Here is a 57,671-nt window from a genome sequence, read left to right as displayed (position 1 = left end):
CCATCCTCGAAGACCAAACGGAACTGATTGCTAGAGGCTTACCAGATGGCACTTTTACCTTTGTTAATGAAGCTTACTGTCGATTTTTTGGACTGGAGCGAGACAAAATTATCGGTCAGCACTACAAACCTGTTGTGTTTGAGGAAGACCAAGAACGTGTGTTTAGTCTGGTAAATTCCATCAGCTTGGAAAATCCTGTTATCACCATTGAAAATCGTGTCGTAGCTTGCCAAGGGGTGCGGTGGACGCAGTGGATTGTTCGAGGGATATTTGATGAGCAAGGGATGCTTGTAGAACTTCAATCTGTTGGACGAGATATTACCGATCGTAAACGGGTAGAACAAGCTTTAAGTGAAAATGAGCAAAAATTCCGGGCGATCTTCAATCAAACTATTCAGTTTATTGGATTACTTCAGCCGAATGGAATTGTATTAGAAATCAACCAAACAACACTGGACTTTGCTGGGATTAATCGAGAAGAAGTAGTTGGCAAGCCTTTTTGGGAAGCAAAGTGGTGGACAATTTCTCTAAATACTCAAGAGCAATTAAAAACTGCGATCGCAGCTGCTGCCAATGGTGAATTTATTCGCTATGAAGTTGAGATTTTAGGTCGAGATGGTCAAGCGATCGCGATTGATTTTTCAGTTCGTCCTATACTCGATCAAACCGGGCATATTACCCTACTCATCTCCGAGGGACGAGATATTACTGCATATAAAGTTGCGCTTCAGGAACGCCGCAAAGCTGAAGAAGCATTGCGCTCCAGTCAAGACTTTCTACAAAAGGTTGCTAATACCGTACCGCATATTTTATATCTATTTGACCTCTTAAAGGGAACAAGTATTTATCTTAATCATAAAAGTGTGACTATTTTAGGCTACTCTCCAGAGGAATTTTGTAACGCAGATCCGCAGTGGCTAATAAATTGCTTTCATCCAGACGACCAGCACCTCTGCTATGACATACCCAATCGCTTCGTCAACCTGAACGACGATGAAGTACTTTCCACTGAATACCGATTCCGACACAAAAATGGAGAATGGCGTTGGCTGCATACACGAGAAGTCGTATTTGCCAGAGATGTTAACGGCACTCCAACGCAGATTCTTGGTTCGGTAGAAGACATCAGCACTCGTAAAGAAGCCGAAGTGATGCTGCGACAGCAAGCAGAAGGAGAACGGCTAATTACTGAAGTAACTCAACAGATTCGGCAATCACTGAATTTGGAGGAGGTTCTGAATACAACAGTAAATAGTATTCGCCAGTGTTTAAGTTCAGATTCCGTAGCTATCTATAAGTTAGAATCTGACGGAAGTGGGAATTTTGCGGCGGAATCAGTGGGTGATGACTATCCTCAAAGATTAGAACTGACAATGCACCCATTTTCGCTCAAACAAGATTTTAGCAACTATTACCAAGGATTACCTAAAGTCTTCCATAATATTCAGGAATCTGATTTTTCAGCCGATGTTTTTGAGTTGTTACAACTCTATCAAGTTAAAGCGGCTATAATAGTGCCGATTTTGAATGAAGAGCATCTGTGGGGTTTACTTATTGCTCACCAGTGTACCGCACCTCGTTATTGGCAAGCATTTGAAGTGAATTTGTTGCAGCAATTGGCTAGTCAAGTAGCGATCGCTATTCATCAATCAGTACTTTACCAGCAAGTGCAAGCTGCCAATGAAGAATTACAAAGATTAGCTACCCTAGATGGCTTGACTCAAATAGCCAATCGCCGCCGATTTGATGAGTATCTTCAAGCTGAGTGGCAGCGACTCAAACGCGAGCAACTTTCACTGTCTTTAATTTTGTTAGATGTCGATTTTTTTAAACTCTACAATGATACTTATGGTCATTTAGGAGGGGATGATTGTTTGCGGCAATTAGCAACTGCCCTCAAAAATATTCTTAAGCGTCCAGCTGATTTAGTCGCTCGTTACGGTGGAGAAGAATTTGCTATCATTCTGCCTAATACAGAGATTCAAGGAGCAATCTATGTAGCTCAAACTATTCGACAAGCAGTCCGCGACTTAGCCATTCCCCATGCTCAATCTCGCGTGTGCGATCGTGTTACCGTTAGTCTAGGTGTTGTTAGCATTGTGCCAAATTCTGAAATTTCGCCGCCAGACTTGATTAATGCAGCAGACAAAGCACTTTATGTAGCCAAACAGCAAGGACGCGATCGAGTTCATGCCGTTTGCGTCGTTATCCCTTCTTGATACCTGACTTGCGAAACGGGCACTCAATTAAGAGAAGGCAGGAGGCAGGAGGCAGAAGGCAGGAGGAAAGAAGTATGAATGAAAACTTTAGTTCTGGATCTAGAGCCGCAGTTTAAAAATAAGATTTGTATTAAGACCTACTCTTCCGTAATAAAAAGCGTCCATACCCTAAGTCATGTATTTGCGCGTAGGTTTTTCCTACCCTCTGCCTCCTGCCCTCTGCCTTACTTCCTATCCGTAGCCTACAGTTGATAACTTTTAACAAAATCACTGTTAAAAAATCTAAAAATTTTAGTAAAAGTACTTACTACATTGGCCAGACTTGTATTTTTAGGTAAATGTAGTTTGTTAGATATTTATAAAGTGTTGGGGAGTCTAGTAGATGAAGATACTGGTACTGAGTTGGGAGTTTCCACCAAGGATTATTGGGGGAATTGCACGACATGTGGCGGAGTTGTACCCGGAGCTGGTAAAGCTAGGACATGAAATTCACCTGATTACAGCTGAGTTTGGTCACGCATCGATGTATGAGGTTGTTGAGGGAGTAAAGATACATCGAGTGCCAGTGGCATATAGTAACGACTTTTTCCACTGGGTAGTGAATCTCAACTTGAGTATGGGAGATCACGGTGGTAAGTTGATTTTAGAAGAAGGGCCCTTTGATTTAATTCATGCCCATGATTGGTTAGTCGGAGATGCTGCGATCGCTCTCAAGCATAATTTTAAAATACCACTAATTGCCACAATTCATGCCACTGAATACGGACGCTATAATGGTATTCACACTGATATCCAAGGTTATATAAATGGCAAAGAAACCTTGTTAGCTTACAACGCTTGGCGAATTATTGTTTGTAGCGACTATATGCGCCAAGAAGTAGAACGAGCGCTCCACAGTCCTTGGGACAAAATCGATGTCATTTATAACGGTATTCGAGCCGAAAAGAAACAGCATCACATCGATTTTCATGCTCTGGATTTTCGCCGCCAATTTGCCGCAGACGAAGAGAAAATAGTTTATTACCTCGGTCGGATGACCTACGAAAAAGGTGTACCTATATTACTTAATGCCGCACCCAAAATCCTTTCAGAAATGGGAGGTAACGTGAAATTTGTAATCGTTGGTGGCGGCAATACTGACCATCTCAAGCGCCAAGCCTGGGATTTGGGAATTTGGCATCATTGCTATTTTACCGGTTTTCTCTCCGATGAATACTTAGATAAATTTCAAACTGTCGCAGACTGTGCGGTTTTTCCGAGTCTTTACGAACCCTTTGGAATTGTAGCTTTAGAAAGCTTTGCCTCTCGTGTACCTGTAGTAGTTTCTGATACTGGTGGTTTTCCAGAAGTGGTGCAACATACCAAAACAGGCATTGTCACTTGGGTGAACAATCCCGATTCTTTAGCTTGGGGAATTTTGGAAGTGCTGAAAAATCCAGGTTATCGTCAATGGCTGGTGGATAACGCTTATGAGGATTTAGAGCGCCGCTTTAGCTGGCCGAAATTAGCCAAGCAAACTGAGCAAGTATATCAGCAAGTCGTACAAGAGCGATCGCAAATACCGTGGTAAGATAGCTCCCCAATTTCTTGAAGAAGTTGGGGATCTAAAATTTTATTTGAACTTGCATAAATCCTTAATCAACCTTTGATAAGTTTATAGCTGGTACTGCTGCAATTTCTGGAGTAGTGCAAATTTAATCTGTGTTTAGATATTACAGCATATTTCAAGTTGGTAAGGTACACAAGCTAAATCTGTTACGCAGGTATAAAGCGTGTTTTACTCCTGAATTATGCTGTATTTTTGGAATTGCGAAATCAGTAACACTAGAAAAAGCTAATTAATCAAGGATGACTATATGAAACTGCTTCCTTTGGATAAACTAGGAGCTAGAGAAGCCAACGGTATTGTTGATTTTGGACTATTTCTGCCTTGGGTTTCTCAAAAGGATGGAAATCGGCTAATAATTAAAATTATCCACGAAAAAGATCAATTTCTCCAAGATATTCAGCCCTTAGAATTTGAACTCAAGCATTCTATAGACTCAGAGTATGGTGATTATTGGTCAACTCAAATAGATATCAAAACTCAATCAAAACCCAGTGTCAAATCTGCATGGGGAGAACCAGGTAGATATGTTTACCGCTACTGCTTACAAAATCCCAATCAGGGAGAAATAGATTGGATTATTGACCCTTTTGCCAGAGAATTTGGGGTAGGTAAATTATCCGCTTTCACACTTGGCTATCAACAATATGAGTGGAGCCAGAAGGAAAAAACTTGGAAAACTCCAAACTTAAAAGATATTGTTCTCTACGAATTGATGATTGATGAATTCGGCGGCAATATTGATGGAACAATTGAAAAACTCGGCTACATAGCAGATTTGGGAGTTAATTGTCTCGAAATCATGCCACTTTCCAATGTAGCCTTAACAGTAGATTGGGGTTTTTTACCAATTGGCTATTTTGGGGTAGATGAACGATTTGGTAACAGAAAAGATTTACAAGGTTTAATTGATGCGGCACATCAAAACAACATTGCTGTAATTGTAGATGCCGTTTATGGTCACACTGGTGATAGTTTTCCATACTCTTATGTTTACAGAAAACTAGGGTATCGTGAGAATCCTTTTATGGGAACATTTGCTAAAGATTATTTTGGCGAAAGCACAGACTATAATCGCAAGTTTACCCAAGACTTTTTCTATACAGTCAACTATCACTGGCTAGATGTCTATCATGTCGATGGTTTTCGCTATGACTGCGTACCCAATTACTGGGATGGTTCTACAGGAGTTGGTTACGCTAACTTAATTTTTAACACCTACAAAACGGTCAAAGAAAAGAGACAAGCTGGCGAGTATTGGCAGAGATTCTTTAACAATGACACAAACGATGACACGATCAATTTGATTCAGTGTGCTGAACAATTAGAAGGACCAAAGGAGATTCTCGAACAAACTTATACCAACTCTACCTGGCAAAATGAAACGTTTGGTGCAGCTGAAAGTGTAGCTCATGGAAATAAAGGTGATTTAGCTAATCTTGGCTTTAAACTTGGTCTGGATGGCTATCCTTCAGAGATTACAAACAATGGTGACAAAATTGCTAAAACAGCCCTGCAATATATAGAAAATCATGACCACTCCCGTTTTGTTTGTAACTTTGGTACGATCGCCCGCGATAATGATTTATTAAAAGAAGGTAATCGTGACTTATGGTATAAAGTCCAGCCTTACCTAATTGGTATTTTCACTGGTAAAGGGATTCCGCTACTGTGGCAAGGTCAGGAATTTGGTGAAAACTATTTCCTGCCAGAACAAGGTTTTGGTAGAGTGATGTTGCTTCGACCTGTACGATGGGATTATTTTTATGACCCCATTGGTAAGAGCGTACTTTCTTTAGTACGTAAGTTGATTAAACTGCGCAGTCAGCAACCGCAGTTTACGGAAGGCGACCATTTCTTTTACAACGATTATGACCGCTATCATTCCAAAAATGTGCTGCTATTCTCGCGCAAACATGGTAACAAGTTTAGCCTAGTAGCACTTAACTTTAGCGATCGCGATCAAAATGTACCCTTCTGGTTCCCAATTGCTGGCAATTATCAAGAAGAACTAAATGGTGAAAACAATTTAATCGGCGTTCCCAGTTATTCAGAATATTGGCTAACTATTCCCAGTAACTACGGAAGGATCTGGACAGTGACAACCAATACCTAATCTATTTTAAGTTTCATCTGACCAGAATTAAACGCTACAAGCAATGTAGAATTTTTGCACAGTAACGCAGAGAATTAGCGATCGCTCTGCGTTATTTTGCGTTAACAAACAGTACAAGACCTGTACGCTGGAAATTCTACCCGATCTAGTGCCACAGTTAAACTAGTGCGCGTCTAAATTGCAGATTTTTCGTTAAGACTGTCCTAAGTCAATTGGTTATTCACAACAACTGATAAATGACTAATGACAAAGGATAAATTTCACGAATAAATAAGCAATTAAAATGCGCCACAGCCTAGCAATAATTGCAGTTTGCTCTAGAAGTTTAGTATGACAAAGGCATTCCCAAGCATAGCAAGGCGCTTGAAAAGTACAGGAATCAAGTTGTTGAAGATGGGAACCTTCCTAATAACCCGTTTTATTGCAAGCTGGAAACGCTTCTTCCTGGGTGATACTGTTGATGTTCGCCCCTCCACTCCCTCCTTTGATGTCCGTCCCTCCTTAGCGGGCCCAGTCCTGAGTTTGGGTGGGGGAGGCCCCGATGTCGATGATGCTATCCAGTGGATGATTAACCAAGTTAGGGGAGGTAGTAACTCCAGCACTAAAGTTAATGTTGTAGTTCTCCGCACTAATGGTAATCACGATTACAATCGGCTAATTTATGCCATGAAGGGCGTAAATTTTGTGGAAACTCTTCTGGTTAGGGATAGACAAGAGGCAAACAAAGCTGAGATTTATGAAAAAATCCGAAATGCTGATGTAGTTTTCTTTGCTGGCGGGGATCAATGTCAATATATCCGCAACTGGAAAGATACCAAGCTTGAGGCTGCCGTTAAGTCAGTTTACCTTAAGGGAGGTGGTATTGGTGGCACTAGTGCAGGTGCAATGATTCAAAGTGATTGTGTCTATGATGCTTGCGCTTCTTCCGAAAAAGGCATTGAAACTAGAGACGCACTCGAAGATCCCTACCGAGACATTACTTTTACTTACAATTTTTTCAATTGGAGTAATTTGAAGGGAACTATCGTAGATACACACTTTGACAGACGGGAAAGAATGGGTCGAATTATGACTTTCATTGCCCGTCAAATTAAGGATGGTGTATCTAGCAGTGTTTTAGGTATAGCGGTTAGTGAAAGTACGTCAGTTCTTGTGGATAAAAATGGTTTGGTGAAAGTTATGGGTAGAGGTGCGGCATACTTTGTACTTGGCAATCATCTGCCAGAAGTATGCGAACCTCGAAAGCCTTTGACCTTTTCCAATTACAAAATTTGGAAAGTTCGCAGTGGCGACACCTTCAACTTAAGAAATAGACCAACTTCTGGGTACTATCTCAGGAGTGTCAAAAGGGGACGGATTGATTCAAATCCCTATTGAGTGGGAGGGCTGATTCACCCTATTTCAAACAGGATTTGTCACGATGGTTAGCGAGAAAATTGTAAGTAAGGGTGACGATGAGATGAACATTGAAGCACTTAAATATTAGTAAAATAGTTCATTTGATCGTCGGCACGCTGATAGCAAAAGAATCAATAAGACCTGACTTATTTTCAAGGCAGGTCTAATTTTTAATTGTTATAACCCTTAATTTTACTATATTCTAATTTTGAAAATAGCTTCCAGGAGATTTTAGCTCACTTGTGTCAGAGAGAGTTAAATAAAAGTAATTTTAGAAAAGAATATGACAGAACCTAAGCTTCGGTTTTGCTCGGCTCAACCTAGTATATATAAGATTTTGAAAGTAATTTCGGGCAATATTAGGCGCTGATAGGTTGTTCAGATTCAATTAACTGATTATTCGGTACATCAAATCTAATAGTACTAGCTGCCCAGTCTTTGAAATCGGGTGCTAGCCAAACTAGCTTACGCAGAATTTCATCATTGACCCACAACACCAAGGGAAACTGAAACTGTTTCCGAAACTCATCTCGCATGATATTGGTACTAGTAATCAGTTGGTTAATTGCCACTACAGATTCTAAGCCTCGTACCATCAAAGCTTCGGGTTGAGCAGTACCAATTTCACTTTTAATAGCTGTGTATAATTTATCGTCAGTAGGCGAGAGCAAAATTTCGTGGATATTTGCTGATGAAAATTCTGTTAGCAAATTCAGCACTTGCTCCTGCTTTTGAACACAGTTACAACAAGCCAATAACAGTGAAAACTGTCCACCAGAAACCATCATTGCCCTTGCCAGCCTCTTAGTAGCTGCTGTGCTGCTAACTGTGCCGTTTTCTGAATTGGTTAAGCCGATCATTAAAAACACCCTTCTTGTGATTTTCAAGCATATTCAGTGATTCTACCCTATTAATTTTTATTCAAAAGTGTTAATTGGGTAACTTTGATAACTTTTCTCTGTAATATTAAGCATTATATAACGAACAACCAGATGATGCATTATCTCATGTTCACAATTTAGGGAGAATGTAAAGATAATATCAACACAAGGTCTGCAACAGGGGAGAGACGAAAAATTAACAATTGCATCATCACTGGATTTTCATAAATTTTTGCATCTGCTAACAATTAAGTAATTTTTTTAAAATTTGCAGTAAAAAAAATACTCGGTAAAAGTCTAACAGTAAATGTTAGCAAGTGGCAAAACTTATAACAGTTTTCAAATACACCCCTAATTAAACATTAGGTTTTCCATGTAACCCTTCTCCTGTGGTCGTGCTATAACTTTGCTTCACGCTAACACCAGTTACTTACAGGAGTAAACCCTCTACAGCGAGAGTTCACCGCGTCACTGTGTCTTCTCAAAAAGCCATCTGAGGACGGATATTGAGTGTGGAGTAGTAATAGTTTCAGCACAAGATGCAGAAATCTTGTTGCATTAAAGCTAACTCATCCGTTTGATAGAACTGTAGATAAAAGATGTCGCTCCGTTAGTGGAGGACAGAGAACATTTAGCTCTCTAAGATCGATTTAGAACATCTGAACTATAACAACAAGTTTGAAATTTGCTCAATTGCTCTATTTTTTGAGGTTGATAGCCAATAACAAACTTATGTAAATATTTATTTTTTTTGGAAACCAATTAGGAATATCACACCATGCTATTTAAAGATCGGAGGTTTGCGGGTCAAGTTTTGGCTAAGGAGTTAACCGCTTATGCTAATGACCCCGATGTTCTGGTATTAGGGCTACCAAGGGGTGGTGTACCCGTTGCTTTTGAAGTTGCCAAAACCTTAAATGCTCCCTTAGATGTTTTAGTGGTACGTAAATTGGGCGTGCCCGATCGTGAAGAACTAGCGATGGGAGCGATCGCTTCTGGTGGTGTGCGGATAGTCAATAAATATATTATCAGCCTGGTGAAGATATCCGATGAAGTAATTGCCAGAGTGGCGCTACAAGAAGAACGGGAGTTAGAGCGGCGGGAACGGCTTTATCGCCAAAATCGCCCCTTAAGAGATTTGAAAGGACGCACAGTCATCTTAGTAGATGATGGTTTAGCAACGGGTGCAACGATGTGGGCTGCTGTTGTAACTGTGCGAAAACAGCAACCTGCTCAGATTGCGATCGCTGTGCCTGTGGCTGCACCTGAAACTTGCCAAGAGTTAGAAACTGAGGTAGACGAAATCGTTTGCATCTCCAAACCCAGCCCTTTCCAGAGCGTTGGTCTTTGGTACGAAAGCTTTCCTCAAACGACCGATGAAGAAGTCCGCGACTTACTCGCAAAAGCGGCAAAGAACGGTGAAGCAATACCTCTTGGTATGTAGATAAAGATTAAGTTTATGAGATGGTCTCAACTCATAAACGAACTCAAATGGCGCGATGATAGCGGTTCTGATTAGTAGTGGCCAAGCCCCTTCATAAAGCAATACGGTTCAGATAAGCATTTTTCACTTTCCTTATGGTCTGGGGAATGGGTTTGCGGGTAAAGGGAAAGGATGTATTCAAAACATGAGTCCCTTTCCCCTTTCCCCTTTAACCGAACCGTATTGCTTCATAAAGGACGATTGCATTGGTCGGAGTTCCAAGCTTCGTCCAATGCCGTCTTTTTCCCTACACTCCACACCCAACTTCATGACGTTGCCGGGATAAAAACGTGGAACGAGTATACAAACTAATTGATATGGTTAAATAATGCTGAGTTCATCTGAAACAGCTGAAACAGCACCCCATGTTTCACGAGCCATACTCAATAATCCCCAGGAATAAATATGTCTGAGATTGAAAACAAAGTGGTAATCATCACCGGAGCTAGCAGTGGGTTAGGCGAGGCAACTGCGAAGCGACTTGCTGCTAGTGGAGCTAAACTGATGCTGGCTGCCAGACGCGAAGATCGGCTGAAAGAATTGGTTGCGGCGATCGCTAAATCAGGAGGGACTGCAACCTATCAAGTCACAGATGTAGCAGACCGCGCCCAAGTGGAAGCCTTAGCCAAGGAAACTGTGAGTACATACAGCCGGATCGATGTGCTAATCAATAATGCCGGGTTAATGCCGCTTTCTGCCCTCGACCAAGTAAAGGTAGAGGAGTGGGATCGGATGATCGATATCAACATTAAGGGCGTTCTCTATGGGATTGCTGCCGTGTTGCCAATTATGCGTCAGCAAAAGTCTGGTCACGTCATTAACCTATCATCAGTGGCCGGACATAAGGTGTTTCCGGGAGCGGCCGTCTACTGTGCCACCAAGTACGCAGTGCGGGCGATTTCTGAGGGACTGCGGTTAGAGTCAAATGGTGAAATCCGTTCGACTAATATCTCACCAGGAGCCGTTGCTACCGAACTGGCTAACACGATTACCGATAAAGACGCAGCAGCCGGAATTAACCAACTTTATGAGATCGCCATTGATGCAGATGCCATTGCCCGTGCGATCGCATACGCCATTGAGCAACCCAGTGATGTTGATGTGAATGAAATCATCATCCGTCCGACACGTCAAGAACTTTAAATTTCGGCTTACAGACCAAGCATTCGGCTCAGATAGCCAGACAATATCTTGAACGCACGAATATAGAATTTCGCTTAAAAAAAACTCTGTGTCCCTCTACGTTTAAAACGTAACGATTTGTAAGCAAAACTCTACTAAATTGTCAGTGTCAGATTAATAAGTCCAGTTTTGCTTAGTCTGTAAGCTATAGGTTCCATCTTTCACATTTACCCGCTCAGGAATCAGATTTAAATCTCTAAATATATTTGCCTGATGCTGTAGAGCTGCGAGCGATTGGTCGTCAATCGGGATGATGGCGCGTTCGGCGCTACGTTGCTGTAAAATTCCAACGATAGATGGATCGATTTCATGGTGTTCTGCCATTCGTTGAACCGCTTCTAATTCCTGTTTCTTAGCCCAAGCTCCAGCTTCGTTTACCTCTTCTAAAATCACCTTGAGTAGGTCAGGGTAGTCGCGTACTAGCTCTGGAATCGCGTAGTAATAAGTCGGAACTTCCACGGAGGCTTTGTCACCAAATATGCTCTCTAAATCTGCAATCGATCGCCCTGGGTAAGCGCTTCGGGCAAGAGTAGCTGTATAGGGAACCCAAATCACCCAAGCATCGATTTCACCTCGACGGAATCGGGGCAGCGCCTCCGGTTGTGTCAAATAAACTGGTTCAATGTCACTAAAATCGAGGCCGACTTTTGCCAGCGATCGCACAAGCACATAATGGGCGCTTGAGCCTTTATCAAAAGCGATCTTTTTACCCTTGAGGTCGGCCAGCGTCTGAATCGGCGAATTTTCCGGTACTAGAATCGCTTGACCTTTGGGAGCGGTATATTTTTCCTTAGCCACCCGCACAAATACGTGATCCGCCGCTTGAGAGAAGATGCTGGCCGTACCACCGCCACCACAGAAGTCAATCGTCCCGTTGCTGAGTGCTTCTATCAGAGAAGAGGCTGATAAAAAACTTGTCCAGGTGACACTCAGCCCATAAGGTTGCAAACGCGTTTCGAGCAAGCCTTGAGCGCGGAGAACTTCCAGATTTGTCATTCCCTCTGGATATCCTATTTTGAGTTGCTTGAGCCGCCGTGCTTGCTCTGCTAAGGGCGTATTGCTAGAGCGATCGGGACGGTTAGAAAACCAGCGATCCAAAACTACACAGAAAATTATCCCCCCCATAAACAGTCCCACGGTTTCCAATAACTGGATTGTGGAGCTTTTGGGTAGTTTAAACTGATTCATGAGAGTAGAGAGCCGATTGCCAGATTCAGAAGTGGCAACAGCATAACTGTCAAAAATTAGAGTCAAAACCAAAATCGAGACAAGTCCGAGGCAAAATCGAACTGCAAACCTGTAGGTAGCCGATCTACGAGTGGCTGATCTGAGCGACCGTAAGATATTTTGACCTGTGCATCTAAGCACAAAGTCAATCAAACGGCTAATCATAATGACTCCTTTGTTGATGCTTGCAATCAATGGCGGGTTATATACGAGAATACAGCCAGAGTGTTAGACTTTTTGGGGCTATTTATATATTATTAGGACTTATGCAAATCTTTTATTTGTAGGGCGTGTATGGCCTAGAGCATTTAAGAAAAGCGCAGCGTAACGCATTATTCCCACTACGGGTAGTTTTACTGTGTGATTTCTGTACGATAAATAACTAAGTTGAAGAAATAAGAAGTCGATTTATAGCCGATTCGCGAAACTCGCGTCAATATTTCTCGATATTGTAGGGCTGATTACAAAGGTTGAGCGATCGCTAGTGTCGTTCATCAGATAGGTGTTGAGTGAGGAATGGTGATGGATTGGTTAATTGCAACAATTAAGATCGGGCTAGCTACTGCTGTGGCGACAACGTTTGACGACAATATTTATCTGACTGCTTTCTTCAGTGAGGTTAATCGGACTTTTCGTCCTCAGCACGTTGTAGTTGGTGAAATTATAGGATTCACGGCATTAGTGGCAGTCAGTTGCCTTGGTTTCTTACTCGGTCTAGCAATTCCGTCAACTTGGACTGGTTTACTGGGAATTCTGCCGATACTGATTGGCTTGAACAATTTATTCAACTTGAATAAGGATGATTCAGACGAAGATAAGTCAGCTAATCTCAAAAGAAACTCTAAATTTAAAGGATTTGATTCCAGAAAGCGATCGCTCTGGGACGTAATCCGCGATCCGCAGACCTACCGCGTCTCCTCAGTAACAATTTCTAACGGTGGCAACAATCTTGGGATCTATATCCCCCTGTTTGCCAGTAGCTCAATCCAAAATCTCACTGTAATCGTACCAATTTGCTATTTCATTCTTTGTTGCTGGCTGTTTCTGTCCTATCATCTAACTCGTCTACCTGGTATTGCTTTGGTACTCAGCCGTTATGCTAGTAAGATTTTCCCCTTCGTGCTGATGTGGCTGGGTTTCAGAATTCTGTTAGACAGCGAATCCTATCGTCTTTTTTTACCGAAAACTTGACAAAGAAAATTTAACGGTTTTTATCTTTAAATTTCTAAATATTGAAGGTGTTCTGGTGATTAACCGTTGAAAAGTATCTATGAATCACTTCAGATCCCTGCGGATGATAGCCGCCAGAGAACTTTCACAGGACATTTTAATATTTACTATGATGCGGTCATTGCAAATCTTCGCGATGCAAAGCCTATTCTAATATTCGACCCAAATGAGGCAAAGAATGAACTGAAATGAGCGGGCATTTACGCAACTACAAACCTCAACACCAGAGCTATTAAATTCTTCACTATATATATTTATTTTGGTATTAGTAAAACGTCGATACATGACAGATATATAATTGGTTAAATTTTAGTTTTTGAGCAAATAAATATGAGTAATTTTGACCATTCTCAGCATCGAAAAGATTATCTCATTTTATTAGTAATTTGGGTGATAGCATTAGCTATAGATAGAGCTTGGTTTTTCTTAGATGAATCGATTCCAGCCTTCGATCAAAGCGCACATTTAGCTACAGCATTACATCATTATAAAATTTTTCAAAACTTCAATATTTTTTCAGGAGATTGGTGGTTATCTCTGTGGCAATTAACTCCAAGTTATCGCGCTCCTTTTGTGTATATTTGCACTGTCCCATTTTTGATGCTGTTTGGCCGTGGATATGACCAAGCAAGTTTGGTCAACTTATTGTATACTGCGATGATTATAATTTCAGTATATCATTTAGGTAATTTTTTATTTAATAACCGAAAAATTGGCATAACTGCCAGTATATTTTGTGTGTTATTTCCTATTTTAGGAATTATTCGGACAGATTATTTATTAGATTATGGTTTAACAGCAATTGTTATTGTAACTTTTACAGTCCTGACAATTTGGAAAGATAGTTATATTGGGTTTTTGTCATGGGCGTTAACTATCCTATTGGGAGTTGGAATAGGTTTAATCTTGTTGGCTAAACCTACAGGTTTTATTTTTATTTTAGTTCCTAGTATTTGGGTATTAATTGGTTTTATTAAAGAACGTAGATTTATCAAACTAATTCAAGCTTGCTTATCTTTGATAATAGCTTGGTTAATTTGTAGTTTTTGGTATGGGTTAAATTGGTTAACAATTATTACATCAGCATTAAACGCTAACCAAGTGGGAAAAAGCGAGGGCGATCCTGCTCCCACAACTATTGCTGGATGGTTATACTATCCACAAATGATCCCAGAAAGCGTTGGTTTACCAATATTATGTGCGAGTATTGGCATTTTATTGGTTTATCTGATTAAATATAATACTACTAATTTAATTTCAGCAAATCTCCATAGATCGGCTCGAATTTGGTTATTAGTTACCTTAGTAAGTAGCTATATAATTTGTTCTTTGGGCACAAATAAAGACATTAGATTTATTCTGCCATGCTTTCCGATTATTAGTTTAATATTGGCGGACTTATTCAATTTAGTTGAGAATATATATTTTGATAGATTGAGATTAGCTGCTTTAGTATTAGGTTGCATAGTTTTATTAAATAATTTGTTTCCATTACCCCTAATTCAAGCATGGGGTGGTAGACATTTACCTAATAATGATGCAAAAGAATATCCTCTGGAGAAACTCATATACAAAATCACCGAAACAAATTCATATTTAAGATCGAATTTAGGAGTAATTCCTGTTTCTACACCGCAGATAAATGAGTATACTTTAAATTATTTTGGGACATTAGCAGATTTTCGCGTATCTGGCAGAAAATTAACAACCAAATTATCTCAGATAGAGCAAGATTTACAATATTTTTGTTGGTATATTACTAGGGATAATGAACCATATAGACCTGGAGAAAGTGGAGAAACTAAACGAAAATTAAAATCTTTAGTCGAATCTTCTACTGATTTGAAATTACAAGGCGATTGGATATTACCTCATGGAGATAAAATGCGATTATATAGTTGCAAAAATCTTCCTGTAACTGTTGAAAAAATAAATAATAGCGAGTCTGTAATTAGTTTAGAAAAAGTAGCGATTTCTCAGCAATTAATTTTAGATAAAAACAACCCTGTAAACTATGAAATAACAGGCTCATGGAATGATTTGCAAAATGGTATATTACTGTTAAAATGGCAAAATGGACAATCATCTTGGTATCACGATCATGCCATTGGCTTAGGTAATTTATACTGCGGCCTCAAATGTCATCCTGAAGGAACTTTTCGGGTGAAAGAAGCTTTAGCTACATTTATTCCTAAAACACTACCACTAGGAAAATATCAGCTATCAGCACTATATTTAGATAGAAGAAACAACAAAACCACATCTTTAAATATTCCAGATATTACTGTAAATGTGACAGATGTAGGTACAGTAGAAAAATCGCCAGCTTTAGATTTAGTTACCCGAACTTCACAGCTAGCACAAGAGTTACAACAGGGTAAATTAAATAATATCTTTGTGCAGATAGGTCATTTCAATCAATACGATCCTACTCAGGATTATTTAAAACAAATTGATTTAGCGGCTAATTATTATCTGCAAGTAGAGCCAAATAATTTAAATTGGCGTTACACTTTAGTCTTATCACAACTTTTACAGCGCCAAGTCCCAGAATTAATCCAAAATTTAAAAGAATTAACTAAATATGATGCTCAAAATCCTTACACATGGATTTATTTAGCTTTTGTTTATTTATATAATTTTCAACCTACACAAGCTGAACAAAAATTAGCGATCGCAGAACAATTAAAACCAGATATACCAGAATTAAAAACTTTAAAAAAAGTAACAAATATTATGAAATTTTTGCCATTACAATGGTTTGCTTCTAAGGAATAGGAGAAATGAGGAGCAACCCCCAATACGGTTCGGATAAGCACTTTTCATATCTGTTGTGGTTTGGGAAAAGGGTAAAGGGGAAGGGGTAAAAGTTTGAATTCATCTTTTCTCTTTTTTCTTTAACCGAACTGTATTGGAGCAACCCCGGTTTATACAATTTCCAAGTTTCCTGGCTCTGATTGGATCGGAAATTTGAGGAAACTACTTCGATTCAGCTGCATTGTTTTTGTTAACAAAACAAAACTTTTCTCGGAATTACCTTAATATTTTGATATATTCAAATTTATTTGAATTGATGGTAGGCAATTAAAAGCTTTTACAAAAAGTGAATCTTAAAATACATATTTTGCCACTTTATAATCAATTTTTAATTATTATTTAACAGATATGATTTTTTTCGTGAATAACGTCATGATTGCTGTGATTGTCGGATAAAAAGCATTATTATGATGCAAATAGCTGTAGTTAAAAATTGACTATTATCAAGACATATAAATAACTTTAGTTGCTAATTGTAAAAATATAAATAAATATTTACAATAAAATAAAAAAAGTAAAATAATGTCAACGAATTTGATAGAAAAAAATATTAAATATGTCCAAAAGTAGAGATAATTTTTAGAAGACGAAAACAAAAAAAACCATTTACTTGGATAAGGTTTGATGTCGAGAAACTGTTCCCACTTCAGGGGAGAATTCAGCACGTGAAGGCTCCGGTGTTATAAACCTGAAGAGTAAATAAAAGGGACTGGGCATGGAAAAGAGGCATCGGGGCGGGGTGCAAAAGGGAAAACTCTTCTCCCTTGCCCCCTGCTCCCTTGCTTCTTCCCCAGTTCCCGATACATAGAGAAAAAGTTAAGCGCGAGGACATAGATTTAGTATGGCTAATAGCAGTGCAATCACCGCAGCACGGCACTTGAGTGAAAAGTTACCTTTACCGCTCAAGCGTTTGGCAGATTTGGCTTATAACTACTGGTGGAGTTGGAGTGGCGATCGCATCTCCCTATTCCAAACAATTGATCCCCAAGAATGGGAACGCTGTGGACATAACCCAGTAGCGATTTTAGAGTCGGCAACTTATGAGCGTTTGACGCAATTAGCAGAAGACCCATTTTACCTAAAGCAGATATCTGCCCTCGCACGTGAGTTTGACCAATACATCAACCAGCAAGATACTTGGGTCAGTCGAGTTGCACCGCAAGTATCTGCATTGCATCCTATTGCTTACTTTTGCGCCGAATTTGGCATCCATGAATCTCTACCCGTCTACTCTGGCGGCTTGGGAATACTCGCCGGGGATCATCTAAAATCATCATCAGATTTGGGTGTGCCGTTGGTTGGTGTTGGCTTGTTGTATCGCCAAGGTTATTTTCGGCAACGCTTGAACCGCCAAGGTTGGCAAGAAGATTATTATATTGACAACCCCTTTGGCCACATGCCCTTAGAGTTGATTAAAAATGAGCAAGGGGAATCGGTGACTATCGAGTTACAAGTTCGCCAGCGGATTGTGAAAGTGCAAATCTGGCGAGTGCAAGTTGGGCGAGTCACCTTATATTTATTAGATAGCGATCGCCACGATAACGATCCCATTGACCGTTGGCTAACAGGACACCTATACGGCGGTAACTTGGAAACCCGCATCGCCCAAGAAGTCGTTTTGGGAATTGGCGGTGTTCGCGCCCTACACGCCTTGGGAATTGAACCTTCTGTCTATCACCTCAACGAAGGACACGCTGCATTCTGCACCTTAGAAGTTGCGCGGGTAGAAATTGAGCGGACTGGTAAATCGTTCTATGATATCGAAGCCAAGGTACGGAACAGTTGTGTATTTACCACCCATACCCCCGTTCCCGCCGGTCACGATGTCTTCTCCCCTGATTTAATAGATTCTTTCTTTGCCAGCTATTGGCCGCAATTGCGACTTTCCCGCGAGCAATTTTTGGCACTGGGTGCAAGACGACTGGGCGATCCTTGGGAACCCTTTGGCATGACCGTTTTAGCATTGCGGATGTCGCGTGCTTGCAATGGCGTAAGTGAATTGCACGGTCAAGTTTCCCGTAAAATGTGGACAGTTCTCTATCCGCAGCGATCGGAAGACAAAGTACCAATTGGTTACATTACCAATGGCGTTCATGCACCCACCTGGACTGCACCCTTGTTAGGTGATTTATATGATGAATATTTGGGAGAAGACTGGAAAAATCGCGCCGTCGATCCCAAAATGTGGGCTAAAGTTGACGAGATTCCCGACGAGGAATTGTGGTCGCGGCATCTCATCCTCAAAGAACGATTGATTGCTTTCACCCGTTATAAGGTAAAGAAATCACGGGAGTTGCGTGGCGAAAATCATCAACTCATTCAAGCAACAGAAAAATTACTCGATCCCAATGTATTGACCATTGGATTTGCCAGACGCTTTAGCCCTTATAAACGCGGCGATCTGATTTTGCGTGATGCCCAACGCGCACTGAAGATTTTTGGTAATGCTCAACGTCCAGTACAAATTATCTTTGCAGGTAAAGCGCATCCAGCCGATGAAGAAGGTAAGCGGATTATCCAACGCTTGATGGAGTGGTGTCACAATTCCGGGATTATTAACCGAGTCGCCTTTATTGAAGATTACGACATTTACACCGGTCAAAAATTGGTGCAAGGTGTGGATGTTTGGTTAAATAATCCCCGCCGTCCTTTGGAAGCGTCTGGTACGAGTGGGCAAAAAGTCTGTTTTAACGGCGGTCTTAATTGCAGCGTTTTGGATGGCTGGTGGTGCGAAGGCTACCAAACAGGGCCCGATGGCAAAGGAATTAACGGTTGGGCAATTGGTGAAGATGCTCATACTAGCGATCAAGAATTGCAAGATGGGATTGATTCGCGATCGCTTTATCAGCTGTTAGAAGAAGAAATCGTTCCTTTATACTATGACCAAGATGCCAAAGGCATTCCTCACCGTTGGGTGCAGATGATGAAAACGTCGATTAAGACAAATGCACCGTTATTCAACACCGACAGGATGATTGCCGACTACGTTTCACAGGTGTATGTCCCAGAGATTTCTAAGAGTGTGGAACCGATTTTAGCTAAAGTACTGCTGTAAAGGGCATTGGGAATTGGGCATTGGGCATTGGGTATGGGGTAAGGGGAAAAGGGTAAGGGGAAAAGGGGAAAGATTAAATTTATTCCTTTTCCCTTTAACCTTTAACCTTTTCCCCTGCCCCCCAGTCCCCAGTCCCCAGCCCCCATAGCCCAATACGGTTCAGATAAGCCCAAAACCCTCATGTAGAGACGCGATTTATCGCGTCTTAAAGACCAATTACCTACACCAATAACCCTTAACTGAACCGTATTGCCCCATAGCCTTCCTAGAAGCGATAAGATCGAGAATAAATTCATGCTGTGTTTATGGCAACCCAACTCAGCCAAGCCAAATCACCAACAGAACTGGTAATCTCTTGGGAAGCCTTGCCCAAAGATTTTCAACTAGAGGATGAACCAGTGGAGAATACCGGTCAGCCACTGTTGGCTGGTGCTTTGCGTGAAAGCCTAGAAATCAGTGGATTCATCCAACCCCAGATGTTGATAGCTTCAAACTTTGGTCTTTGTGCGACAGTCAACGAGCAATTTATTGCCAAAGCACCAGATTGGGTTTATGTGCCGTCGGTTAATGAAGTGGTGGCTAACCGCAAAAGTTATACACCTAATTTAGAAGGAGATATCCCAGCGATCGCCATCGAATTTTTATCCGATACTGAGGGTGGAGAATATTCAGTCAAGCGAAGTTATCCACCAGGAAAATGGTTTTTCTACGAGCAAATTTTGCAGATTCCCATCTATGTTATTTTTGAACCTTATGGCGGTTTATTAGAATATTATCAACTGGAAAATAAGCGCTATGAGTTAAAGCAACCCGACGAAAATGGTCGTCATTGGATTGATGTAATGGGCTTATTTTTAGGAACTTGGCAAGGAACAAAAGAAGGTCGCACTGGTTATTGGTTGCGCTGGTGGGATCGAGATGGTAATTTGTTACCGTGGGCTGTAGAACAGATTGAACAAGAACGTCAACGCACCGAACAAGAACGTCAACGCGCAGAACTTGAGCACCAACGCGCCGAACAAGAACGCCAGCAAAAAGAACGACTGATTGCTTACTTACAATCTCAGGGTATTGACCCGAATAACTTGCCCCTATCTGAGTAGAGGCAATTTCAAAAATTCTAAATCATTTTATGAATTAATACTCATCACTCTGGAAATATCTTTTTTAATTCAGCAATAGTATCAGAGTGGCTTAGTTTCCAATCTTCCCATGCATTTTGAATAGCTTCTTTTTGTTCTTGAGTTAACTGCCAAGAAAGTGGAGGATTAATTTTACCACGAGGAAATTTAATAGGAATATGTATAATTTCTATTCCTTTTTGACAAGATTTCTCTTTTAAAAATTGCTGCACTTTTTCCGGTTCATTATGCTTGTAGCCACATTTGTACTTGTCTGTCAAAAGTTCTATATTTAATGTATTACCTTCGTTTTGTGTATCACTACGAACATTTAATAAAGCGAGCAATGAACCAATAACTTCCATCTGCCATCCCGGAGCGCCTTTTTCTTTTTGGGGATTCTCATCATCAGGAAAAGCATTGATTTGGATTAAAATAACTTTTTTAATTTGGTCAGATTGCTCAGATTCTAATAGTTGATTCAGTAAATCTATGGTAGTACCAATACCAAAATTGTCAAAGTAACCACCATCACCTATATGATAATTCCATGTAGTTTCTTGACTAGGACGACACACTGGAGATACATAAGGAAAAGTGGCAGATAATCTAGCGGCTGTCGTCACATCAATATCATATTCTGGATAAAGGGTATTAAAATCTATAGATTTGCAATCCTTATGCGGACTAAAAGTCATTGGACTAATTAAAAAACGTCGTCCATCTTCAACTAAAGTTGCATTAAAAATAGGAATAGGAATAATTCCTTGGTCAATTTTTTCACTCCAGCTAGCTAAACTTGCATTGGGATATTTCATCTCCCCTTTCCAATCTATTTCGATAGCAGTACCACGGTCTTGCTCAGTTGTAGTATCTTTCTCTTTTGGTAAGACAAAAGGTAAACCAATAAAACGAAGTAAATCTGGATAAGCGAATCCCCAGCCTGTAGCATCCAAACTATCTTCTGTAGCGCTTTTAAAAATCTGTTTTAATTGATTTTCTTCTGGATAACCCCGATCTCCAAATTTATCCAAATAAAACATTGTTCCGACAGAACCACCAGAAACTGAGCTTATCCAACCAATAGTCTTGGTAAATTTAGATCCAAGTTCTTGCTGTAAACCAGTCAAAACTTTAGCTGTCCAACCAGATGCTTGAATACCTCCACCACTAGCACAAACTACTACTAAAGTTTTATCTTCAGTTGGTTGATTTTTTAGACGTTGAGAGATAACATTAATCCACTTTTCTTTTGTTGGTTTTAACCAGTTATTTTTTGAGTATATTTTGTAAAAATGGTCTGCCTGAAAAATAGCATAAGAAACAGATGAAATTGCTAAAAATAATAGCAATGTGGGAATGCGAGACACATCAACAAAGTAAGAAAGTCCTCCTATCCACACTACAATAACTGACAAAATGAGAATAATATAAAAAAGAGCAGGAGCTTCAAATCTATTACTAATTGGGCGAGGTTTCAAGATAAAATAACCTAACCCATAAACAATTAATAGAAAAACTGAAAATACTGTTATTGCAGCAATTCCGTAAGATAAATTACCATTTAAATCTACATACCCCCTTTGTATTCTTTCTGGAAAAAAATAACTTATTTTCAATAAAACCTGTTTTAAAACCTGATTAGATTCAAAAAAATGCTTGTTAAAGTAATTGGTTATTAGCAATAAAGCTCCTGCAATAATGCCAAATATAATTCCCCAACCTTCCCAGCGACGATCTGCTTCTTGTATTTCTTTTTTAGAAAGCTGAGTCGCCTTTATGGCAATCGGGAGACTTAAGATAATAGCGATTAAATATTGGAGAAATTCTGGAATTCCTTGCTGCTGAGGTACATCAAAACGAAGATGAGAATTATACAAGATGATATCGAAAACTTGTATCGTAGCCAGTCCTGCTAAAACTGCACCTCCAATAACTAAAACCAACTGATTATTAGCGCGAAGTACAAATAAGTTTTTCAACATCGCTGATAAACCAGTATTCACTGAAATTGTTGGCAAGAATAACAGCAATAAACCAACAATTATAGGTACTCGCAAAAAGAAAATGTATTGCAATACACTGTAGAAATTTTGTAGCATTAAAATCAGGAATGCTAGTCCCAACCATAAGACAATGCCGTTAAAAACCTGTTGTCTTTTGTTCATAACAAATCTCTGTAAATATACAAAAATTTAATTGTTTTTGTTCATATTGGCTTGTATCTTGCACCCAGCTTTCAGATAAATGAGATTGAAGAATAATTTAGGAGCGGAGCCGGAGCGTCTCCGGCTCCGCTCACTTCGGTCAGAATCAAGACGCTTGTGTACTCGCTCTAGAAGCAAGATATAAGCCAATAGAGTTTGATACACAAGAAGATATCAAAATTCCGCAAAAGCGATTATGAAGTTATATTTACTTAAGTATTAAGGAGTGCTAAATATGTATTGATACAAAGTATAAAAAATATAAAACATAAGCATATTTTATCACCCAAGTAAATAATGCAGGTTGGAGTGGTTATACTTTTGGGCTAATTAATAAATATGGGTTAATTGCCTGGATTCGTTCACGAAATATATAGCTTGCCAGGCTATTTACCTGATTTTAATCTTCAAGCATCTCCAACAATTGCGTCTCACTTAACTGCACGATTCCCAACGAAATTGCTTTTTCTAACTTGGAACCGGCATCTTCTCCTAAAACTAAATAATCGGTTTTTTTACTAACTGAATCAGTTACTTTTCCCCCAGATTTTTGAATCAAAGCCTTCGCTTCATCTCGTTTCAAGGTTGGCAATGTACCTGTAATTACAAAAGTTTTACCTGCAAATTTTTGATTACCGTCACCAACTATTTTTGTTTCCTCGCTGGCAGTTAATTGCAATCCTTCTGCTTGTAAGCGTTCTATCAAACTTTGGTTAGCATCAATCCGAAACCATTGGTACACAGATTGGGCAATTTCAGCACCAATACCGTAAATACCTTCAATATCTGATTGCTTTGCTGTAGCTAACTGGTCTACAGTGAAATATTTCTGAGTCAACAATTGAGCATTCACACTGCCAACGTGACGGATGCCTAAACCATACAATACCCTTGACCAAGGTTGATTTTTTGACTGAGCGATCGCATCTATCAACTTCTCTGCCGACTTTTTCCCCATCCTTTCCAATGCAGATAACTTCTCGGCTGTCAACTCATATAAATCGGCAACGGAATGCACCAAACTTTTATCAACGAGTTGATATACCAGCTTTTCACCCATACCTTTAATATCTAAGGCATCACGACTTACCCAATGTTCAATAGAACCTTTGAGAATCGCTGCGCAAGAAGCATTGACGCACCGAGTCACCGCCTCACCTGATTCTCGCACCACCAATTGACCGCAGACAGGGCAATGGGTGGGCATAACGAAGGGTTCGGTGTCAGCGGGACGGAGTTCTTTGATTACCCTCAACACTTCTGGAATGATTTCCCCAGCTTTGCGGACAATCACAGTATCGCCAATGCGGATGTCTAATTGAGCAATGCGATCGCTATTATGTAAAGTTGCACGGGAAACTGTTGTTCCCGCCAGTTGCACTGGGCGCATCTCTGCTAACGGTGTTAACGCCCCTGTTCTGCCAACATTTACAGCAATATTTTCTACACGGGTAGGTGCTTCTTCCGCTGGATACTTCAAAGCGATCGCCCAACGGGGAAATTTCTGCGTAAATCCTAGCTGTTCCTGAAGTTTAAAAGAATTCAGCTTCACTACTACCCCATCAGTCATGTAGGGTAAATTCAGCCGTTCCGTGTCCCAATATTCATAATACTTTGCCACTTCTGCGATCGAAGCACACCGTTTATGGTTAGGGTTGACTCGAAAACCCATCTTCTCTAATAACTCCAATGCTTCCCATTGGGTATTAGCAATACTGGTGTCATCTCTACCAGGAATGTGCAAGGTGTAGCCAAAGAAGTCTAACCGCCGTTTAGCGACAATGCGGGAGTCTAGTTGTCTGAGTGTACCAGCTGCGGCATTGCGGGGATTGGCAAATAATTGCTCGCTGGCTTTTTGCCTTTCTTCGTTAATTTGTTTAAATACTTCCAATGGTAAAAACGCCTCGCCTCGCACTTCCACCCTTTCGAGAATTTCTAACCCTTCAAAATTCAAACGTAAGGGAATTGAGCGAATTGTCCGTACATTTTGGGTAATATCTTCACCCGTTACCCCATCACCCCTAGTTGTCCCTCTAACTAGAATGCCATTTTGGTAAGTAAGAGCCAAAGCAGAACCATCAATTTTCAGTTCGCTGACATATTCCACTGAATCTATTTTCGGTACTTGTCGCCGCCAACGTTGATCCCATGCTTGCAACTCATCAATATTGAATGCATTCTCCAGACTGTACAAGGGGATATTGTGCCGCACCGAGGTAAACTGTGTTGCCGGTCTTTCACCCACCCGCTGAGTCGGACTATCGGGTGCTGTCAATTCTGGATATTGAGTTTCTAGTTGTTGCAATTCTCGATATAGCTGGTCATAAACTGCATCCTCCATGATTGGAGCATCTAAGACGTAATAAGCATAGCTTGCTTGTTGTAATAACTGGCGCAATTCTTCTGTGCGCTTTACTTCCGGCTTAATCTGTGTCATGAGAATTTTTATAAAATATCTAGGATTAGGACTAACAAATCATACATATGTACTATACAAAATTTAGGCTTTTGATATGACTCAAAAGCTAAATAAGTTTTACCAAATCCCCGGCTACCCAATACTTGCATAGGGCGATCGCATCGCAAACTTCAGTAGCGCGCTTCTCCTAAGTACTAAGTATAATTCTACGGGTAAAAAATTTAGAGCGATCGCGAGTCATATTATGTCCGGGTAATTAGTTACGATTAAATCCCCATTTTCATCCACCAATGAAAACCAGTTATACCAATTTGAAAAATGATTGCGACAGATGGGAAACTGAAACACTTATCCAATGGATGTTTCACAATCCAAAATCTAAAATCGTTCGACTGAGCGTAGCCGTTCGCGTAGCGTTCCGCAGGAAAGTCTAAAATCCAAAATGGTATTAGCCCGCGAATTAAATCTTGCTGCTGGAGTAAAGATTGACAGCGATGATATAAAACATTCTTTAAATCATCGAGTGTCTAGATTAATGCTTATGATTAGCCTTTAAGTTAATCGTTACCATAGCCTGTAATCAATGGTTAATGTATACAAATATTAAGTATACGCACTCCTACGCAGGGAAACAAAGCAAGCGTTATACTTTTGGGAAAAGGCTTGTTTTAACCTCTGCTTTTAACATTTTCATAAATCAATGACTCTCAATTTTCGCTTTGCGGTAGTCAGCGACTTACACCTGGCACTTCCCCACACAATCTGGGATCATCCCAGCCGGTTTCATCTGGTAGAAGTAAGTATCTCAGCATTTAAAAGTGTACTAGAACATTTAACACAACTCGATTTAGATTTCTTGTTGTTGCCAGGAGATTTAACCCAGCACGGCGAACCAGAGAATCACGCCTGGTTGCAACAATATTTAGCCCAGCTACCTTTTCCCGTCTATGTTGTTCCTGGTAATCATGATGTTCCTGTGCTGTTGGGCGATCGGCAATCGATTGCTTTTGCAGATTTTCCCTACTATTACACAAAGTTTGGCTATGAAGATCCACAGCAGATTTACTACATTCGCCAATTATTGCCTGGAGTTAAGCTGATTGGACTAAATTCTAACTCCTTTAATGACCACGGAGAGCAAGTGGGGTGTTTGGATGCCAAACAGCTACGGTGGTTAGAAGACGTGCTGGCGGCATCTGTTGATGAATTAGTTTTGGTGATGGTGCATCATAATGTAGTGGAACATTTGCCCAATCAATCCAACCATCCACTGGCAAATCGCTATATGTTGTCCAATTCAGCAGAACTATTGCAGTTGCTGAGGCGCTACGGAGTCAAGTTAGTATTTACGGGGCATTTGCACGTTCAGGATATTGCTTACTCAGATGGAGTATACGATATTACTACTGGCTCTTTAGTGAGCTATCCTCACCCTTACCGAGTGCTAGAGTTTCATCGAGATAACCAAGGTAAAGAATCGTTGCAAATTTTATCCCATCGCGTAGAGTCAGTGCCTGAGTTCCCCGACTTGCAACAGTCATCAAGGCAGTGGATGGGCGATCGCTCTTTCCCTTTTTTAATCAAGCTACTAACTCACTCTCCATTAAACTTACCGTTATCACAGGCAAAAAAATTAGCTCCTGGTTTACGCGATTTCTGGTCAACTATTGCCGATGGGGATGCAGTGTTAGATTATCCTCATTTTCCCCCAGAAGTGCGGCGCTACATTCAAACATATAGTGCATCACAGTCTAACTCAGCGATCGCTACTAATGGCAATTTGACGATGATTGATAATAACAGCACACTTTTGCTGAATAAGAGTTAGGAGTTAGGAGGTGATTCATCACTCAAGACTCAGGACTCAGGACTCATTACTGATTTTGGCGACAAATTCCAAATGCTGAGGTGTAGGCGTGTAAAAAGGTTCTGCCACCAACAGGGCCGATTTCACCGCCACAGAAAAAGCCACCTATAGGAATATCGTTAAGGTAGCGCTGAAATAATTCCGAATCGAAGTTGGGTTTACCATAGAGTCCTTCACCTCGTCCCAGACAAGAAAACATCAAAGCAGCTACAGCCGAGGGTTCAGATTCTCGTTGATGTTGATAACTTTGGAGGAGTAATTCGAGGTCTTCAGCAGAGGCTTGGGCATCGCGGAGGTGGAATTGCAGCCTTTGACCAGGACGGACGCGATCGCCAATTGCGATCGCCCCAGCATTTGGATCGACCCCAAGAATACCACGTATTAAAAAGTCTCCTTGCTGCAAAGCCAGCTTAAATTCATCCATTGCCACACCAACAAACAGAGAATGCTGTGCTAAAATCCGTTCTTGTTCGCTGAGACTAGCAATCAAATCTCGCAACACCACCAAAGGCACTTGCTCATCTAACTCTAGGATGATATTGCGATCGGCTTTTGTAACTTGCAATGGCTTGCCAATTGGTCGGCATCCTTGGGCGACAATCGTTTCCAAAACAATATTGCCAGTCAAAGCTATACCAACAGTACCCTCGCGATACAAGTTTTGCTGTTCCTCACCGTTAGTATCGTTACAAAAAAGGGCAACACGACCACCCATACCTCCACCACTAGCCTGTCCCCCCACGATCGTCGATCCTGGATAAGCAAAATCTAGCCCTTGCAACAAATCGTTGATTCCAGAGGCGAAAGAACTAGACAACAAGATGAACTGCGGTGTCGGTGATGGTGGTACACCGATCAAATCAAGCCAAGCATCTGGTGAGCTGTCTAAGTCAGGTAATTCTTCCGCAACAATATGAAAAACTTGAATCTTCACTCCTGGAAGGTGTGCTAAAGTCAAGCTAATAGCTGGTTCAGCTTCCAATTCTTGGGTTTCTCCGCTAACTGTCGTCCCAATTACACCACCACCACTACAGCCAATTAACACAGGCACAGAAAGTTTTTCAGCTAACAAGGGTAACAGTCGGGAATACTCACTCGCAAAAGCAGACGAAATGAATACCAGTCCTAGATCCGCAGGTACTGTTAACGATGAAACAGCTCGTTCTACCACATCTGTAACAGCGGCTTCCAGAGAATGACGGGTTGATAGGGCATTTGCCCACTGCATTTGGTCTGCCATGAGTTTTGAGCTTCTTTCTCTTTTTAGGCTAGTAGATTTTGACTTTTTATTTTGGGAAGAATTGCATCTTACAAGAATTGATGCCAGCCCTTTGTTTCCTCCATCCCAAGAAGCTGGGGTTGTCATTCCCTAATATAGGCATCTAAATATATTGTATGATTATTTATCTATGCTACTAATTCCATAAAATCTTAAAAAATAAAGGTAAATGCATTATAGATGGAGTAGCTTGCTGTATTGGTTATAAATCAATGGGCTAAAACACTAACTTATGATTGGCTAAATGGTTAGAATGGTTATTAATCAAACGAAAAACTGCCATTTCTGAACATTTTCTATACTAGTATTAACAACACACAACGAGACTAAAGCTAATGACCAACATCCAAGAAACAGCAAAAGGCGACATCCAAGAGAAAATCCAAGAAGAAGTGGAACAAGCGCGTACTGTCTGTGATATTAACGGTAGCAACTCACCAGAGTGTGCTGCTGCTTGGGATGCAGTAGAAGAATTGCAAGCCGAAGCTTCCCACAAGCGCCAAAGCAAGCCAAAAAATTCTCTAGAACAGTATTGTGATGACAATCCAGAAGCAATTGAATGTCGGGTTTACGACGACTAGAAATTGAGGTAACTGGATTTTCTGTTGTTTGGCAAGCAAATAACCAGCATTGACTAAAGAAGACGCCTAGAGTAGAGGACGTGGAAATTCACCAATGTCCTCCACTCGCAAGCGTTTTATTTGGATCTGCTGATTTTAGTCGTGGAAACAATAAATAATTCCTTATTTGAATCAATAGGCTTCTTCCAAAGAGATAAGTTGCGATTTTCATAAATTAAACAACCAATTAATTGGTACTAGGGGCGTACAGATGTACGCCCCTATAAATTTTTTGTAATACTCGTGACTTCTAGTCATACGAGGTTCAATAAACTATTATCAAGAAGAATTCAGCATGAACTGGAGTTCGACTGACTCCTGAATAAAAGGGTTTAATACCCCTGCCTTATTGAGCAGTCTACAATCAGGTAGTGGTATAAAATCCCACTTGATTTATTCAGACTCCTGACTTCTTTTTATCTATTGTTTGAGAAAAAATATGGACTATGATATTTGGTTTCGACCTTTCGTCTGGATTGATTACCGACTGGCAGTATTATTCCTGGTAATTATTCCGCTAATTCTTCTAATTTGGGCATTTGTACAAAAAGCGGAAGGTATACAACGCTTATTGGCTATATACTGGCGAGTATCAAGCTTGGTGGCAATCACGATTTACTTAATGATTGCCCAGTATCCAGTTAGCTTTATCTCTGGATTGATAGCTCAGATTTTGATCCCGATTTCGCTGTGGTTCTGGGTAGATATCAATGATGAAATTGAGTATCAAACCAGTGGTTCTTTGAAATTTATTTTTACCTCTTGGCGCTGGGCGACAACTGTTTATTGTTTTTTGGGCGCACTAGCATTTATACCTTTTCTGGGTTGTGCTTTTTCTGGCAATATGCTTAAGACTCCCTACTGTCGTGTCTGGTTCGAGGCTCCGTTGCTATTCAAAGAATATTTTCATGCTAACAGCAAGGCTGAGTTTTTAGGTTTTCTTGGCATAACTAGTTTAGTAATTTATGTGCTTTATTTGAGCTATTTTGTTTTGATTAAGCTGGGCAAACAGGGACGTTCAGCCACACCACAGTAACCGTCATTGCGCCACCATACCCCTACTCTAAAAAAATGAATTCCATTGGTAAGCGACTGGAACAATACACCGCTAAACGCACCAAAGAAGTCCTAATTGTAACGGTGGAAATTGCCGATGAGCAAGATACAATTGCTATTTTCAAAGGCTTTTCCAGTTCTTTGATGCGTCCAACGGCATTTGATGCAGATGTACCTGTTCTACCAGATGGGGCAAACATCCTCAATATTGACCGAGTAGCCAGTCCTTATAATCCTGAAGCACCCCGTTATATTCAACAAGGAATTTCTTGGGAAGCTATGGAAGCTCTATTATCAGAAGTGGGAGTTTAACTAAAATTTTGTCTTAAGTTAGTTGGTAGACTGACTCAAGCAACCCTCATAGATTAAACATATATCTTCACTAATTTATGAATTACCACGACATTATTACGATTGAGCCTGGAAAACGCAGTGGTAAACCCTGTATCCGGGGAATGCGAATCACTGTTTATGATATTTTGGAGTATCTTGCTGGTGGAATGACTGAAGCAGAAATACTAGAGGATTTTTCTGAATTAACTTCTGAAGATATCAAAGCGTGTCTAGCTTTTGCTGCCGATCGTGAGAAGAAGTTATTTGTGGTATCCCTGTGAAACTGCTTCTAGACGAAAATTTGTCTGATCGGATTATTTCACGGATTGTAGATTTGTATCCTGATTCAGTACACGTTAAAACTTTAGGATTAATCAACACGGACGATGTGATTATCTGGGAGTACGCTAAAATACACGATTTTGTAATTGCTTCCAAAGATTCTGATTTTCATCAGCGCAGTCTTCTCTATGGTCATCCACCCAAATTTATCTATCTCCGTATTGGCAACAGCCCAACTTCTAAAATTGTCCAAATCTTGCGTGATAACTTTGCTATAATCAGCCGATTTGTAAATAGCGAAGTGGAAAGTATTTTGGTGTTAGCGTAGTTTGAAAATATGACAGAACAATGCGATCGCACTGGGAGCATTGTTTCTGGATATCATACCGAATTGGGCAGTTATAGTTATTCTTCGGTTGGGTGATTAAACTTAAGTAGAATCAAGCGTTAGCACGGAAAACTTAACTGCGATCATTTTTGTTGATGTCGATGACACTCTTGTTCGCTCGGTTGGAACGAAACGAATTCCGATACCCAGTGTCATTAAAGTAGTTCGACAGTTAAAGGCGCAAGGAGCAGTACTGTACTGCTGGAGCAGTGGAGGCAGTGATTACGCTCGTGTTTCAGCAAAGGAGTTTGGACTAGAGGATTGCTTCGCTGGTTATCTCCCAAAGCCAGAAGCAATGATTGACGATCAACCATTTACGGCTTGGCGAAGCTTACGCCATGTGTATCCATTGCAGGCTGACAGTTTGCTCAGTGAGTAGGACTGGGGACGACTGTGATAGAGCGATCGCCCTGTTTGATAAGATGGTTGGCATAGTTGGAGAAGTTCATAAGTCGTTCATTCACCCTATGTCTTCACTTCGTGACGCTGCGCGATCGCTTTTGAAGAATTATTTTGACTTTTAAATTTAAAAAATGTCCCGTTCTGGATACACACTTCCCGTCTTTGCCTGTGCTGCTGCTGTTGCAGCTTTACACTGGTTACACGATCGCCAACCCCTAAGCATAGCATCAGTAGATTTGGTTGAACCCGCTCAAATCGCAGAAATCGCCATTGAACAGGTAGCAGGACTATCTGAGAATACAGCTTTAGCGATCGCTCGCAGCGATCCTGGTGATAATCTCGATTTGACTAAAGATACACCGATTTGGGCATTGGTAGAATGGCGGGAACAGGGTGATGATGCAGTAATTATCAAAGGTGGGGAAGGAATTGGTAGGCAATTAAATGCTGATGACAAGCCAGCTATTTATGCCTATGCTCAAAGGCTGTTGCAAGAGAATCTGCAACGGATGCTAGCACCTGGGGAAAAAATCACAGTGACAATTATTCTACCCGAAGGGCGATCGCTTGCTGTTCGCACTTCAAATTCTGCTTTTGGTGTGGTTGAAGGACTTTCTCTTTTAGGCACAACCGGCATTTCTCAACCCTTAAGTACACCAGATCAGCTTGCAGTTTTTCGGGCGGAATTACAAAATAAAGCCAGTCGTTTTGAGAGTTTAGTATTCTGTATTGGGGAGAATGGCCTAGATTTGGCGCGTAAACTAGGGATTAATCCCGATCAATTGGTCAAAACTGCTAACTGGCTCGGCCCAATGTTAGTAGAAGCTGATGTACTGCGTGTAAAAGAAATCTTATTATTTGGCTATCACGGTAAGCTGATGAAGCTGGCTGGAGGGATTTTTCACACTCATCACTACTTGGCTGATGGACGCCGAGAAATTTTAGCCGCGCACTGTGCGATCGCAGGTTTAAAATCACCAGATGTCCAAGCTGTATTTAACAGTGCAACTGCTGAAGCAGCACTAACACACCTAAAATCCCTAGATGCTGCAACTGGTAGTGATTGGGTAAATAAAGTTTACAGTGCGATCGCCGAAACTATCGATGTCCGTTCTAAAGAATACATCCAAAGTCATAGCGAAAGCGGCAAAAAAGTAACAGTCTGTGGCTCTATTCTCTTCGATCGCGATCGCAAAATTATCGTGAAGAGTAAAACTGCTGGTCTGTTGATGGGAAAATTATGTTAATTTATTATGAATAATCGTAAACAATCCAAAAAAATAATCCTTTAAGTAACCACTCTAGGGTAGATTTATCGTTTTAATACCATCTCCAACTCCGGGGCTTGACAAATGTACGTAAACTAGCGTTTGTCAAGGCTTTCTATACCATTATCAGCCTATCCAGGCTGGATAATAGCATCACCATAGACCACAAAGCATCTATTTATCCTTAACAGATATAACACTCCCGTCATGAATACAGCGGTGACTCTACCAACAGAACAAGCGCCCCAAACAGTGGAAACTTTTGGGCGGCTCGATCGCCAATTGATTATAATTCTGGACTTTGGCTCTCAATATTCTGAGTTGATTGCCCGTCGCATCCGCGAAACTCAAGTATACTCCGAAGTTTTATCCTATCGCACTACTTCTGAACATTTGCGCCAACTCAATCCCAAGGGAATAATTCTCTCAGGTGGCCCAAGTTCAGTTTATAGTGATAACGCTCCCCATTGTGACCCAGAAATCTGGAATTTGGGAATACCCATTTTGGGTGTTTGCTATGGGATGCAGTTGATGGTAAATCAACTTGGTGGGGAAGTGGCAAAGGCCGATCGAGGTGAATACGGCAAAGCTTCATTATATATTGACGATCCCACAGATTTGCTTACTAATGTTGAAGATGGCACTACTATGTGGATGAGTCATGGAGACTCAGTTATCCAAATGCCATCAGGGTTTGAATTGCTAGCACATACAGAAAATACTCCCTGTGCTGCGATTGCTGACCACGAAAAGAAACTTTACGGCGTTCAGTTCCATCCAGAGGTGGTGCATTCTGTTGGTGGTATAGCATTAATCCGTAATTTTGTCTACCATATCTGCGATTGCGAACCTACTTGGACAACAGCGGCTTTTGTTGAAGAAGCAATTCGAGAAATTCGCGCCAGAGTTGGTGAAAAGCGGGTGCTGTTGGCGCTGTCTGGGGGAGTGGATTCTTCTACCCTGGCTTTCTTGCTATACAAAGCGATTGGCGAGCAACTGACTTGCGTGTTTATCGATCAAGGCTTTATGCGAAAATATGAGCCAGAGCGATTGGTAAAGCTGTTTCAAGAGCAGTTTCACATTCCTGTTGAATATGTTAATGCCCGCGATCGCTTTTTGGCTAAAGTTGCTGGAATCACAGATCCTGAAGAAAAACGCCGCCGCATCGGACACGAATTTATCAGTGTATTTGAGGAAACATCCAAGCGCCTCGGTCACTTTGACTATCTAGCTCAAGGAACTCTTTATCCAGATGTGATCGAATCTGCGGACACCAACGTCGATCCCCAAACTGGTGAGCGGGTAGCAGTGAAAATTAAGAGTCATCACAATGTTGGCGGTTTGCCTAAAGACCTAAGATTTAAATTGGTCGAACCACTGCGGAAACTATTTAAAGATGAAGTTCGTAAACTTGGGCGTTCTATTGGTTTACCAGAAGAAATTGTTCAACGGCAACCTTTTCCTGGGCCTGGTTTAGCAATTCGTATTCTGGGGGAAGTTACATCTGAGCGGTTAAATATTTTGCGCGATGCTGATTTGATTGTGCGGCAAGAAATTAACCAACGCGGTATGTATCATGATTTCTGGCAAGCATTTGCTGTATTGCTGCCAATTCGTAGTGTTGGCGTTATGGGAGATCAACGTACTTACGCTTACCCAATTGTTTTGCGGATTGTTACCAGTGAAGATGGCATGACTGCTGATTGGGCGAGAGTGCCTTATGATGTCCTGGAAGTGATTTCTACTCGAATTGTGAATGAGGTAAAAGGGGTGAATCGGGTGGTTTATGACATCACCTCTAAGCCGCCTGGAACCATTGAATGGGAGTAATCAAGTTTTGATTTGACTTAATTAAAAGCTGATTTCTCTTTACTAGAGTTCAGATTACTTGCAGGAGTTGAGATTCACATACAGCAGTTTGAAAGTTAATAGTTAGGTGTATTACTTTTGACTCCTAATTACTGACTTTATCTGGAGCGTCTGCGGCTCCGTTTCAATAAGCTTGAGTTAAAAGTTATTGGTGTAGATAATTGGTCTTTAAAACGCGATCGATCGCGTCTCTACATCTAGGTTTTGAGCTTATCTGAATTAACTGTATTGATTTAAAAATGACAATGCCGACCTGACTCGTTTTAAGACTCGGCATTGTCTATTTATTTGACTTTTTTCAAGCTCGACCAAAATGCAAACCCAATACTTTTGGTTAAGGGGAAAAGGAGAAAGGGAAAGGGTTTGAATTTACCTTTCCCCAGACCAAAAAAGAGATTATTGGGTTTATCCGAAAAGTATTGAATCCAAACTTGTTAGTAATAAAGCAGTTAGTAGCTAACAAGATTATTTTGAAGTTTAACTATTCGTTAAAGTTAATTTTTTAATGTAAAGGAATTTAAACACTAACATAATTTTATCCAGTCAATGATTATAAATGCCAGTGAATAATTAAGCATCAATTGGATGGTAACTAGACAATTTAAGTTATGTTCTAGGAAAATAGGCGCGATCGCAGTAAAATTACCAATGGTATGGTGATAGAAATAAAAAATAAGCAACTCATTGAAAATACATTTAATTCGATCAACATTAATGGAGATGTTATGGAACCTGCCCTTCCCCTTGCTGGCTTAAACATCCTCGTAGTTGATGATGATGATGATAGCCGCTTTTATATTACTACTGTGTTGGAAGCTGATGGAGCCACCATTATGGCAGTTGCATCAGCAGCAGTAGCATTGAAAGTATTACCTGAGTTGCAACCAGATGTCTTGATTTGTGATATTGCGATGCCTGATGAAGATGGCTACACCCTTATTCGCAAGATCCGAGCACTAAAGCCCGATCTTTATGGAAAACTTCCGGCGATCGCTTTAACTGCTTATGGTGATAGCGAGTATCGTAGCCGTGCTTTGGAAGCGGGTTTTCAGACTCATGTGGCTAAACCAGTCGATCCCGGAGAACTAGTTGCGATCGTTGCAGATTTGGTTGCTTCTTATAAGAGTTAATACAAAGATGCAGTTATTTACCTTATCTGCCCCATCTTCCTCATCTAAAAGTGAATTGATTATTTGACAGTTACAGGTTTGTTTGGATGTAAACCCGATCGTACTTAGATGAAAGTCTTCTCATCTACACACCAACTAAAATTTACCTTTGATTAAAAATAAATAAACAATTATCTATTTAAGTCTGTTGGTTTATTTATCTGTATACTCTCTCTTTTTTTTATTTGCTCGATTTTAAGCAATGTTATGTTTGACAAAGATTCTAGACTAAAAATGAGTTTTCTTTTTCTTTGTTTATGAGCGATCGCTATTTGAATAAAACCAAAAGGTGCGATTACAGCCTTGAGCAAGACTGAAACACAAATTTTGTTGTCAGTAAAATTTTCGCCTTTAGTCAGAATTAGAATATTTTTGAGCGCAAATTTGCATGACACTAATTAAATAAACAGGGAGCATCCCACTTTTTAAAATTTCTAAAGAGAAAAATAATCTCAATGGCAGCGTCCTACTATATATGTCCTCTAGCTATATTTTATTCTTAAAAATAATAAAAACCGGGATGTACCCAATAAACATTACCACTTTAATAATCTCAATAATGCTTATTCCATAAACACTCTAAGTCAAAGGCTTCAGCATTATCTCCTGTCCGAAAGCTCACTGTTACTTACTAGTATAACAGTATCAATTGCTATTGCTACTGATGTCATGTATAAACTAAATGTAGCCTGTATTGTCATTTGACAGTTTAACTTATGAGTCAAGAAACTTTTACAGACCCCTCTGCAAACTACAAATTTACTGAAGATAATTTTGCTGTACCAGATGAAGACTTTTCCCTAAAATACTTTGAGGCACAAGTCACAAAATCCGATATATACTGGAGTCGCTTTGGCGGTCGTCCAGACTTCTCCGGTAAAGTTGTCCTTGAGATCGGCTGTGGACATGGTGCACTGTGCATTGATGCAGCCATTTCCGGAGCGCGGCGGGTAATTGGTCTTGACCTCATAAGTAGCCGTATCGAATTTGCGCGCAATATCGTTGCACAACGCTACCCAGAGATTGCTGACAGAATAGAGTTTCATCACTTGGATATTGACAACCTGACGACGCTTGATGGCCAGGTTGATATCGTAATTTCCAAAGACACTTTTGAACACATCATGGGCATAGAGCGAGTTCTTCTTTCAATAAAACGAGTTCTACGGCAAGGGGGCTTACTGATAACTGGTTTTAGCCCACTTTACTACAGTCCTTTTGGCGATCACGGATATCATGCAATTGGAAAGCGCATCAGGATACCGTGGGCGCATCTGATTATTGGCGATGCGCGTGTTGTTGAAGCTTATAATAAATACCATCCCGAAATCGAGTGCCATTCAATCTATGACCTGGGACTCAATAAACTCAAGCGCCGCGACTTCCTGCAAGCCTTTAATAAAACCGGATTTGTGATTGTTAGCGAGACTACAAATGCTATTGAAGGGGCTTCCAAATTGATGCCATTGTTTCGCTTTCTGAGTAAAATTCCTGGACTCGAAGACTATACGACAGTCAATATGTACGTTATAGCCCGTAAGACTTAGTAACTCATCTCTATAGTGTACGCACAAGTCCTAAAATCCTTGTTTGCTAAGATTGAGCCTTAGTACGCAAGGTTTTGAGTTAATTATCAATAATTTTATGTTATTGATAATTAACTTAACTGAAAATCAAGTATGAGAATAATTTTCCTTTCTTTTCTTTTTATTTTATTTCCAACTTGACTTGTGTGTACACCGTAAGTAATACCAATTCAATTAATGATTGCAATACATCTTTGGGTAAAAACGCAGATAAATCGCGTCTCTACAAATGGTCTATTTGTCGGATTCTTTTTTCAAATTGGTATAACTTAAGTAGAACGATGTGGAAAAACCAAACTATGTTAAGAAAAATTAAATAGGCTCAAACCCTCTTACCTTCTGCCTCCTGCCTTCTGCCTCATCCCAACGAGAAATATTCACACCAACCTACTTATCTAAGGATATTAAAATAATTAATTCGTTATTCGCGAGCCTCCATCTATATAAGGTTTGCAAGCTTTAGAACAAGCCGTGATTTTCAATTTTATAAGCTATTTCAATCCAGTTTCAAAGCTAATTTGCTCAGATTTATATGCTGGTGGCTCGACGTGAATTAAAATCCTCACTGGACGGAACCGTTCTTCTAATCGGCTTTCTACTTCTTCGGTGATGTGGTGGGCAGTTTCTACGTCTGATGCATCCACTATTAAATGCATTTCAATAAATACTTGACGACCAAGAACACCACGAGAAGCGATCGCGTGACAGTTAATTACACCTGGGACAGAAGTTGCGATCGCGTGTATTGCTTCTGGTGCGATCGCCATTCGATCCACAAGCCAAGGCAAATTCTCTTTTAAAACTGACCAGCCACTCCAAAATACCAACAAGGCGACAGGAAAAGCTAACACCAAATCCATCCATTGATAACCTAGCCAAACCCCTATCAAGCCACCAATTACAGAGATTGTCACCCAAATATCGCTCATGGTATGTGTCGCATCAGCGATGAGAATTGAGCTACCTACGCGCTTACCCACAGCACGTTCATAAAACGCTACAAAAATATTCACACCTAGCACAATTAGCAATAACCACAATTCCGGTGGTGATATTTTTATCGGTTCACCACCACCTTTGAGAATTCGTTCGATTGCTCCTTGCAGAATTTCAAAACAGGCTATTCCTAAAAATGAGGCAATTCCTAGAGCGCCTATTGCTTCAAACTTGCTGTGTCCGTAAGGATGCTCGCGATCGGGTAGTGGAGAAGAAAATTTACTCGCAACTAATCCTAAAACGTTGTTGGCGCTATCTGTCACACTATGCAAGGCATCAGCTAGTAAACTCAAAGAACCTGTCCAGTAACCCACAATTGCTTTCAATCCCATTACAAACAGATTGAGTAATAGGGTAATAATTAAAACCTTTCTTACTTCGGTGCGGTTATCGTAAGTCATAGATAATTTATCACATCAAGTTCTATGACTTCTAATGTAGACCTCAAAATACAAATAAACACAAATAAAGTGTATCAAAGTCTTACACAGTAAGAGTTAAGTCTCTCTATAGTCTCTATGTTTTAGATCGATTTGTTGAGATTCTTTTTAACTAACAACAGCTACAAGTTGGATAGGCATTAGTAATGGCTTTACTAATAACCGCGTATTTTTAGCATTAATTTCAGGAATATTTTAATTAACTTTGTTATTAATACATCAACAGAGATCGTATTGAATTGTATTCAAAGACATTATGACGACCATCAGTGGTCTGTATTTACTCTAAATAACCGATCGGCTTAATGAGTGTTATTTACTGCCTGATAAGGACAAGTAATACCAATTTGAAAAATGATTGCGACAGATGGAAAACTGAAATACTTATCCAATGGATGTTTCACAATCCAAAATCTAAAATCTAAAATGGTATAAGCTCATGGTTTATTCAGAAAATTGTCAAAATTTGAGGAGCGAAATCTGACAGTTTCTACGTCAGATGTCCATGTGATACCAAATAGGTGTATAGCTTATTGAGTCCATGCTTGCAACGCTGTCTCCACAACTCGCAGGAGTTCCGTTCGGGTAGCTCCGGTTGCCGCCAGAACTGATATTCCACAATTGACTGTCACAACAAAGCGAGCGAGAGCCGCTGGATCTGAATCAGCCGACAAGTCCCCCTCCGAAATCGCCTGCTCGAAACGCTTACGCAGAGAAGCTTCACTCGATTCTCGGCGTGCAGACAATTCCTGCCGGATCGGATCGGCCGGATCTCCGCATGAAAGCGTGCCATGAACCCAGAGACATCCGGGTGGATTGTGCGGATCGGTTCCCAACTCAACGACCCCGTGCATCATCCGCTCGGCGACCTGGCGCGCAGTTGGCTCTTTGAGCGCCTCACGAAGATAGGCTGATGGCCCGTCGGCATAGCGAGCCAGCACTTTGCGGAATAAAGATTCTTTGTTGCCAAAAGCGGCGTAAAGGCTAGGACGATTAATGCCCATAGCCTCGGTCAGATCCGAGAGGGATGTGCCTAGATAGCCTTTGCGCCAGAACACATACATTGCGCGATTGAGGGCGTCATCGGTATCAAACTCGCGGGGTCGGCCTATGGCCGCAGTAGTTTTTTCCTGTTTCATACTCATCAGTATAATAATTTCTTGACAGGCTTACCCCTATGCTTTATATCTATACCAGACGATACAAAACTTTAACGACAAAAGAATACTATGAGCAACAAAAAACTTACTGGGAAGGTGGCATTGGTAACAGGTGGCTCACGCGGTTTGGGAGCAGCGATCGCTAAACGTCTTGCAGAAGATGGCGCAGCTGTTGCCCTCACCTACACTAGCTCGCCGCAAAAAGCCGATGAGGTGGTGCTTGCGATTGAAACAGCAGGTGGGCAAGCATTGGCTCTTCGTGCCGACAGTGCCAATGCTGAAGCGGTGAAAAATGCTGTCACCGAGACTGTAAAAGCTTTTGGCCGTCTTGACATCCTCGTGAATAACGCGGGGATCGCCACTTTGGCCACTATCGACGAGTTCTCACTGGATGATTTTGACCGAATCATCGCGGTTAACATTAAGGGCGTGTTTGTGGCAACTCAAGAGGCTGTCCGCCATATCGGCGAGGGCGGAAGGATCATTATGATTGGCAGTGTCAACAGTGACATCATGCCATTTGCTGGTGGTTCCGTCTATGCTTTGACCAAGGGTGCGATCGCTAGTTTTACGCGCGGTCTGGCCCGCGATCTCGGCCCTCGTGGCATCACAGTAAATAATATCCAACCCGGCCCGGTGGATACCGACATGAACCCAGCGGAGGGTTCCTTTGCCGACACCATGAGAAGTATGATTGCCCTCCAGCGCTATGGTCGGAGTGAAGAAGTAGCCGACATGGTTTCCTATCTCGCCAGTGCAGAAGCCGGTTTCGTCACTGGTGCTAGTCTGAAAATTGATGGCGGCTTCGCAGCCTGATTCGGCGGTAACAGAACGACCCGATAATACTGTCATTGCAAACTGATGACAACTTGCTACGTATTAAGCACTGAAGTGCTTACTATAAACTTATTTACCCAGGAAAAAATACTTGTCTTGACAGACTAACGAATTACGCCAAGCGGTACTAGTGGTCTTTCAAGAAGATACCGCAAACTATCAGAGTGGGATTCAGACCCCTTCTTCCGGTAATATAAGTACTTATCAAGAAGTTTTAATAAAAAAAATATGTCTTCAATTCCTCTAACTTTGAACTTAATTGAGGGTTCAGTCTCCTTCAGTTTTTCACCCCAAGCAGCACGAGAATTAAAAACAGCAACGGATCAACTGATGGATCGCCTAAAAGCGATCGCCGCTAAACCCACTCCTGGAGGTGGTAGAGTAACTCCCCAGCCTCCCCTGGAATATCGTTATACGGGTGAAGTATTTTTAGAAGTTTTTTGTAATCCTAATATCTGGCCAACGCCCTTCGCAGCCAAAGTTTTGCTGACTGTCCGCAATGTCAACATTCGCCTGACTACTGAAGCTGAACTTACTCGCATCATTGAAGACATTAATCAATATTTAGAGCAAGTAGGATAATAGTCAAGTGAAAGAGGCAGGAGGCAGGAGAGAGAGCTATCTATGAAGGGTGAAGCTTGAACCTTCCCCCAAAAATGTCAAGATGATTTTTTTATGCTTTGCAAGATTTTTTCCGAAAAAATACTATAAAAATTTTGAATTTTGCGAAAGTTGAGCCAGTTGCTGGCGCAGGTTCCCTGTATTGTCGCAACTGGTGACGGTTAGCCTGACTTCGCAAACTTTTCAAGGCTGATTTTGCTTTTAACAGCAAGCAGACAATCGCTTCCCTCAAGTAAGGGATGCAATAAATTGGCGGTCAAATGTGAAGTTCCTACACTTCGATCGGATCGATGTAGGAACTTCGCAGAATTTACATACTAAACTCAAGCTGTGACACCAGATGTACAGAACAAATGGTTTTGATGCCTTCTTTAACTTGAAAAGTTGTATAAGTTCAGACTCAAATGCTTCTGTATTAATCAAAAACGCAAGATTCTGTATAGGGCAATGCTCATTCAAAACTAGAGATTATCCCCCAGATTGAGCGTTGAATCGTTGATGGTGACATCCACACATCAAAAACAAACTCCCAATCCCAAACCGGAAATCAAACATTGATTAGTCGTTGTCCCACTGTTCGCGACCAATTAGGTCGCCAATGCGATCGCGTAACAAAAAGTCACATTTCTCTAATTCACATTCAACGCAAACCCACTCTCTCGCTGGAATGTATTGGCAGAGGCTATATATTGGCTGTTGTCGGCTAACCATTCCCTTTTGCACCAGTCGGCGTGCTTCGTCTTGAATCACATCTAGAGAGTAGTAATTGATAGAAGGCACCGTATTCACACTCATGGTTTTTACTCACAAATTAACACTTACGATAGTGTTCCCGTTAAAAATTAGGAACAAACATTACAGAAATTAGACTTGTGGCTAAGATTTTGTAGTTTGCTATACGGAACTATTTTTATTTTGACGCTACATCTCCTGAAATTATCTCAAGAAATGTTAAGAAAGTCAACGAATCCTGACATTACTGGAAAATCCGCTTTACAAAAAAAATTCCAAGTAGTTAACTTAACCTGCTTATCTAGCTGTATGACTTTGATGCCACAAGTCTGAAAGTCCTGCCATTACTGTATTTAGGCAAGATTTGGTGGGTGGAAAGGGTTTATATCGCCATCGCTTACATATCAAATAATCACCTTAAAAGCTGGATCTATAACTGCGGGTATTCATCTAAGGTAAACAACACAATAATCTTTGTCAGTTACTAGGGTATAAACTGTTGCAAAACATAACGGACAAAGTATACTACGAAGGCTTTAACCATAGCATCTGTTAACAATTTCTTAAGTAAGCCTGTAATTTCTTAGTTAATTTCAGCACTAATACCATCCAATTTTCTTTTGAAAAACATCTGTAAAAGGATCGAGTAATACTCTAATTCGTAATCAGGACACACATAAACAGGAGTCAGAATATCAGAATTAGTGAATATTCCACCCATAAAAGAATGTTTAAACCTTGTTTCGCCTACAAGAAGAGAAGTGTCTTGCTGAATTGGGTTATGTTCACATTAAAACAGACGCGATCTAGTCACGTCTGTAAACTGTTTGGCGGATTTGCTGAGATTAATTGTTCTGAAGTTACATTGTTGTTTTAGTTACTTATTCGGAGAATTCTTCATCATTTTGAACAGTGCTGTCTTCTACTGCTACCAGATTTTCTGGCGGGCGATCGTGGTTAAGTTGGTTTAGTAATGCCAATACTTTATTACCGCGTTCTATAGAGCGATCTTCGAGAAATATCACTTCTGGTGTACGACGCAGCCGTACACGCGCCCCAAGTTCGCTGCGGACATAACCTGTGGCCGACTTTAAGCCTGCCATTGTTTCTACCTTAGCTTCATCTGTACCATAGATGCTGACGTAGATTTTGGCGTGTTGGAGATCGCCGGAAACATCAACATCAGTAACACTGACCATTCCAGTACCCACACGGTCATCCTTAATTCCGTTAAGCAGCATTTGGCTAACTTCCCGTTTGATCAGTTCAGCAACGCGGGAAACCCGACGATTTGTAGCCATAAAAATTTCGCCTCATCACAGAGGTTGTACGACAAAAATAGATGCAGAATAGACAGTACTTAGCGGGAGCAACGCCAACAACCGTCTATGGGGCACAGCCCCGATATAACACTAGTCTAGATTGGACTCAAGCCCAACATTGCCCGTAGGGTGAAAGTAAGGAAGACTAAGCCGCTCACAAATAACCCCAAGATAGCGATCGAGGTGACAGGGCGTTTCAACAATGGCACTAATGGCGCAAAGGTGTTCAGAAACAAGCCTAAGACGATCGTAATTAAGTACCGGGGGTAGCGAAAGACGTTATCCCAAAATCCGTCAAACATCTGAATGTAAACTGCCTTGTTATATACTTACGTTTGTTTTGATATGCTTTATCTACTTAATTGTAATATATGCGGCTGGAAAATTAGCCAGTTAATCTAAAATTTGGCTTGTCGGTTATATTAGCTTTATTTAGTCATAATTATTTTCAGTTAAATTGTAAGTAAATGGTAATTCAAGTCTCGAAGGAAACTAGCCCGCGTCCATTTTTGAAGTGGGCAGGGGGTAAAAGTCGGTTGATACAGCAATATATTCCTTATTTTCCCAAGAGTTATAAAAATTACTATGAGCCATTTTTAGGTGGTGGTGCTGTTTTTTTCTATCTCCAACCAAGTGCAGCTATTTTAACTGATATTAATGCCGAATTAATTAACACTTATTGTTGTGTTAGAGATCGTGTTGAAGAATTAATTTCTCTATTAAAAGAGCATAAAAATCGACATAATAAAGATTATTACTATAGTGTCAGAAACAACTCTAGTGGTACTGATATAGAGAAAGCTGCTCGTCTAATTTATCTTAATAAGACTTGTTTTAATGGTCTTTACCGAGTTAATTCACAAGGAAAATTCAATGTGCCATTAGGCAAATATGATAATCCTAATATTTGTGCTGAGGTTTTACTAAAAGCAGCCTCCGAAGCACTTTATCATGCAGAAATTAAACAAGCAGATTTTACAGAAGTCCTAAATCATGCGACTAGCTGTGATGACTTTGTATTTTTCGATCCGCCCTACCATCCTATCAGTGATACTAGCTATTTCACTGCTTATAGTCAAAATTGTTTTAGTCAAAAAGACCAAGAACTTTTAAGAGATACTTGTGCAGAATTAGCAAGTCGTGGTGTCAAAGTTATGGTATGCAATTCTGATAGTGAATTTATTCAAAAAATTTATACTGATATCAATTTTGAAACCTATAAAATTAAAGCAGCGCGCTCAATTAACTCAAAAATCAAAAATAGAGGTGTTATTAATGAACTATTAATTACATCTTTTAAAGATTTTTATTTGCCCAAGCAATGAATCTATCTAAGCTATAAACTGCTAATAAATTATGGTTATCATTAACTCTTGCTTTCAGCCATTTGCTTGCGCCTTCTCGCATACCTTCACCGCCTAAAATTACGATGGTTGGTGCCGGGTAATAGTGCTGAATATTCATGTTTAGGTAAGGAAACTTTTCATCAACCGAACCGGGGCTTTCTTGCCATTTGCACTCGAAAATTAAACCAGATGGCATTGCAGATGAGCCGACAACATAAAAATCAACTTTCAGATAGGTATGATAAATTCCAGTTCCAATATAAACTTCTTTGCCATAACGTTTTGGCAATAAAGTAGCATTTAATATAAATTCTTTTTGGACATAGTTCCCTACTTGGAAATAATTATGCCCATGCAAGATCGCTTCTACATTTGCTTCTAAAATATTCCCAGACTTATTTGCCCGTCCACCTTGAGTCAGAGCCATCCTAAATCCCTCTGCCAAAAGTCCTGCTTATTATAGGATTTCACAGAAGCAGGAAAAAATGGTCAGTTGCTTAATATGAATTTTTGATCTTGGCTAAATGTAGTTGGATTAATAGGTAAAAAATCCAAATTTATTGGTATTTTTGTACTAGACAAATACAAATGTATTAATAATTTGGCTAAGGAACGAGTTACTAATTCAGATAATAGTTAAAATTATGGATTTATCTTTAGTCTCAAAGAGGAACTATTGCAAGCGACTACGCCATTTTTCTGGGTCGTGGGAACAGTGGAAAACAGCGTAGATAATAATCTCCTGTTCATTAAACTCGTAAAAAACGACGTAGAGAAAACGCCTAATTGTAGTGCGGCGATAGGTTTCATGAACAATCTGGTATGTGTTGGGGTGACGCTAAATCAAATTTAGGCAGGTATCAATACAGCGTAGGAACTTAGCGCCTAACCCAAATTCGTGCCCCTTTTACCAATCATAAGCCTCAATAATGTCTAGTTCTGCGGCTATAAGGATAGTTAACTTGTCTAGCTATGACGTTTAGAAATTCTAGCTTTTACGTCTTCAACAACCTCTGTAATAACTGAAATTTAGCTTGGATAAATTTTAGTTATTTCGCCTTGACTTCAACCTGTCTGAGCTTCAGTATGACCGTTGCGGATAGACCATGCGATTTCTAAAAGTTGAGTCCAGCGCTTTTGTAACTGTTTGGGGGTGCATTTGATGGCTTTGGCGATCGCAACGTCGTTTTCCCGTGCAGTTTTTAACTGTAGTATTTGCTGTTGCTGTTCTGTGAGTTGATTTACAAAGATTTCCCACTGCTGCGAAGATAAACCCAATTTTTGCTCTAAACCTGCGCCTAACCATTGATGTACCAATTGCCAATGGTGTTGTTTAGCAAACTTTTCTACGTGGTATTTAAACCGTTGTTGGAGATAATCGCGCTGACGGCTGGTTAAACCGAGAATTTGGTCAATTTCTGGCGCTGAAAGGTCTTGAAGTTTCAAGCTGAGGTAGTTCATACAATCAGATTGACCTTGAGACTCCAGGTATTTCATCAATTCAGCGATGACGCGATCGCGTTCTGATTCTTCAGATGGATCGAAATTAGTTTGAGCAATCATTTGCGATCGCAGCTGTTGCACCGCCGAGTTACGCTGGTAAGATTCTGCTTCTTCACCCTTAGCAGACTCTACCGCCATTTCAATATCTACGGTAGTTTCTTGGGGCTGACGACGAGCAAAACCTTGGGCGCGCAAGATAATCAATTGCTGATTTGCACCACCAGGTAAATTGATCCGGCGTTTGGCATACTGTTCTGTAAAAGCCATGTATTCAGCTAATTGCAGCTGAGTACGCGGCGTATGATTCTCTGGTAATTCGTTTTCTCTACGGAAAGCTTTAATCGCTTCGATATAAAATGCTTGTAAAAAATCTTCAATCAGGCTGTAACGAGCATCAAAGCCCAACTCTGAACCAGACATAGTTACATGACGGTAAACCATAGCACCCAAATTGCTATGTAATTCCACCCGCCCTTGTTTGGAACCTAGTTGGTAGTAACGTAAGCATTTTTGCATCCGATGCCTTCCCAAAGTCATCTGCCAGGACTTGATTTCCCCAGATGTTTGAATGCGGGAGCTTTTATCGCAAATGCGTTCTACTTCTACGGCTATGCGCTTTGCTAAAGCTTCTACACACTTGGGTGTTGCTTTCACTTGCGCTTGCATTTCCTCAGACAGCAATTGAATCAAGCGATCGCTGCTGCTGCTATTTGAAAATTCTTCTGTCGAAACGTGGTTCTCAAAAATTGGTGTAGAGTTTGGTAGATTGACGACGTTAGCTTTCATGACTTTTCCAGTAGTATTGCACCGTAATTACAACGCAGACACAGCAATCAAGACCGTCCAAGGCTTGTGAATTTTTAGGCATTCATTCATCAAGACTTGCCGTATATAATGCTCACATCTAAAGCTCATATATCAAAACTATAGGAAATACGAAAGAGTTACAGTTATGGCAATGTGTCGGTTTTCTTCACAAGCCATCATCTCAACGCTGGCACACGAGTACCTGCCATTTTCTCAAAGTTGTCAAATACCTTACTGTGCCAAGTTTTGCCACCATCCTCTTATAACGACTGCCTCACCGAACAGCCCATCCTAGACATCGCTTCTAAATATGACAATTTTAAAACTGGAGTTATTTTTATCACAATTTCCGAAACGGAAAGGTGCGCCTGTGAAGTGGAATTTTTATACCCATGCTGCTGCTGCTTCCCAACCTAAACCCCTCCGTATAATTGCTGCTTCGTCTCCGGTCATATCCAAGATGGTAGATACTTCAAATGTAGGTTCCTCGCCAGTGTCTACAATTATGTCTACCAACTTGTCCAAACGATCGAATAGCTCTACCCGCGACTGAATCGTTTCAGGATCTATCCGAATCATGCCATTATCTGCTTCATCTGGTGGCAGATGTGCTGAAGTTGAAATAATCGGATTGCCCAAGGCTGCCAGCAACTCCAAACACACAGTATGGTTTGGTACTCTAATTCCAGTAGTTTTCCGCTTGGGGCTTTGCACCAATCGCGGTACTAACTTCGTAGCTGGGAGCAAAAACGTGTATGGCCCTGGAATCAGGCGTTTCATAATCCGATAGGCTGTGTCACTTACGAAGGCATAAGTTGCCACATTTGAAAGCGAGGGACATAAAAATGTCAATGGTTTATCGTTTGCTAGCTGTTTAATTTGCCGCACTCGTTCTACCGCCGACTTGGCATTCAAATCACAACCGATCGCATAGACTGTATCAGTAGGGTAAAGCATGACTGCGCCACTAGAGAGCGCCGACTTTATTTCCTCTATTCGGCGAAGTTGAGGATTATCCGGATGAACTGGGAAAATTTTTGCCATAGGACGGGGAGGGGGAGTAGGGGAGCAGCACTTCGGCTACGCTCAGTGACCGAGGAGCAGGGGAGCAGGGGAGCAGGGGAGGAAGAACTATTAATTATTGATCAATTCCCAATGCCCAATGCCCCATGACTAATGACTAATAACTAATGACAAATTTATTATGAATAAAATCGCTTATCTTCAATGTCCGACAGGAATTTCTGGTGATATGTGCCTGGGTGCTTTGGTAAGTTTGGGTGTTCCTGTGGAGTATTTAATTGAAAAACTTAATGGATTGGGTATTGAACAGGAATATCAGTTAAGGGCAGAACTTGTCCAACGGAATGGTCAACAGGCGACTAAAGTCTATGTGGATTTAGTACACGATCGCCATCATCACCATCACCACGATGGCGAACACAGTCACCATCACACACGCCACTTGCCAGAAATAGAGCAGATGATTCTCAAAGCGGGGTTGCCATCAAGGGCAGAAGCTTGGAGTTTGGCGGTATTCCGACAGCTAGCGGTGGCTGAAGGGGCGGTGCATGGCATTGCACCTGAAAAAGTTCATTTTCATGAGGTGGGTGCTATAGATGCGATCGTAGATATTGTGGGTACTTGCTTGGGGTTGGATTGGTTGGGGATTGAGAGCAATGAAGAAGGATTACCCCTACTTTACTGCTCGGCGTTCCCGACTGGTGGCGGCACTGTTCGGGCTGCACATGGTCAGATGGCAGTACCAGTCCCAGCGGTATTAAAGCTGTGGGAAATGCGGGGTTGTCCGGTTTATAGCAATGGCATTGACAGAGAATTAGTAACACCAACAGGAGCCGCGATCGCCACTACTTTGGCAAGAGATTTTGGTTCACCACCTGCGATCGCTATCAAGCAGATAGGACTGGGAGCGGGAACCATAAATTTACCCATTCCCAATATTTTACGCCTCTGGTTGGGTGAAAGCGCAAGTTTACAGTCAAATTTCAGTGATTCTGAAGAAACTAGCTCAAATTTGGAAACCATCTCGGTATTAGAAACCCAAATTGATGATTTAAGCCCACAAGCGATCGGCTATACGTTTGAGGCGTTGTTTGCGGCTGGTGCGCTGGATGTTTTTACCCAAGCGATCGGTATGAAAAAGTCCCGTCCGGGAATTTTGCTAACTGTGATTTGTCATCCAGAAAATTTACTCAGTTGTGAAGCCGTTATATTTCGGGAAACTACAACTTTGGGTATTCGGCGAACAACTCAGCAACGCGCCATTTTACAACGGGAAATTCAACAAGTGGAAACGGAATATGGCAAAGTGCGTGTCAAGGTAGCATGGAAAGGGCGATCGCCAGAAAAAGTTATTGCAAATGTGCAACCAGAATATGAAGATTGTGCAGACTTAGCCCGAAAACATAATATTCCCTGGCGCGAAATTCAGCGGTTGGCACTACAGCGTTGGTATTCAGTCAACAGTTAATTCCTCGTTCCTCGTTCCCAGTCTCCGACTGGGAATGCCCTCCTCAAGGCTCCGCCTTCTCTCACACATCAATCAACTCTACCTGTAATAAACCTATTTGCCCCATATAATTGCGGCAACTAGAATACCTCCAATGCACGGGATCATCCACATAACCACGCCTGACTGGATTGTTGTGAATATAATCTAACTTTTGTGTAAACATCTCCTCATCTAGAATCACCTGCGGATGAAAACCTTCTTGCCAAAGCTGATATTCTTGTTTTGTCTTATGTTTTAATTTATAAAGCTCAAGCTGATTAAGTATGTAATTAGAATTATTTTTCTCAAGTAAGTCAATAATAGAACGAGCCGTAAATGATTTAAAATTTCCTATTTCTTTAGATAAACTGGCGGCAGAAGCGATTAGATGGAGATGATTTTCCATAATTACGTGACCGTACAACGTTAAACGCTGCTGACGTTGCAGAAAATTGAGGGAATCTAAAATAATTTGTGTAAATTCAACTTTGCCGAATAGTGGTATCCAATTTATAACTGTGCAGGTGAGGAAATGTGGCTGGGTTCCTAGTACGTGGTAGCGGCTGCGTCCCATGATGTTATTAAGATTAGAGGCGGAGCCTCTAGGATGGCATTCCCAGTCAGAGACTGGGAACGAGGGAATTGACTAAGTTAGAGCTTTCATCAAATATTGTGTCAATGTAAACGCATCTACACCTAATTCGGTACGCTCTTGAGCGGCTATTATACCTGCTTGTGAATGCCACCATGCAGCAGTTGCCACAATATCTTCTACGAGAATCTGTTTAGTTGCTGCTTGCGCTAACAGTCCACCCAGTAACCCAGTTAACACGTCGCCGCTACCACCACGCGCTAAGGCGGGTGTGCTTTCAGGAACAATCCAAACAGCACCTTGAGGGTTGGCGATCGCAGTTCTTGCCCCTTTCAACAACACTATCGCCTCACTTTGGGCGGCAGCTTCTTGTACTGCTTTCACTCTGTCATGTTTGGCATCAGCGACATCAGGAAACAACCGTTCAAATTCGCCAGTGTGGGGCGTGAGTACGGTTACTGCTTGGCGTTTTTTTAATGTGGCGATCGCTCCCATTTGTGCCAAGATATTTAAACCATCGGCATCGAGAAGCAAAGGGCGTTTGCTGTCGATCGCTTCTTGGACAATAGGAGTAGCATCTCGTGTTAAACCGGGGCCACAAGCGATCGCATTAAAGGAACTCAGATCGGTATTTTCTGGTAGTTGTAGGTGGGCGATCGCTCCAGTTTCCGTCTCTGGGCAACCGACAATTAAGGCTTCTGGCAAGTGTGACACCAAAAGAGGTTTTAGGGATTCGGGTACGGCAATCGAAAGCATCCCGACACCACTAGCCCTAGCACCCAAACCAGTTAAAATTGCCCCACCTGCATAGCGCCGCGAACCGCAAATCAGCAGTAAATGTCCTTCTTTATATTTGTGAGTAACTGCTGGACGGGGTAAAGGTAAAGTAGCAAGTGCCTTTGCTCGTGTAATCCGTTTAATTTTAGGTGCATCTTTGAGAACAGCTTCTACATCAGCTAAAGGAATATCGAAATCGATTAACTCAGCTTTACCAAGATATTCCAACGCTCGATCTTGGAAGAAAGCGAGTTTCCATAAACCTAAGCAAAATGTGTGAGTGGCGCGAATGGCAGTTCCCAATACAACGCCAGTGTCGGTGTGTAAACCTGAAGGTAAATCGATACTATAAATCGGTATAGATAATTCATTTAGCTGATTAATTGCAGAGGCAATGGGATCGGTTAGGTTTCTTTCTAAACCAAATCCAAACAAGCCATCAATCAACAAATCAGAATCTGGCAGTTGTTCAATTGTTTGATAAATTGGAATGCCCAAACTCTGGGCATATTGCAAGTGCTGCGAAGTTAATTCTTTAAGCTTAGAAAAAGGAGAATAAATCCAAACCTCATACCCGCGAAAGTATAATTCACGCGCTACGACTAAAGCATCGCCACCATTATGACCGGGGCCGACAAGAATTCCCACACGAGATCCCCTTAACAAAGGGGTGTTTGCAGGAATCTCTGGAATGCGACGAGCAATTAATCCCGCCACCTTTTCCATCAAAGCAACTACAGGCATTCCCACTACAAAGATCCGCTTTTCAATATCGCGCATCTGCCCAGCAGTCACTACCACTTGCGAAATTTTTTCTTGCCTATCTTGCATCAGTCTTGAGTGGTGAGTTATGAGTTTCAGGGTAACTGAAAGTTTAGCAAAAGTGACTCATATTCCACTCAAAAAAGTTACAAACCGATTTCCACATCTTCAAGGATGCCAAGTGCATCGGGGATGAGGACAGCTGCGGAGTAGTAGGCTGTAACGAGGTAGGAGATAATGGCCTTTTCGCTGATGCCCATGAATCGGACAGACAAGCTGGGTTGGTATTCATCGGGGATACCAGTTTGATGTAAGCCAATGACACCCTGATCTTTCTCACCAGTGCGGAGTATAAGGATAGAACTAGTCTGGTTCTTAGTAATCGGAATCTTGTCACAGGGAAAAATCGGTACATTGCGCCACGTGATTATTTTGCTCCCATCCATGTCGATGGTGTCTGGATAGATACCTCGACGGTTGCACTGGCGACCGAAGGCTGCAATCGTGCGGGGATGAGCTAAGAAGAACCTCGACTTCCGCCGACGGGTGACTAATTCATCCAGGTCATCGGGAGTGGGGGGGCCACTGCGGGTGTAGATGCGCTGTTTGAGGTCGGCGTTGTGCAACAATCCAAATTCGCGGTTGTTGATCAACTCGTATTCTTGACGTTCCCGCAATGCCTCAATCGTCAGCCGCAATTGTTCTTCCGTCTGGTTGTACGGTTGATTGTACAGATCCGCAACACGAGTATTCACTCGCAACATAGTCTGAGCAATGCTTAACTGATATTCGCGGGGTGAGAGTTCGTAGTCAACAAATGTTCCTGGTAATGTCGTCTCTGTGCTATGACTGGTTGACAACGCGATCGCAGCTTCCCCGTACTTGTTTTGTGGAAGTTCTGCGCGAGTCCTAAATTGCTCAACTTGAGCCTGCAAGGCCTGCGACTGGTTGAGCAGTTCTCGAAATGCCTGTTGTGGTAGCGCTAATACCGTGCATCGGGTCACAGCTTTGACCGTGAACTTCCAATTGCTTTCTGATTCCGCTAACAGATTGCCAAAATAATCACCGTCAGCTAGCGTATCCAATAGAGGCTGCTCGTCATACTTGCCAATACCAATCTTGTTCGCTTTACCATGTGCGATCAAGAAAAGCTGATTGGCTGGCTGACCTGACTGGACTATGATATCGTCAGGTGCGAACTCCTGCTGAACAAACCGACTTGCTAACGCCCTCAGCACCTCGATGTCGTCAAACCCTCGCAGCAACGGCAACTCACCAAGTTCCTGGGGAATCACCTGTACCTCGGCTCCGGTGTTGGAGAAACTCAACCGCCCATCACCCACGGTATAAGTCAACCGACGGTTCAGCCGATAAGTCCCACCCTTCGTTTCCACCCACGGCAACATCTTCAACAACCATCGTGAGGTAATTTCCTGTGTCTGCGGTGCAGATTTGGTGGTCGTGGATAAATTACGCGCAGCATCTTTACTCAAACTCAGTTGAGGTTGTCCACTCTCAACATTTAAATTTGATTCAATAAAATCCGTCATCACCTCATCCTCTAGTTACTAATAAAAGTGCCATTCAGTGCTGAGTGCTGAGTTCCAAGTGCTGAGTTAAAAGACCGCCCATTTTCTTGCAGGGTATCAACAGTCAGCCCTAATTTTGACTCACTCAGCACTCAATACTCAGCACTCAGCACTCCTGATATTTAGCGCCCGATTTCAACATCTTCGAGGATGCCAAGTGCGTCAGGAGTGAGGACGGCTGCGGAGTAGTAAGCGGTGACGAGATAGGAAATAATCGCCTTTTCGCTGATGCCCATGAATCGAACAGACAAGCTGGGTTGGTATTCATCGGGGATACCAGTTTGATGTAAGCCGATTACCCCTTGTTTTTCTACACCAGTGCGGAGCAAAAGGATAGAACTGGTGCGGTTATTGGTGATGGGGATCTTGTTGGAAGGAAAGATGGGTACGCCGCGCCAAGATGTGACCTGAACGCCATTCACATCTACGCTTTGTGGATAGAGACCCAGGCGGTTGGCCTCACGACCGAAGGCAGCGATCGTGCGGGGGTGAGCTAGGAAGAATCCCGGCTCCTTCCATACTGTCGCCAACAGTTCGTCCAAGTCATCGGGGGTAGGTGCGCCGCTACTGCTGTAGATCCTTTGTTTGAGGTCAGCGTTGTGCAGTAACCCGAATTCGCGGTTGTTGAGCAACTCGTGTTCTTGACGTTCCCGCAATGCCTCAATAGTCAGCCGCAGTTGTTCTTCTGTCTGATTGTACGGTTCATTGTACAGATCGGCTACCCGCGTACTTACTCGCAACACCGTTTGAGCAATGCTCAACTCATATTCTCTGGGTGTGAGTTCGTAATCGGCGAAGGTTCCGGGCAACTCAGCCTCTTGGGGATGATCGGCTGCCAGTTCAATAGCAGCTTCACCTTGGGGAGTCTGTGGCTGGTTTAGGCGGGTGCGGAACTGTTCAACATGAGTTCGCAACGGCTCAGACTGAGCGATCGCCCTCTCAAACGCCGCTTGGGGTAGCGACAAAACGATGGTTCTGGTAATCGCCTTGAGGGTGTACTGCCAAGTATCATCGGATTCCACCACAGTTTCATCACCGAAATGATCGCCGTCAGCTAGCACATCGTACACAATTTGCTCGCCATACTTGCCAACACCAATTTTGTTTACCTTGCCACGAGCAATCAGAATCACGCGATCGGCAGGCTGGCCAAGTTCAACGATTACATCATCTGGAGCATACTCCTGCTGAACAAACTGGTTTGCCAACCCGATCAATACATCAAGGTTGTTAAATCCTCGCAGCAAGGGCAACTCAGTCAGTTCCAGAGGAATCACCTGCACCGTTGCTCCGGTGTTGGTGAAAGTCACCCGTCCATCACCCACGGAATAACTCAACCGACGGTTGACTCGATAAGCACCACCTTTTGTCTGCACCCACGGCAACAGTTTCAATAACCACCGCGATGTAATTTCCTGAGTTTGCGGTGCAGATTTGGCCGTTGTCGCCAAATTACGCGCTGCGGCTGTACTTAAAGTTAACTGGGGCTGCTGATCTTCTACCAAATTGGGGTCGTTAGAATATGTCACAACTTAATCCTCCACTTTTTAGTTACTAAAAAAACCGATCTCACGCGATCGCATACTGATACCAATTTGAAAAATGATTGCGACAAATGGAAAACTGAAACACTTATCCAATGGACGTTTCACAATCCAAAATCTCAAATCGTTCGACTGAGCGTAGTCGTTCGCGTAGCGTTCCGCAGGAAAGTCTAAAATCCAAAATGGTATGACCTTGAATTAACTCACCGACAAAAAACCTAACTTCATTGACCGAGTAATGACTTGAGGCTCCCCTGACCGATCGACGATCCAATACGCCTAGCTGAAGTCCCCAGTCCTCTAGGTCCGCTAAGTAGCCGCCCTGCTAACGAATTACGCAATTCAAATTCCTTATAGCGGTCTACTGTTATATGCCACTTGAGGACGCCGCACATCCACTGCTCTAGTTTCTTGACGTATCCGAGCAGTTTCTCGCGGGTACTTGCATCCAGGTTGAAATCGTCGAAAAGGACTGGCAGTTCGGTGGCGACGATGAGTTGAAACTGGAGCGCCCGAGCAGTCATCAGGTTGTTGACAACTTCAACGGCCTGTGGTTTACCGCAGTTGAGGAAATTCTGAACGACCAGCACGCAGTTATGGATTTCGCCCTCGAATTCGATTTCTTTCTGATAGGAGAAGATATCGTTGGTAAAACAGGCGAAGTCGGCGGCGGAATTATCAAGCGATCGCATTGTTCGGGTGCGGTAAATCTCCTGCGGGATCTCGTTGCCCTGAGCCAGTCGCGACAGACTCATTGTCAGATCCGAGCCAAAGGTCTTACGGCGCATTTCAATATAATCTATCGGGTCGGGAATCCGATTTTGGATCTGGTTGGCGAGTTCCCACACCCAACTGTCAGTCATATCCTGGATTGCGCGGCGGAACTGAGTCCGCGCGTTTACGGACATGGGACCAGCTGTGCGAGACCAAATATCTGCCAAGCCGGCTTCTACCGGATTGGTTGGAACCTCAGTTGGAGTGGAGTCATCCAGAGGCATAAACGCTGATAGTCGGGCATTGAACACTTTCGCACCAGCCATGTTGCGGTTATTCCCGTAGAGTGCCGGGAAGTAATCGTCGGCATAGGTTCCCCAAACAAGCCAGCACGCGGTCAGATTCAGCTCAGGACCAGACCCATTCGGATGGATCAACGCACCGCAAAGGGCTACGTCGGCAACATCAAACTTGTGGTCATCCCAGATGACGGCATCAGGAATTCCAGGTAGTGATTCCAGCATCCCCATCTCGCGCGCCCATTCCTTGGAATGCTTCCGCGCAGCGTTCAGATGGGGATTCAAGCTTGTAGTGAAGGGCATGTAAAACTTTGGCAGTGTCACTGGCCCGACAGCCTGGTATGGAACGTGAGTAAAGCTCTTGAACCTTCCCAAACCCAAGGCAGCGTATAGCGATTGAATACGCGCAGCCGATGTGCCTAGCCCTGTGGGGCCTCCCAAAACCGTAGATGTTGGAGAATTGTCTCCTCCCTTGTTCATATAGCGGCTCGATCGCATGTGCCACTCATGACCGCCCGATTGCCAGTCCTGGAGTCCTTTGATGTAAAGGAGAACATTCACACGAGCCACTGGGTCTAGTCCATACTCCTCAAACAGGGGGGGCAACTCAGTAACGGCAGTGTTATCAAACTGGTATAACCGCGAAGTTAACAGTTCATTAGTAAGGTTAGCCGCCTCCTGAGTACTGACATTTAAAAAGCGCTCCAAGACCAGCACGCAGTTGGCGTTTTCACCTTCATCCTCCACTTCTCTCTGGTAGGAAAATAAGTCGTTGCGAAGATGCACTCCATCGGCAAATGTATCCTTGAGGATACGCATTGGCCGAGTTGAGGCAATTTCGGCCGGAATCTCTATAAACACGGCGTGTTCGACGAGATCCGCTGACCACGGAGCGCCGCCAACCTTACGGCGCATCTCGATGTATTCAATGGGGTTGGCGACTCGATCTTGGTTGATATTGGCGAGTTCCCACAGAGACTCTTCTAAGAGGTTCTTGGTACTCTCGAAGAATCGAAGTCGCCAGTCCACAGATTTAGTAAAGGCGGTACGAGACCACAGATCGGCCAAGCCGCGCTCTACTGGGTTGGTAGGTACTGGGGGGGTTTCGGTGGGGTAAATTGGCATGAACATTGGTAGTCTGCCGAGATACTCCTTTGCCCCAGCCATGTCTTGGGTACGCTTATAGATTTCAAGAAAGTGATCGTCGAAGAAGAACACCCAAACATACCAGTCGGTCACTAGGTCAAGCTCCGTTCCTGGTGCATCTGGATGGGTATACGAGCAAAGCAAGGCGTAGTCGTGAGCATCGAATGTGCGCTCGTCCCAGATAACCGAGCTTTGTGCTTCCTCTTCTGAGCCAAGTATCCCCATTTCGTAGGCCCACGCTTTGGAATGGACTCGTGCCGCTTCCAGGTTTGGGTTCAGCCGTGCGGGCCAAGGCGTGTAAAATTCTGGCAGTTCAAAGGGTTGCATGATCTGCGCTAAACCTCCTCTGGGGTCTTCTTGCTATCTTTGTTTCGTGGCCAATCTGAGCATCGTTGCAGTTCACAAGTATCATCACTACCCAGCTAGATTCCCACATCTGGTTTGCTCGTGGTGGCTCGTTTCAAGCCGATAATATTAAGATGCTCATAATCTAAATAACGAACTATGTACGTTTTATTTGAAGTTGTTGGCAAATAAATTTTTAATGCTGGATCGTGGTGCTCTCATAATTTTTCATAGTTGTAAATAAAAAGCAATCCGTAGATTCAAGCCATTAAGCAAATAGTTAAATCAAAAATTGAAGAATTAAAAGACAGTTAAGACAGTTAAGCAGATAATTAAATCAAAAATTGACGAATTAGAAGACAGTTAAGACAGTTAAGCAGATAGTTAAAAGATTTAAGATAGTTATTAAAGAAAAAATACTAATTGTTAATTTTTTGCAACGAATGTCCATTACTGGAGTTTAGACTAAATCGTCGAAATCAAAGAAAAAAGAGGAGGTCTGATTGAACACAGGCCCCCTTTTGACAGAAGGTGAGAGAAAAACCAC

The 57,671-nt window shown here is 41.9% G+C and carries 44 protein-coding genes (1 of these 44 running past the window's edge); 26 read left to right on the top strand and 18 right to left on the bottom strand.

From position 1 onward, the window contains the following. The 4 genes from V7K45_RS05630 to V7K45_RS05615 all read left to right on the top strand — a co-directional run. Nucleotides 1-2,219 carry the 3' portion of a PAS domain S-box protein gene (locus V7K45_RS05630; RefSeq protein ID WP_335001216.1) on the top strand. 457 nt of this gene lie to the left of the window's left edge, so the window shows 2,219 of its 2,676 coding nt (coding positions 458-2,676); the start codon falls outside the window, past its left edge; its stop codon occupies nt 2,217-2,219. A gap of 382 nt (nt 2,220-2,601) precedes the next feature. Further along, nucleotides 2,602-3,789 carry a glycosyltransferase family 4 protein gene (locus tag V7K45_RS05625; protein ID WP_335001214.1) on the top strand — a complete coding sequence of 396 codons (1,188 nt, stop codon included), beginning with the start codon at nt 2,602-2,604 and terminating at the stop codon, nt 3,787-3,789. A 286-nt stretch (nt 3,790-4,075) separates the two neighbouring features. Continuing rightward, on the top strand, nt 4,076-5,941 hold the full coding sequence (locus V7K45_RS05620; RefSeq protein ID WP_335001212.1) for an alpha-amylase family glycosyl hydrolase: 1,866 nt from the start codon (nt 4,076-4,078) through the stop codon (nt 5,939-5,941). Between the two features lie 330 nt (nt 5,942-6,271). Further along, nucleotides 6,272-7,318 (top strand): cyanophycinase, encoded by a 1,047-nt coding sequence (locus V7K45_RS05615; RefSeq protein ID WP_335001210.1) that lies wholly within the window; start codon nt 6,272-6,274, stop codon nt 7,316-7,318. Nucleotides 7,319-7,698: 380 nt separating this feature from the next. Here the strand turns inward: V7K45_RS05615 and V7K45_RS05610 are convergent, their stop codons facing one another. Then, nucleotides 7,699-8,199, bottom strand: a complete 501-nt coding sequence (locus V7K45_RS05610; RefSeq protein WP_335001208.1) for a hypothetical protein — start codon at nt 8,197-8,199, stop codon at nt 7,699-7,701. Nucleotides 8,200-8,998: 799 nt separating this feature from the next. Here V7K45_RS05610 and V7K45_RS05605 point away from each other — a divergent pair. Further along, entirely contained in the window at nt 8,999-9,664 is a 666-nt protein-coding gene (locus tag V7K45_RS05605; protein WP_335001205.1) for a phosphoribosyltransferase, read from the top strand. A 444-nt stretch (nt 9,665-10,108) separates the two neighbouring features. After that, nucleotides 10,109-10,846: an SDR family oxidoreductase gene (locus tag V7K45_RS05600; protein WP_335001203.1), complete on the top strand. Its 738-nt coding sequence runs from the start codon at nt 10,109-10,111 to the stop codon at nt 10,844-10,846. A 153-nt stretch (nt 10,847-10,999) separates the two neighbouring features. Here the strand turns inward: V7K45_RS05600 and V7K45_RS05595 are convergent, their stop codons facing one another. Beyond that, nucleotides 11,000-12,139 carry an aliphatic sulfonate ABC transporter substrate-binding protein gene (locus V7K45_RS05595; RefSeq protein WP_335001201.1) on the bottom strand — a complete coding sequence of 380 codons (1,140 nt, stop codon included), beginning with the start codon at nt 12,137-12,139 and terminating at the stop codon, nt 11,000-11,002. 495 nt (nt 12,140-12,634) lie between these two features. Between V7K45_RS05595 and V7K45_RS05590 the strand changes: the two genes are divergently transcribed. The 4 genes from V7K45_RS05590 to V7K45_RS05575 all read left to right on the top strand — a co-directional run bounded on the left by V7K45_RS05590 (nt 12,635) and on the right by V7K45_RS05575 (nt 20,317). Beyond that, entirely contained in the window at nt 12,635-13,303 is a 669-nt protein-coding gene (locus tag V7K45_RS05590) for a cadmium resistance transporter (RefSeq protein WP_335001198.1), read from the top strand. Between the two features lie 369 nt (nt 13,304-13,672). Then, nucleotides 13,673-16,120: a hypothetical protein gene (locus V7K45_RS05585; protein WP_335001196.1), complete on the top strand. Its 2,448-nt coding sequence runs from the start codon at nt 13,673-13,675 to the stop codon at nt 16,118-16,120. A gap of 880 nt (nt 16,121-17,000) precedes the next feature. Further along, complete coding sequence (glgP, locus tag V7K45_RS05580) at nt 17,001-19,214, top strand: alpha-glucan family phosphorylase (protein WP_335001194.1); 2,214 nt, start codon at nt 17,001-17,003, stop codon at nt 19,212-19,214. A gap of 305 nt (nt 19,215-19,519) precedes the next feature. After that, nucleotides 19,520-20,317, top strand: coding sequence for a Uma2 family endonuclease (locus V7K45_RS05575; protein WP_335001192.1), 798 nt, complete (start codon nt 19,520-19,522; stop codon nt 20,315-20,317). A 44-nt stretch (nt 20,318-20,361) separates the two neighbouring features. On the opposite strand, the gene V7K45_RS05570 is transcribed toward V7K45_RS05575, so the two are convergent. Beyond that, nucleotides 20,362-22,503: a hypothetical protein gene (locus V7K45_RS05570; protein WP_335001190.1), complete on the bottom strand. Its 2,142-nt coding sequence runs from the start codon at nt 22,501-22,503 to the stop codon at nt 20,362-20,364. Between the two features lie 439 nt (nt 22,504-22,942). Next, a complete protein-coding gene (gene ligA, locus V7K45_RS05565) occupies nt 22,943-24,979 on the bottom strand; it encodes an NAD-dependent DNA ligase LigA (RefSeq protein ID WP_335001188.1) in 2,037 nt (678 codons plus the stop codon). A gap of 682 nt (nt 24,980-25,661) precedes the next feature. On the opposite strand from ligA, the gene V7K45_RS05560 reads away from it, so the two are divergent. Continuing rightward, entirely contained in the window at nt 25,662-26,789 is a 1,128-nt protein-coding gene (locus tag V7K45_RS05560) for a metallophosphoesterase family protein (protein WP_335001186.1), read from the top strand. Nucleotides 26,790-26,835: 46 nt separating this feature from the next. Here V7K45_RS05560 and V7K45_RS05555 read toward each other — a convergent pair whose 3' ends face one another. Further along, nucleotides 26,836-28,068 carry an FIST signal transduction protein gene (locus V7K45_RS05555; RefSeq protein WP_335001182.1) on the bottom strand — a complete coding sequence of 411 codons (1,233 nt, stop codon included), beginning with the start codon at nt 28,066-28,068 and terminating at the stop codon, nt 26,836-26,838. A gap of 374 nt (nt 28,069-28,442) precedes the next feature. Between V7K45_RS05555 and V7K45_RS05550 the strand changes: the two genes are divergently transcribed. The 11 genes from V7K45_RS05550 to V7K45_RS05500 all read left to right on the top strand — a co-directional run bounded on the left by V7K45_RS05550 (nt 28,443) and on the right by V7K45_RS05500 (nt 37,041). Continuing rightward, nucleotides 28,443-28,688, top strand: a complete 246-nt coding sequence (locus tag V7K45_RS05550) for a Calvin cycle protein CP12 (protein WP_322667825.1) — start codon at nt 28,443-28,445, stop codon at nt 28,686-28,688. 478 nt (nt 28,689-29,166) lie between these two features. Continuing rightward, the gene (locus V7K45_RS05545) at nt 29,167-29,763 is read left to right on the top strand and encodes a DUF3177 family protein (protein ID WP_335001180.1); all 597 of its coding nucleotides are present in this window, start codon (nt 29,167-29,169) and stop codon (nt 29,761-29,763) included. Between the two features lie 35 nt (nt 29,764-29,798). After that, a complete protein-coding gene (locus V7K45_RS05540) occupies nt 29,799-30,095 on the top strand; it encodes a DUF7734 family protein (RefSeq protein ID WP_322711799.1) in 297 nt (98 codons plus the stop codon). A 77-nt stretch (nt 30,096-30,172) separates the two neighbouring features. Further along, nucleotides 30,173-30,397: a DUF433 domain-containing protein gene (locus V7K45_RS05535; RefSeq protein ID WP_292867582.1), complete on the top strand. Its 225-nt coding sequence runs from the start codon at nt 30,173-30,175 to the stop codon at nt 30,395-30,397. Next, nucleotides 30,394-30,726: a DUF5615 family PIN-like protein gene (locus tag V7K45_RS05530; RefSeq protein ID WP_335001175.1), complete on the top strand. Its 333-nt coding sequence runs from the start codon at nt 30,394-30,396 to the stop codon at nt 30,724-30,726. The genes V7K45_RS05535 and V7K45_RS05530 overlap by 4 nt, the downstream gene beginning before the upstream one ends. A 142-nt stretch (nt 30,727-30,868) precedes the next feature. Continuing rightward, nucleotides 30,869-31,165, top strand: coding sequence for a DUF705 domain-containing protein (locus V7K45_RS05525; RefSeq protein ID WP_335001305.1), 297 nt, complete (start codon nt 30,869-30,871; stop codon nt 31,163-31,165). After that, entirely contained in the window at nt 31,158-31,310 is a 153-nt protein-coding gene (locus V7K45_RS05520; RefSeq protein WP_335001173.1) for a hypothetical protein, read from the top strand. The genes V7K45_RS05525 and V7K45_RS05520 overlap by 8 nt, the downstream gene beginning before the upstream one ends. Nucleotides 31,311-31,319: 9 nt before the next feature. Then, nucleotides 31,320-32,435 carry a cobalt-precorrin-5B (C(1))-methyltransferase CbiD gene (gene cbiD, locus V7K45_RS05515; protein ID WP_335001171.1) on the top strand — a complete coding sequence of 372 codons (1,116 nt, stop codon included), beginning with the start codon at nt 31,320-31,322 and terminating at the stop codon, nt 32,433-32,435. A gap of 228 nt (nt 32,436-32,663) precedes the next feature. Further along, complete coding sequence (gene guaA, locus V7K45_RS05510; protein ID WP_335001169.1) at nt 32,664-34,286, top strand: glutamine-hydrolyzing GMP synthase; 1,623 nt, start codon at nt 32,664-32,666, stop codon at nt 34,284-34,286. 764 nt (nt 34,287-35,050) lie between these two features. Then, nucleotides 35,051-35,455: a response regulator gene (locus tag V7K45_RS05505; RefSeq protein WP_335001167.1), complete on the top strand. Its 405-nt coding sequence runs from the start codon at nt 35,051-35,053 to the stop codon at nt 35,453-35,455. 755 nt (nt 35,456-36,210) lie between these two features. Further along, nucleotides 36,211-37,041: a class I SAM-dependent methyltransferase gene (locus V7K45_RS05500; RefSeq protein WP_335001162.1), complete on the top strand. Its 831-nt coding sequence runs from the start codon at nt 36,211-36,213 to the stop codon at nt 37,039-37,041. 530 nt (nt 37,042-37,571) lie between these two features. On the opposite strand, the gene V7K45_RS05495 is transcribed toward V7K45_RS05500, so the two are convergent. Further along, complete coding sequence (locus tag V7K45_RS05495) at nt 37,572-38,477, bottom strand: cation diffusion facilitator family transporter (RefSeq protein WP_335001160.1); 906 nt, start codon at nt 38,475-38,477, stop codon at nt 37,572-37,574. Between the two features lie 569 nt (nt 38,478-39,046). Further along, entirely contained in the window at nt 39,047-39,661 is a 615-nt protein-coding gene (locus V7K45_RS05490) for a TetR/AcrR family transcriptional regulator (protein WP_335001158.1), read from the bottom strand. A gap of 84 nt (nt 39,662-39,745) precedes the next feature. Between V7K45_RS05490 and V7K45_RS05485 the strand changes: the two genes are divergently transcribed. Together V7K45_RS05485 and V7K45_RS05480 are read left to right on the top strand one after the other, a co-directional pair. After that, nucleotides 39,746-40,492 carry a 3-oxoacyl-ACP reductase family protein gene (locus tag V7K45_RS05485; RefSeq protein ID WP_335001156.1) on the top strand — a complete coding sequence of 249 codons (747 nt, stop codon included), beginning with the start codon at nt 39,746-39,748 and terminating at the stop codon, nt 40,490-40,492. Between the two features lie 249 nt (nt 40,493-40,741). Next, nucleotides 40,742-41,095 (top strand): hypothetical protein, encoded by a 354-nt coding sequence (locus tag V7K45_RS05480; protein ID WP_335001154.1) that lies wholly within the window; start codon nt 40,742-40,744, stop codon nt 41,093-41,095. A 597-nt stretch (nt 41,096-41,692) separates the two neighbouring features. Here the strand turns inward: V7K45_RS05480 and V7K45_RS05475 are convergent. The 3 genes from V7K45_RS05475 to V7K45_RS05465 form a co-directional block, all read right to left on the bottom strand. Continuing rightward, a complete protein-coding gene (locus V7K45_RS05475; protein ID WP_094347157.1) occupies nt 41,693-41,929 on the bottom strand; it encodes a DUF4327 family protein in 237 nt (78 codons plus the stop codon). Between the two features lie 818 nt (nt 41,930-42,747). Continuing rightward, on the bottom strand, nt 42,748-43,167 hold the full coding sequence (gene rbfA, locus V7K45_RS05470) for a 30S ribosome-binding factor RbfA (protein ID WP_099099512.1): 420 nt from the start codon (nt 43,165-43,167) through the stop codon (nt 42,748-42,750). Nucleotides 43,168-43,283: 116 nt separating this feature from the next. Further along, on the bottom strand, nt 43,284-43,490 hold the full coding sequence (locus tag V7K45_RS05465; RefSeq protein ID WP_335001152.1) for a DUF751 family protein: 207 nt from the start codon (nt 43,488-43,490) through the stop codon (nt 43,284-43,286). Between the two features lie 165 nt (nt 43,491-43,655). Between V7K45_RS05465 and V7K45_RS05460 the strand changes: the two genes are divergently transcribed. Beyond that, the gene (locus tag V7K45_RS05460) at nt 43,656-44,513 is read left to right on the top strand and encodes a DNA adenine methylase (protein WP_335001150.1); all 858 of its coding nucleotides are present in this window, start codon (nt 43,656-43,658) and stop codon (nt 44,511-44,513) included. On the opposite strand, the gene V7K45_RS05455 is transcribed toward V7K45_RS05460, so the two are convergent. The 3 genes from V7K45_RS05455 to V7K45_RS05445 form a co-directional block, all read right to left on the bottom strand. Next, nucleotides 44,485-44,961 (bottom strand): PD-(D/E)XK nuclease superfamily protein, encoded by a 477-nt coding sequence (locus V7K45_RS05455; protein WP_322682323.1) that lies wholly within the window; start codon nt 44,959-44,961, stop codon nt 44,485-44,487. The genes V7K45_RS05460 and V7K45_RS05455 overlap by 29 nt on opposite strands. A gap of 638 nt (nt 44,962-45,599) precedes the next feature. Continuing rightward, nucleotides 45,600-46,823 (bottom strand): HetZ-related protein, encoded by a 1,224-nt coding sequence (locus V7K45_RS05450; RefSeq protein WP_335001146.1) that lies wholly within the window; start codon nt 46,821-46,823, stop codon nt 45,600-45,602. Nucleotides 46,824-47,228: 405 nt separating this feature from the next. Continuing rightward, nucleotides 47,229-47,888 (bottom strand): L-threonylcarbamoyladenylate synthase, encoded by a 660-nt coding sequence (locus tag V7K45_RS05445; RefSeq protein ID WP_335001144.1) that lies wholly within the window; start codon nt 47,886-47,888, stop codon nt 47,229-47,231. Nucleotides 47,889-48,048: 160 nt separating this feature from the next. Here V7K45_RS05445 and larC point away from each other — a divergent pair, with 160 nt between their 5' ends. Further along, nucleotides 48,049-49,335 carry a nickel pincer cofactor biosynthesis protein LarC gene (gene larC, locus V7K45_RS05440; RefSeq protein ID WP_335001141.1) on the top strand — a complete coding sequence of 429 codons (1,287 nt, stop codon included), beginning with the start codon at nt 48,049-48,051 and terminating at the stop codon, nt 49,333-49,335. 61 nt (nt 49,336-49,396) lie between these two features. Here the strand turns inward: larC and V7K45_RS05435 are convergent, their stop codons facing one another. The 5 genes from V7K45_RS05435 to V7K45_RS05415 form a co-directional block, all read right to left on the bottom strand. Further along, nucleotides 49,397-49,930 carry an REP-associated tyrosine transposase gene (locus V7K45_RS05435; RefSeq protein WP_335001139.1) on the bottom strand — a complete coding sequence of 178 codons (534 nt, stop codon included), beginning with the start codon at nt 49,928-49,930 and terminating at the stop codon, nt 49,397-49,399. 72 nt (nt 49,931-50,002) lie between these two features. Beyond that, nucleotides 50,003-51,556, bottom strand: coding sequence for an NAD(P)H-hydrate dehydratase (locus V7K45_RS05430; protein WP_335001137.1), 1,554 nt, complete (start codon nt 51,554-51,556; stop codon nt 50,003-50,005). Between the two features lie 77 nt (nt 51,557-51,633). Beyond that, nucleotides 51,634-53,037, bottom strand: a complete 1,404-nt coding sequence (locus tag V7K45_RS05425; RefSeq protein WP_335001135.1) for a family 2B encapsulin nanocompartment shell protein — start codon at nt 53,035-53,037, stop codon at nt 51,634-51,636. 161 nt (nt 53,038-53,198) lie between these two features. Then, the gene (locus V7K45_RS05420) at nt 53,199-54,605 is read right to left on the bottom strand and encodes a family 2B encapsulin nanocompartment shell protein (RefSeq protein WP_335001134.1); all 1,407 of its coding nucleotides are present in this window, start codon (nt 54,603-54,605) and stop codon (nt 53,199-53,201) included. Nucleotides 54,606-54,844: 239 nt separating this feature from the next. Beyond that, nucleotides 54,845-57,106, bottom strand: coding sequence for a family 2 encapsulin nanocompartment cargo protein terpene cyclase (locus V7K45_RS05415; protein WP_335001133.1), 2,262 nt, complete (start codon nt 57,104-57,106; stop codon nt 54,845-54,847). Nucleotides 57,107-57,671: the final 565 nt, after the last annotated feature.

The sequence above is a fragment of the Nostoc sp. genome (assembly GCF_036917375.1).
Classification (GTDB): domain Bacteria; phylum Cyanobacteriota; class Cyanobacteriia; order Cyanobacteriales; family Nostocaceae; genus Nostoc.
This window is presented reverse-complemented; position numbering and strand designations above follow the sequence as displayed.

Coding starts and splice junctions, on each gene's coding strand:
- V7K45_RS05625 (WP_335001214.1), top strand. CDS start 2,602: ATGAAGATACTGGTACTGAGTTGGGAGTTTCCACCAAGGATTATTGGG.
- V7K45_RS05620 (WP_335001212.1), top strand. CDS start 4,076: ATGAAACTGCTTCCTTTGGATAAACTAGGAGCTAGAGAAGCCAACGGT.
- V7K45_RS05615 (WP_335001210.1), top strand. CDS start 6,272: ATGACAAAGGCATTCCCAAGCATAGCAAGGCGCTTGAAAAGTACAGGA.
- V7K45_RS05610 (WP_335001208.1), bottom strand. CDS start 8,199: ATGATCGGCTTAACCAATTCAGAAAACGGCACAGTTAGCAGCACAGCA.
- V7K45_RS05605 (WP_335001205.1), top strand. CDS start 8,999: ATGCTATTTAAAGATCGGAGGTTTGCGGGTCAAGTTTTGGCTAAGGAG.
- V7K45_RS05600 (WP_335001203.1), top strand. CDS start 10,109: ATGTCTGAGATTGAAAACAAAGTGGTAATCATCACCGGAGCTAGCAGT.
- V7K45_RS05590 (WP_335001198.1), top strand. CDS start 12,635: ATGGATTGGTTAATTGCAACAATTAAGATCGGGCTAGCTACTGCTGTG.
- V7K45_RS05585 (WP_335001196.1), top strand. CDS start 13,673: ATGAGTAATTTTGACCATTCTCAGCATCGAAAAGATTATCTCATTTTA.
- glgP (WP_335001194.1), top strand. CDS start 17,001: ATGGCTAATAGCAGTGCAATCACCGCAGCACGGCACTTGAGTGAAAAG.
- V7K45_RS05575 (WP_335001192.1), top strand. CDS start 19,520: ATGGCAACCCAACTCAGCCAAGCCAAATCACCAACAGAACTGGTAATC.
- V7K45_RS05570 (WP_335001190.1), bottom strand. CDS start 22,503: ATGAACAAAAGACAACAGGTTTTTAACGGCATTGTCTTATGGTTGGGA.
- ligA (WP_335001188.1), bottom strand. CDS start 24,979: ATGACACAGATTAAGCCGGAAGTAAAGCGCACAGAAGAATTGCGCCAG.
- V7K45_RS05560 (WP_335001186.1), top strand. CDS start 25,662: ATGACTCTCAATTTTCGCTTTGCGGTAGTCAGCGACTTACACCTGGCA.
- V7K45_RS05555 (WP_335001182.1), bottom strand. CDS start 28,068: ATGGCAGACCAAATGCAGTGGGCAAATGCCCTATCAACCCGTCATTCT.
- V7K45_RS05550 (WP_322667825.1), top strand. CDS start 28,443: ATGACCAACATCCAAGAAACAGCAAAAGGCGACATCCAAGAGAAAATC.
- V7K45_RS05545 (WP_335001180.1), top strand. CDS start 29,167: ATGGACTATGATATTTGGTTTCGACCTTTCGTCTGGATTGATTACCGA.
- V7K45_RS05540 (WP_322711799.1), top strand. CDS start 29,799: ATGAATTCCATTGGTAAGCGACTGGAACAATACACCGCTAAACGCACC.
- V7K45_RS05535 (WP_292867582.1), top strand. CDS start 30,173: ATGAATTACCACGACATTATTACGATTGAGCCTGGAAAACGCAGTGGT.
- cbiD (WP_335001171.1), top strand. CDS start 31,320: ATGTCCCGTTCTGGATACACACTTCCCGTCTTTGCCTGTGCTGCTGCT.
- guaA (WP_335001169.1), top strand. CDS start 32,664: ATGAATACAGCGGTGACTCTACCAACAGAACAAGCGCCCCAAACAGTG.
- V7K45_RS05505 (WP_335001167.1), top strand. CDS start 35,051: ATGGAACCTGCCCTTCCCCTTGCTGGCTTAAACATCCTCGTAGTTGAT.
- V7K45_RS05500 (WP_335001162.1), top strand. CDS start 36,211: ATGAGTCAAGAAACTTTTACAGACCCCTCTGCAAACTACAAATTTACT.
- V7K45_RS05495 (WP_335001160.1), bottom strand. CDS start 38,477: ATGACTTACGATAACCGCACCGAAGTAAGAAAGGTTTTAATTATTACC.
- V7K45_RS05490 (WP_335001158.1), bottom strand. CDS start 39,661: ATGAGTATGAAACAGGAAAAAACTACTGCGGCCATAGGCCGACCCCGC.
- V7K45_RS05485 (WP_335001156.1), top strand. CDS start 39,746: ATGAGCAACAAAAAACTTACTGGGAAGGTGGCATTGGTAACAGGTGGC.
- V7K45_RS05480 (WP_335001154.1), top strand. CDS start 40,742: ATGTCTTCAATTCCTCTAACTTTGAACTTAATTGAGGGTTCAGTCTCC.
- V7K45_RS05475 (WP_094347157.1), bottom strand. CDS start 41,929: ATGAGTGTGAATACGGTGCCTTCTATCAATTACTACTCTCTAGATGTG.
- rbfA (WP_099099512.1), bottom strand. CDS start 43,167: ATGGCTACAAATCGTCGGGTTTCCCGCGTTGCTGAACTGATCAAACGG.
- V7K45_RS05465 (WP_335001152.1), bottom strand. CDS start 43,490: ATGTTTGACGGATTTTGGGATAACGTCTTTCGCTACCCCCGGTACTTA.
- V7K45_RS05460 (WP_335001150.1), top strand. CDS start 43,656: ATGGTAATTCAAGTCTCGAAGGAAACTAGCCCGCGTCCATTTTTGAAG.
- V7K45_RS05455 (WP_322682323.1), bottom strand. CDS start 44,961: ATGGCTCTGACTCAAGGTGGACGGGCAAATAAGTCTGGGAATATTTTA.
- V7K45_RS05450 (WP_335001146.1), bottom strand. CDS start 46,823: ATGAAAGCTAACGTCGTCAATCTACCAAACTCTACACCAATTTTTGAG.
- V7K45_RS05445 (WP_335001144.1), bottom strand. CDS start 47,888: ATGGCAAAAATTTTCCCAGTTCATCCGGATAATCCTCAACTTCGCCGA.
- larC (WP_335001141.1), top strand. CDS start 48,049: ATGAATAAAATCGCTTATCTTCAATGTCCGACAGGAATTTCTGGTGAT.
- V7K45_RS05435 (WP_335001139.1), bottom strand. CDS start 49,930: ATGGGACGCAGCCGCTACCACGTACTAGGAACCCAGCCACATTTCCTC.
- V7K45_RS05430 (WP_335001137.1), bottom strand. CDS start 51,556: ATGCAAGATAGGCAAGAAAAAATTTCGCAAGTGGTAGTGACTGCTGGG.
- V7K45_RS05425 (WP_335001135.1), bottom strand. CDS start 53,037: ATGACGGATTTTATTGAATCAAATTTAAATGTTGAGAGTGGACAACCT.
- V7K45_RS05415 (WP_335001133.1), bottom strand. CDS start 57,106: ATGCAACCCTTTGAACTGCCAGAATTTTACACGCCTTGGCCCGCACGG.